Raw genomic sequence first — 54118 nt, forward strand, 5'->3', positions numbered from 1 at the left:
CGCACGAGGCGGCCGGGCCCGAGGGCGGCGATCCGGTCGAGGCAGCGGCGCAGCTCACGCCGCGCCTCCTCGACGGGGGTGTCGCCGGTGCTCACGCGGAGCGCGTCACTCGCTGCCGCGGAGGATGGCGAGCAGGCGCAGCATCTCGACGTACAGCCAGACGAGCGTCGTCACGAGGCCGAAGGCCGCCTTCCACGCGAACTGCTGCGGCAGGCCGTTCTTCACGCCCTGCTCGATGAAGTCGAAGTCGAGGATGAGCATGAAGGACGCCAGGCCGACGCCGATGAGGCTGAAGAGCCAGCCGAGCGGGCTCGTGTAGATGCTCGACCCGGTGAAGACGGCGACGAGCAGGTTCACGACGACGACGGCCAGGTAGCCCATGACCGCGATGCTCATGAACTTGACGAACTTCGGCGTCGCGCGCACGAGCTTCGTCTTGTACGCGACGAGCATGGCCGCGAAGGCGCCGAGGGTACCGAGGACGGCGGCGGGCACGATGCCCTGCCACAGCGTCTCGTAGACCTGGCTGATGGCGCCGAGGGCGATGCCCATGAGCACCGCGTAGGCCATCATCACGCCGGGTCGGATCTTCTTGCTGAGGTTGGCCCAGAGGCCGAGCCCGACGGCCACGAGCATCGCCGGGAAGACGAAGCCGAGGCCCGCGCCGGCCGGCGTGAGGACCCAGGTCGCCGCGGCGGCCACGAGCAGGACGCCGAAGAGAGCGCCCGTGCGGACGACGACGTCGTCGTAGGTCATGCGCCCGCGCTGGGCGGCGCCCGCCGACGGCTGCGCGTACATGTCCTGCAGCTGCTGGGGGGTCATGTCCTGCGCGGCGCCCGAGCCGCCCCACGTCGGCGCCTGGCCGCGGCCCCGGCGGTCGGTGTCGAAGGTGGCGTAGCCGCCCTGCGAGAACGCCCTGTCGTTCTTGAAGGCGGGGTTGCTGCTCTGCATGGGACTCCTCATCCGCGTGCGGGGTGGGCGGTGCTCGAGCCGGGACGGCGGAGCCATCGCGCTCACCCCGTGCAACGCCGCCGGCGCCCGAGGAGTTCCACAGGCCGCGCCCAGCCGCCCGGTCGGGCGCCCCCGGTGTCCAGCGGGACCCGGGAGCCCCCGGCACGCACCCCCGGCGGGACTCGAACCCGCACTGCAGCGCTTTTAAGGCGCCTGCCTCTGCCGTTGGGCTACGGGGGCCGGTGGGCCGTCCCCGCGCCGCAGCGCGAGCCCCGGGCGACCCCCGGCGCCGACCCTAGCCGCGCCCGCCGCAGCGGCCGGGTCGCCGTCGCCCGCCGCTACGCCGGGACGGGGAGCTCGTAGACGACCCCGGTGAGCCGCTCGCTCTCGGCCCACAGCCGCTGCGCGTCGGTGACGCTCTCCGCCCGCTCGGAGCGCCCGACGCGCACGGGCGCGCCCCGCATCTCCCCGCGGCCGTCGGGGCCGAGGTAGTCCCCGCCGTCCACCGCCGGGTCGGTCCCCGCGCGCAGCAGCGGGAGGGCGCCCGCCGCGTCGCTCTGCGCGAGGAGGCGGTTGGCCAGGCCCATGACGGCCCGGGCCCCCGGCAGGCGGACGCCGCTCGTGGCGCCCGCCTGCAGGTTGGTCGCCGACCACCCGGGGTGGCCGGCCACCGCGGTCGCCCGCGCCCCGGACGCGGCGAGGCGCCGCTGCAGCTCGGCCGTGAAGAGCAGGTTCGCCAGCTTGCTCTGCCCGTAGGCGCCGAACCGGGAGTACGAGCGCTCGCCCATGAGGTCGTCGAAGTCCATGCGCCCGGACCGGTGGGCCTGGCTGCTCGTGCTGACGACGCGGGCCGCGGGCGCGGCGAGCAGCGCCGGCAGCACCTGCCCGACGAGCGCGAAGTGCCCGAGGTGGTTGGTGCCCAGCTGCAGCTCGAAGCCGTCGCGCGTCTCCCGCCGCGGCACGGCCATGACGCCCGCGTTGGCGAAGAGGAGGTCGAGCCGGTCGTCCGTGCGGGTCCGGACGTCCTCCGCCGCCGCCCGCACCGCGGCGAGCGAGCCGAGGTCGACGTCGACGAGCTCGACGGTCGCCAGCGGCGCCGCACCCCGCACGCGCGCCACCGCGGCCTCGCCGCGGGCGCGGTCGCGGGCCCCCATGAGCACCCGGGCGCCGTGCTGGGCCAGCGCCCGGCTCACGTGCAGCCCGAGGCCGCTGTTGGCGCCGGTGACGAGCGCCGTCCGCCCGCTCAGGTCGGGGATGTCGCGCTCGCTCCAGCCCATGGCCGTCCTCCCTCTCGCCGGTGGCGCGCCGGGTCCCGGGCGCCGGTCAGCGGCCAGCCTCGCCGTGGGCGAGGTCCCGCGCGCGCTGGACGACGGCGTCGAGCATCGGCTCGGTGAGCCGGCCGGTCGCGGTGTTCTGCTGGCTCACGTGGTAGCTGCCGAGGAGCACGACGGGCGCCCCGCCGGGCCGGTCGAGCTCCGCCTCGGCGCCGTGGCCGAACACCGGCGCCGGGCGCGGCACGCCCCATCCCCGCCGCCGGGCGAGCCCGAGCGCCGACTGCCAGGCGAAGCCGCCGAGCGCGAGCACGACGGCGAGGTCGGGCAGGAGGTCGACCTCGCGGTCCAGCCACGGCGCGCACGTGTCCCGCTCGACGGGCAGCGGGGCGTTGTCGGGCGGCGCGCACCGGACGGCGGCCGCGACGCGGGCGCCCGGGGCGACGAGGCCGTCGCCGCGCCCGGTGCTCGTCGGCTGGCTGACGAGGCCGGCGCGGTGCAGCGCGGCGAAGATCCAGTCCCCCGACCGGTCGCCGGTGAAGACGCGCCCGGTGCGGTTGCCGCCGTGGGCCGCGGGGGCGAGCCCGAGGACGAGCAGGCGGGAGGCCGGCTCGCCGAAGCCGGGCACCGGCCGCCCCCAGTACTCCTCGTCGCGGTAGGCGCGGCGGCGGGTGCGGGCGACCTCCTCGCGCCAGGCGACGAGCCGCGGGCAGGCGCGGCAGTCGGCGACGCGGGCGTCGAGGTCGGCGACGTCGCGGGCGGCCCGCGCCCGGCGGACGACGCCGGCTGCCGTGGTGGCGGCGGGCGGCCGGCGCGGTGCGCCGTCGACGGGCGCCGCGCCCGCGGTCGGGCCGGGCGTCACGCGAGGGAGAGGGCGATGCCGTCGAGGATGTCGTGCTCGCTCGTGACGACGGAGCGCACGTCGGCGACGTCGGCGACCCGCTCGACGACCCGCGCCCACACGAGCGCCCCGGCGCCGATGACGTCGACGCGGCCGGGGTGCATGTACGGCAGCGCGGCGCGCTGGTCCCGGCTCATCGCGAGCAGCTCCTCGCAGGCGGCGAGGACGTCGGGCACCGGCAGCACGGCGCCGTGGAGGCGCTCGGGGTCGTAGCGCGGCAGGCGCAGGGCGTGGGCGGTGACGGTCGTCACGGTGCCGGCGACGCCCACGAGCGCCCCCGCGGCCTCGAGCGGCACCGCCGCGGCGACGCGGTCGAGGGCGGCGTCGACGTCGGCGCGCGCCGCCGCCACCTGCTCGGCGGTCGGCGGGTCGTCGTGCAGGTGGCGCTCGGTCATCCGGACGCAGCCGACGTCGACCGACAGGGCCGCCGGCGCCGCGCCCGCCGCGGTCGCGTCCGGGTCGCCGAGGACGACCTCCGTCGAGCCGCCGCCCAGGTCGACCACGCAGTACGGCGAGGCCAGCGTGACGCCGTCCGGCCCCCGCGGCGGCACGCCCGTGGCCGCCCCGCGGAAGGACAGCGCGGCCTCCTCCGCCCCCGGGACGACCTCCGGCTCGACGCCGAGGGCCTCGCGGACGCCGTCGACGAAGACCTGGGCGTTGGACGCGTCGCGGCTCGCGGACGTCGCGACGAAGCGCGTGCGCTCGGCGCCCAGCTCGCGCACCAGCGCCGCGTAGTCGCGGGTCGCCGCGAGGGTGCGCTCGAGCGCGGCGTCGGACAGCCGCCCGGTCGCGTCGACGCCCTCGCCCAGGCGGACGACGCGCATCTCGCGGTGGACGTCGACGAGCGGCTGCCCCGCCACGGACGCCGCGCCCGGCTCGGGCAGGTCGGCGACGAGGAGCCGGATGGAGTTGGTGCCGCAGTCGATGGCCGCCACGCGCGTCATGCCGCCCACCCTGGCAGCCCCCGGCGCCCGCCCGCGCGCCGTCACGGCGCGACGAGCAGCGGCGACTCGCCCGCGGCGACGATCCTCTCCTGGGCGAAGAGGCGACGACTCGCCCCGGCGAGCCACCTCAGGAGGGCGAACAGGCGACGACTCGCCCCGGAAGCCCACCTCACGAGGGCGAAGAGACGACGACTCGCCCCGGACGGGCGATCGGGCGGGGGGCCCCACCGGGTGGCACGCTCGGACGGGTGACCTCCCCCACCCCCCAGCCCCCGTCGCGCCGCCGGGGCGACGACGTCGACGTCGTCGTCGTGGGCGCCGGTCCCAACGGGCTCGCCGCCGCCGTCGTGTGCGCGCGGGCGGGGCTGTCGGTGGAGGTCGTCGAGGCCGCCGACCAGATCGGCGGCGGGGCGCGCACCCAGGAGCTGACGCTGCCCGGCTTCCGCCACGACGTCTGCTCGGCCGTGCACCCCATGGCCGTCGCCTCGCCGTTCTTCGAGGCCTTCGACCTCGCCGCCCACGGCGTCGAGATGCTCCAGCCCGACGTCCCCTACGCCCAGCCGCTCGACGGCGGCCGTGCCGGGGTGGCCTTCCGCGACCTCGAGCGCACGGTCGAGGGCCTCGGCGTCGACGGACCCGCCTGGCGATCGCTCGTCGGCCGGCTGTCCGAGACGTGGCGCGGCACCGCCGACGTCGCGCTCAGCGACTTCCGCTCGCTGCCCCGCCACCCGCTGCAGGCGGCGTCCTTCGCGGCCGCCGTCCTCGAGCAGGGGACGCCGGCGTGGGACCTGCGCTTCCGCGAGGACGTCGCCCCGGCCCTGCTCACGGGCGTCTGCAGCCACGCCATCGCCCCGCCGCGGCGCCTCGCCCCGGCCGCGGGCGGCCTGTGGCTCGCGAGCCTGGCCCACGCCACCGGCTGGCCCATCCCCCGCGGCGGCTCCCAGTCGATGGTCGACGCGATGGCCGACGACGTCCGCGCCCGCGGCGGCGTCATCCGCACGGGGGAGCGCGTGACGTCGCTCGCGCAGCTCCCCCGCGCGCGGGCCGTGCTCCTCGACGTCGCGCCGCAGGGGCTGCTCGACATCGCGGGCGACCAGCTGCCCCCGCGCTACCGGGGCTGGCTCGAGCGCTGGCACTACGGCGGCGGCGTCTGCAAGGTCGACTACGCCCTGTCCGGGCCCGTGCCGTGGGAGGCCGAGCACCTCGACCGCGCCGGCACGGTGCACCTCGGCGGCACGCGCCCGGAGATGCAGGCGGCCGAGCGGGCCGTCGTCGCGGGCCGCCACGCCGAGCGCCCCGTCGTCCTCGTCTCCCAGCCCGACGTCGTCGACGACACCCGCACCCCGGACGAGCGCCGGACGCTGTGGACGTACGCGCACGTCCCCAACGGCTCGCCGCGCGACATCAGCGACCAGGTGACGGCGCAGCTCGAGCGCTTCGCGCCCGGGTTCCGCGACCTCGTGCTCGCCACCGACGTGCTGCCCGCCTCCGGCCAGCAGGAGCGCGAGCCGAACAACGTGGGCGGCGACATCGCGACCGGCGCCGTGACGCCGTGGCAGCTGCTCATGCGGCCCGTGCCGCGGTGGGACCCCTACCGGACGCCGCTCACCGGCGTGTACCTCGCGTCGGCGTCCGTGCCGCCCGGTCCCGCCGTGCACGGGATGGGCGGCGTCCACGCCGCCGGCCGCGTGCTGCGCCAGCGCTTCGGGCGCCGTGTCGACCCGCTCGACGTCGTCCGCGACGCCGCCTGACACGCGCCCCGGGGAGCCGAGCCGCACCCGACCCGGGCGGCCGGGCGGTCAGCGGGGCTCGTCGGGCTCCGCCGGCTCCCACGGGCTCGGGGCGTCCGCCCCGGAGGGCGCCGGCCCGAGACGCTGCCGCAGCACCTGGTCCGCCCCGCTGGCGAGGCGGTGGACGCCCCGGGCGAGGACGAGGACACCCACCAGTCCGACGACCAGCACGAGGAGGAAGAACCAGACGCGCCCGTGCAGCACCCACGTGGCGGTGGCTGCGGCCACGGACAGGCCGACGAGGACGACGCCGGAGGCCAGGTCCTCCGCCGAGGCCTCGGGGTGGCCGGGAGCGGACGGGACGGGCATCGGCCGCCCGTCGGGACCGAGGCGGTCGGGGGCGGGGCGCAGGAAGGGCACGAGCGGACCCTGCCAGGGCGGAGGACCGCGTGGGGGCGGTTCGGCCTCAGGAGGTCGGCGGCGCCTCGACGCAGCACCCGCGGGCGCCCCAGTCGGGCAGCATCGCCAGCGCCTCGTCGCCGAGCGGCGACACCCCGGGCCCCGCGGCGAGGGCGTGCGCCACGAGGACGTGGAGGCACTTCACGCGGGTCGGCATGCCGCCCGCGGACACGCCGTCGATCTCGGGGACGTCGCCGAGCTCGGCGCGGCGGCGCAGGTAGTCCTCGTGGGCGCGGGCGTGCCCCGCAGCGAGCTCCGGGTCGTCCGCCAGGCGCTCGGTCATGTCGCGCATGACGCCGTCCGCCTCGAGGGTGCCGATGGCCGACGCCGCCCGCGGGCACGTGAGGTAGTACGTCGTCGGGAAGGGGGTGCCGTCGGGCAGCCGCGGCGCCGTCCGCACGACGTCCGCGAGCCCGCACGAGCAGCGGTGGGCCACGCCGACGGCGCCGCGGGGCGCCCGGCCGAGCTGGGCGGCCACCACGGCCGCGTCCTCGGGCGCGAGCCCGCCGCCGGCGTCGGTCTCGTCGCTCACCGGCCGGCCGCCTCGCGGCCGGCCTCGCCGACGGAGTCCCACAGCACCCCGAACCACGGCCGGTCCTCGGAGGCGCGGACGCCGTCGGCGGCCGCCTCGCGGGGGTCGCGCTCGGCCTGGCGGCTGGGCGGGACGCCGACGACCCGGTAGGGCACGTCGCCCGGCATGACGAGCGCGAGGCGCTGGCGGGCCTGGCGCTCGACGTAGGCCGGGTCCTGCCAGCGCTGCACCTGCTGCTCGAGGTCGGCGACGTCGGCCTCCGTGGCGGCGAGCTCGGCGCGCGCGTCGGCGATCTCGGCGCGCTGGCTGATGGTCGCGTGCAGGTAGGGCGCCAGCGCGGCGACGACGACGAGCAGCAGCACCGCCAGCGCCGCCGCCCGGCGCGTGAGGCCGCGGGGCGCCGGCAACGACGCGGCCGCGCGCGCTCGGCGTCGCGGCTCGGGAGCCGACGCCGCGCCTGCCGCCGCGCGGGCCCGGGCGGAGGCCGGCAGGCCCGCCGGGGTCCGGGACGGCAGGTGGAGCCCGCCGTCGCCGGCCGCCCGCGCCCGCACGGCCGCCGCGGGACGGCCGCCCGCGCCCACGGCGTCCGTGCCGTCGTCGTCCGCGGGCCCGTGCGCCTCGGGCGAGGTGCCGCCGGCCCGCCCCGCTCGCGGCGCCACCGGTCGCCGTGCGCCTGCCATGCGTGCCCTCCGCCCGTCGTGCTGCCCGTCGCCCGCGCCCGGGTCCTGCTGCTCGTGCTCTCGTCCGTGCTCTCGTCCGGGCGCAGGTCCCGTCCGGTGGTGCTCGCCCTCCCCGCGGCGCGCGCCGCGGGGAGGGCGCCCTCAGCCCCGCGAGGGGCCGGGGGCGGAGGAGGCGGTCAGCCCTTCCAGCGCGGGAAGGCGCCGCGGCCGGCGTAGCGCGCGGCCTCGTCGAGCTCCTCCTCGATGCGCAGGAGCTGGTTGTACTTGGCGACGCGCTCCGAGCGGGCCGGGGCGCCGGTCTTGATCTGGCCGCAGTCGGTGGCGACGGCGAGGTCGGCGATCGTCGTGTCCTCGGTCTCGCCCGAGCGGTGGCTCATCATCGCCCGGTAGCCGCTGCGGTGGGCGAGCGCCACGGCGTCGAGGGTCTCGGTGAGCGTGCCGATCTGGTTGACCTTGACGAGCAGCGCGTTGGCGGCGCCGCCGTCGATGCCCCGCTGGAGGCGCTCGGGGTTGGTGACGAACAGGTCGTCGCCGACGAGCTGCACGCGCTGGCCGAGGGCCGCCGTCAGCGACGCCCAGCCCTCCCAGTCGTCCTCGTCGAGCGGGTCCTCGATCGACACGAGCGGGTAGGCGTCGACGAGCTCGGTGTAGTACGCCGCCATCTGCTCGGCCGTGCGGTCCTGGCCCTCGAAGCGGTAGATGCCGCCCTCGTGGAACTCGGTGGCCGCGACGTCGAGCGCCAGCGCGACGTCGGAGCCCAGCGTGAGCCCCGCCTTCTCGACGGCCGTGGCGATGAGGTCGAGCGCCTCGCGGTTGCTCGGCAGGTCGGGGGCGAAGCCGCCCTCGTCGCCGAGGCCCGTCGACAGGCCGCGCTGCTTCAGCACCGACTTCAGCGCGTGGTAGACCTCCGCCCCCCAGCGCAGGGACTCGCGGAAGGTCGGCGCGCCGATGGGCGCGATCATGAACTCCTGGACGTCGACGCCGGAGTCGGCGTGGGCGCCGCCGTTGACGATGTTCATCATCGGCACGGGCAGCACGTGCGCGTTGGGGCCGCCGACGTAGCGGAAGAGCGGCAGGGACGCGGACTCGGCCGCGGCGCGCGCGACGGCGAGCGAGACGCCGAGGACGGCGTTGGCGCCGAGCGAGGACTTGTTGGGGGTGCCGTCGAGCTCGAGCATCGCCGCGTCGACGAGCCGCTGCTCGGACGCGTCGAGGCCCACGAGCTCGGGGCCGATGGTGTCGAGGACGGCGTCCACGGCGCCCTGGACGCCCTTGCCGCCGTAGCGGGCGTCGTCGCCGTCACGGCGCTCGGTCGCCTCGAAGGCGCCGGTCGACGCCCCCGACGGCACCGCCGCGCGGGCGAGGACGCCGTCGTCGAGGGCGACCTCCACCTCGACGGTGGGGTTGCCTCGGGAGTCGAGGATCTCGCGTGCTCCGACGGCCTCGATGCTGGCCACGACATCTCCTGGGGGCTCGGTGGTCGATGTGGTCGGGTGGTCGGTGACGGCCCGTCCGGCGGGGGCGACCCCCGCGGGGGCGGCGCCGGGGACGACCGCTGCCGACCCGTCGCCGGGGAGCCTATCGGCGCCGCGGGGGCGCGCCGGGGACGTCGTCCGGCGTGGGGTCCGGAGCGGTGCAGGAGCCGCGCCGGGGCGCGTACCCGCCGTCCTCCAGCCCCGCGTGGCGCTCGAAGCGGCTGCGCCGCGGGTCGGCCCCGGTGAGCGCGGCCTCCAGGCCGTACAGCGCCGGCATGAGGAGCGGGCCGAGCACGGCCCACTGGTCCGCGTGGCGCGCCTCGTGGCGGCGCCGCTCCGGCCCGCCGAGGCCGCCGTGGAGCCAGACGCTGCCCACCGTCGTCCCGCCGCGGGCGTATCCGCGGCGCATGCCGCCGCACTCGACGAGGAGGTCGCGCCCGACCACGGGGCGCCCGCCGTGCGCGACGCCCCAGGCGAGCGCCGCAGCGGTGGGGACGAGGTTGAGGTAGGCGCGCGCCAGCCACCAGGCGCGGGTGCGGCGGCGCTCCCGAGGGCGCCCGCCGATGACCCCGCCGGTGAGCGGGTCGGGGGCGCTCACGCCGGACCGGCCGCCTCGGCGTCGCGGGCGCGCTGCTCGAGGCGACGCACCGCGGCGCGCAGGGCCGTCTCGGGGTCGACGCCCGGCGTCTCGCGCGCCGCGTCGGCCACGACGGCGAGCAGCCGGTCCCCCAGCTCCGCCTCGGCGTCGCGCTCCTGCTCGGGCGCCGCCGAGCCCCCGGTCCCGCCGGGCACCAGCGCGTCGACGTCGAGCCCGGCCCGCCGGGCGCGGCCCAGCAGCTTCGCGGCCCGCGCGAGCGCCGGCAGCGCCGGGGGGACGCCGTCCATCGCACTGGAGCGCCGCTTCTCGGCGCGCTTGCGCGCCTCCCAGCCGGCCTCGACGTCGGCGGCGCTCAGCGCGTCGTCCGCCTGCTCGCCGAAGACGTGCGGGTGCCGGTGCACGAGCTTGGCGACGATGCCGGCGGCCACGTCGTCGACGTCGAACCGCTCGCCCTCGGGCGCCTCCTGCGCCACGCGGGCGTGGAAGACGACCTGGAGCAGCAGGTCGCCGAGCTCCTCGCGCAGGTGCTCGGGCGAGCCCGACTCGATGGCCTCGACGACCTCGAACGCCTCCTCCAGCGCGTACGGCGCGAGGGAGGCGTGGGTCTGCTCGGCGTCCCACGGGCAGCCGCCGGGAGAGCGCAGGCGGTCCATGACGGCGACCAGCTCGAGCAGCCGCGCGCCCGGCACACCGACGGCCGGCACATCGTCGGCCGACGCGCCGTCGCCCGACGCCGTCACGGCACCTCCGCCGGACGCCGCTCGCGGGAGGCGAGCGCCGGCAGGCCGTGGCGGCGGCGCACCTGCATCCAGACGAGGGGCGCGACGAGCGCCACGACCACGAGGACGACGCCGGTCGTGACCGTCGGCACGCCGAGCAGCTTGAGCGCCGAGGCGAGCAGCACGAAGGCGAGCGCCCGCCGCACGATCCCGCCGGGCGCCCGCGAGGACAGCCGGGCCCCCACGTAGACGCCGGGGACGCTGCCGAGCAGCAGCGACGTCGTGAGGTCGAGCTGGAAGTCGCCGAAGAGGACGTGCCCCAGGGCCGCGGACACGACGAGCGGCACCGCCTGCACGAGGTCGGTGCCGACGAGGGAGCTGGCCTTGAGCGCCGGGTAGAGCGCCATGAGCGCGATGATGATGAGGGAGCCGGAGCCGACGGACGTCATCCCGACGACGACGCCGCCGACCATGCCGACGGCGATCGTCGGCAGCTTCCGGACGACGACCTCGGGGCGGTCCTGCGGCAGCGGCGCCGCCCGCCCGTCCCGCTTGCGGGCCCGCTCCGCCAGGCGCACGTAGGCCCGCACGACCAGGCCCGTGGCCGCGACGAGCAGCGCGACGCCGAGCGCCACCCGGATGACGTCCTGCACCCCCTGCCCGTCCCCCAGCGCCCGGGCGATGAGCACGCCGACGAAGGCCATGGGCACCGACCCGACGCAGAGCCACTTCACGAGCTGGAGGTTGACGGTGCCCCGCCGCAGGTGGACCACCGAGCCGACCGGCTTCATGAGGCCCGCCGAGGCGACGAGGTCGCTGGAGACGGCCGTCAGCGGCGGGATGCCGAAGAAGAGCACGAGCACGGGCGTCATGAGGGCGCCCCCGCCCATGCCCGTCAGGCCCACGACGATGCCGATGAAGAACGTCGCCGCGACGAGCAGCGGGTCGATGTCCACGAGCGGCCTCCTCCGGGTCCCACCGGGCCCGGCGGGTCCCGCCGGGCCCGGTGGGTCCCGCCGGGCCCGGTGGGTCCGACTGGTGCGACCGGCACTGTAGGGAACCGGCGTCCGGGCGCGGAAGCCGTCCGACGCGGGAGCGCCCCGCTCGGCTCAGCCGACGCCCGCGGCCACCTTCCCCGCCGCGCCGACGTCGTCACCCACGACCGCGTCGAGCAGGTCGGCCGCCCAGTCGAGCAGCGCCGTCCCCTGCAGCGGCTTGCCGCCGATCCGCGCCGTCCTCGGCATGGGCACGAGCACCGACCGCACGGCGGGCTTGACCAGCGACCCCGGGTAGAGGCGTCGCAGCCGCAGGGTCTGGCTGTCGCCCAGCTCCATCGGCGCGAAGCGGACGTTGGTGCCCTGGGCGCTGACCTCGGTGACGCCGGCCGCCCGGGCCCGCACCCGGAAGCGCGCGACGGCGAGGAGGTTCTCCACCGCCTGGCCGCCCGTGGCCTCGGACGGGTCGCCGTAGCGGTCGACGAGCTCGTCGCGGACCTCCTGCACCGCCTCGAGCGTCTCGGCGACGGCGAGCTTGCGGTAGGCCTCGAGCCGCAGCCGCTCGTGCGGCACGTACTCGTGCGGCAGGTGGGCGTCGACGGGCAGCTCGACCTTGATCTCGGCGGGCGGCTTCCCGGCGCCGTCGCCGCGGAAGTCCGCGACGGCCTCGCCGACGAGCCGGATGTAGAGGTCGAAGCCGACGCCCGCGATGTGGCCGGACTGCTCGCCGCCGAGCAGGTTGCCGGCGCCGCGGATCTCGAGGTCCTTCATGGCGACCTGCATGCCGGCCCCGAGGTCGGTGTTCTGCGCGATCGTCGTCAGGCGGTCGTTCGCCGTGTCGGTGAGCGGCCGGTCCGCCGGGTAGAGGAAGTAGGCGTACGCGCGCTCGCGCCCGCGGCCCACGCGCCCGCGCAGCTGGTGCAGCTGGGAGAGCCCGAAGCGCTCGGCCCGCTCGAGGATGAGCGTGTTGGCGTTCGAGATGTCGAGGCCGGTCTCGATGATCGTCGTGCAGACGAGCACGTCGTACTTCTTGGCGTAGAAGTCGAGGACAGCCTGCTCGAGCGCCTGCTCGCTCATCTTCCCGTGGGCGACGGCGATGCGGGCCTCGGGCACGAGCTCGCGCAGGTGCGAGGCGGCGCGGTCGATGGACTCCGTCTTGTTGTGGACGTAGAACACCTGGCCCTCGCGCAGCAGCTCGCGGCGGATCGCCGCCGTGACCTGCTTGTCGTCGTAGGCGCCGACGAAGGTGAGCACCGGGTGGCGCTCCTCCGGCGGCGTCGCCAGCGTCGACATCTCCCGGATGCCGGTGACCGCCATCTCGAGCGTTCGCGGGATCGGCGTCGCGCTCATCGCGAGGACGTCGACGTCGGTGCGCAGCGCCTTCAGCGTCTCCTTGTGCTCGACGCCGAAGCGCTGCTCCTCGTCGACGATGACGAGGCCGAGGTCCTTGAAGCGGACCTCGCTGCCGAGCAGCCGGTGGGTGCCGACGACGAGGTCGACCTTCCCGTCGGTGATGCCGGCGACCGTCTCCTTCGAGTCCGCCGCCGACGTGAAGCGCGACAGGGCCTTCACCGTGACCGGGAAGCCGGCGAAGCGCTCGGAGAAGGTCTCGAGGTGCTGCTGCACGAGCAGCGTCGTCGGCACGAGGACGGCGACCTGCTTGCCGTCCTGGATCGCCTTGAACGCCGCCCGGACGGCGATCTCGGTCTTGCCATAGCCGACGTCGCCGCAGATGAGCCGGTCCATGGGGACCGACTTCTCCATGTCGGCCTTGACCTCGTCGATGCACGAGAGCTGGTCGGGCGTCTCGACGTAGGGGAAGGCGTCCTCGAGCTCGCGCTGCCACGGCGTGTCCGGCCCGAAGGCGTGACCGGACGTCGCCATGCGCGCGGAGTACAGGCGCACGAGCTCGCCGGCGATCTCCTTGACCGCCTTGCGCGCGCGGCTCTTCGTCTTCGCCCAGTCGCCGCCGCCCATCTTGTTGAGCGGCGGGTCCTCGCCGCCCACGTAGCGGGTGACCTGGTCGAGGGTGTCCGTCGGCACGAACAGCCGGTCCCCCGGCTGGCCGCGCTTGCTGGGCGCGTACTCGATGACGAGGTACTCGCGGGTCGAGCCGCCCATCGTGCGCTGGATCATCTCGACGAAGCGCCCGACGCCGTGCTGCTCGTGCACCACCGGGTCGCCCGGGCGCAGCTGCAGCGGGTCGACCTGCTTCTTGCGGCGGCTCGGCAGCCGCTGCATGTCCTTCGTCGAGCTCGGGCCGCTGCGGCCGAGCACGTCGGCCTCGGTGAGGACGGCGAGGCGCAGGGGCTCGGCGACGAAGCCCGCTCCCCCGGCGCCCGTCGTCACGTGGACGACGCCCTCCTCGGGCGGCTCCTCGAGGGTCTGCACGCGCCGCGCCGGCACGTCGGCCTCGCGCAGCACCTCGGCGAGGCGGTCGGCGGAGCCGTGGCCCTCCGCGGTGACGACGACGCGCCAGCCGTCGCGGGCGTGGGCGCGGACGTCGTCGAGCGTCGTCGTCACGTCGCCGGAGAAGGAGCGGGTGTCGCGGGCGCCCAGGCGCAGCTGGACGCCGCCGGTGTCGTCCTGCGTGCCCGAGAGGCCGGCGTCGGCCAGGCTCTCGTCGGCGCCGAAGGCCGTCAGCGACCACCACGGGTGCCCGGCCGCCGTCGCCGCGCCGCGCGCCACGGACAGGGGCAGGAAGCTCGCCGAGGAGAGGTCGACCGGCGTCTGCGCGCCCGCCGCGGCGTTGGACCACGCCGCGGCGAGGAACTCCTCGGTCGTCGCGACCAGGTCGTGCGCACGGGCCCGCACCCGCTCGGGGTCGAGGACGACGACGTGAGCGCCGTCGGGCAGCAGGTCGGTGAGCGGCTGCATGCCGTCGACGAGGGCCGGCGCGAGGGACTCCATGCCCTCGACCGCCACGCCCGCGGCGATCTTGTCGAGCATGTCGGCGGCGCCGGGCAGCTGCTCCTTGAGGGCCAGCGCCCGGTCCCGCACCTCCTGCGTGAGGAGCACCTCGCGGCACGGGGGCGCCCACAGGCCCTCCGGGACGACGTCGAGCGAGCGCTGGTCGGCGACGGCGAAGGCGCGGACCTCCTCGACCTCGTCGCCGAAGAGCTCGACGCGCAGCGGGTGGTCGCGGGTCGGCGGGAAGACGTCGACGATGCCACCGCGGACGGCGAAGTCGCCGCGCCGCTCGACCATGTCGACGCGGCTGTAGGCCGCGCCGGCGAGGCGCTCGACGAGGTCGTCGAGGTCCACGACGTCGCCCGCCTGGAGCCGGACGGGGCGCAGGTCACCGAGGCCGCGGACCACGGGCTGCAGCACGGCGCGCACGGGCGCGACGACGACCCGGACCGGCCCGTCGGGCGCCCCCTCGGGGCCGGGATGGGCGAGGCGCCGGAAGACGGCCAGGCGCTTGCCGACGGTGTCGCTGCGCGGCGAGAGCCGCTCGTGCGGCAGCGTCTCCCACGACGGCAGCTCGGCGACCTGGCCCTCGGGCAGGAAGCAGCGCAGCGACGCCGCCAGCTCCTCCGCCGCGCGGCCCGTGGCCGTGACGGCGAGCAGGGGCCGGCGCGCGGCCAGCTCGGCGACGACCGCCGGGCGGGTGCCCGCGGGGGCGGTGAGGTCGAGGACGTCGGTGACGCCCTCGGCGGCGGCGGACGTCGCGGAGGCGAGCGCGGTGTCGGCGCGCAGGACGTCGAGCAGGCCGGTGAGGCTCACGGGGCGGGGCTCCTCGGGGCAGCACGAGAGCCCCGGACCGGGCGGCCGCGGGGCTGGAGCCAGGGTACGTCGCAGGACGCGGGACGCCCGGCGGTCCCCCAGGGGACCGCCGGGCGTCCGCCGGCAGGTCGGCAGGTCGGCCGGTCGCGCGGCTCAGCCGTAGATGCGGACCCGGATGGGCGTCGCCGTGCCCGTGTAGACGTTGGCGCTCTGGACCAGCGTGGTGCTGTTCGTGGCGAGCAGGGGGCAGTCGGCGATGCTCGTGCTGCCGGCGCGGAACTGGTTGCCGCGGACGACCACGGTCTCGAGATACGGCAGCTTGCTCTTGTGGGCGAGCTTGATGTTGCAGGTGCCGCCGGCGAACCAGTTGCCCTCGATGACGAGGCCTCGGGTGGCCGCGTAGTCCTGGGTCACCTGGATGGCGCCGTTGCTCGCCCCGGAGAGGGAGTTGCCGCGGATGACGACGTCCGTGCCGCCGAGGACCTGGACGGCGTCGTTGTGCGTGGGTCCACCGCCCTGGTTGGGGTCGGAGGCGAAGTAGGCGCTGTCGTGCAGCCAGCTGTCGAGGACGCGGACCTTGTCGCCGTGGACCTTGACGTTGTCGACGGTGCCCCAGCTGTTGACGCGGCGGGCGGTGAAGTTGGCGCCCTTGAGGCCGTCCAGCCAGACGGAGGGGAAGTCAGGCACCAGCGTGACGTCCTCGACGACGAGGTTGGTCGCGGTGGCCGTCGTGTTGGTGATCAGGCCGCGGTTGCCGGTGGCCACGCCGCCGCGGACGCGGGTGCGGGTGATGGTGACGTCCGGCGCCTTGACCGTGATGAAGCCGTGGACGTCGAGCCCGTCGATCCGGGTGCCGGGCGTGGTCACGACGATGTCGCCGTAGTGGGGCTTGAGCACGGTCCCCGCGGGCACGCCGGTGGTCGTGGGGCCCGGCTCGACGGGGGCCGCGGGCACCGGGGCGGGAGCCGCCACGGCGACGGCGCTCGAGGTGACGCCCGTGTGGGCGAGTGACACACCGGTCGTCGCGGAGCCGGAGAGGTAGGCCGCGAGCCGCGCCTTCGCCACGGGGACGGCGGCCGCGGAGGTGTCGGTGTAGGTCTGCTGCCAGGTGGTCGGAACGGCCTGGCCGTCCAGCCAGCTGCGGACGTCCAGGCCCGCCGAACCGGTGGCACGGGGCCGGACCTCGAGGTGGACGCGCCCGCCGGCGGCCGTCCTGGTCGGGAGCGTGGGACCGTAGGTCACCGCCTCGCGGCCGTCGACGACCTTGGCCGTGCTGAGCTGGACCTGACCGTCGCTGCTGACGCGCACACGACCCCGGTACGCGGTGGTGCTGGTGGCGCCCGGGACCTCGAGGGACACCCACAGCGGGGCGTTCGCGCCGAGCGCCGGGACGGTGAAGGAGGTCTTCGCGCCGCCCGCGACCGGGCTGTAGGCGCTGCAGACGCCCTGGCCGGGGGCGACCACGAGAGCCGTCGTCGTCGCTGCGGTGGTGATGGTCGGCGAGGTCGGCGTAGTCGGCGACGCGGCGCCCGTGCTGCCGGACGTGACGCCCTGGTGCGCCACGGTGATGCGGGACGGCGCCGAGGACGCGAGGTAGGTCCACAGGCGCGCGCTGGTGACCTTGGCCGCCGTCGAGCCGGAGTCGACGTACTGCTGCTGCCACGAGGGGAGGGCGCTGCCGTCGACCCAGGCGCGCAGGTCGAGCCCGGCCGAGCCGCTGGTCCGGGGCCTGACCTCGAGGCGCACGGCCGAGCCGGCGCGGGCGGCCCCGGGCACCACGGGGCCCTGGACGACGGTCTCGCGGCCGCTGACGACCTTCGAGGTGCTCAGCTGCATGGTGCCGTCGGACTTGATCTTGACGCGTCCGCGGTAGGCCGGCGTGGAGCCGCTGGCCGGCACCTCGAGCCCCACCCAGACCGGTCCGCGGGAGTCCAGGGCAGGGACGGTGAAGCGCGTGCCCGCGCCACCGGTCGCGGTGCTCCAGCTCGAGGCGGTGCTCGTGCCCGGGGCGGGCGTGAGGCTCCCGCCCGTCGCCGCGGAGGCCGGCGTCGCGCCGAGGAGGGTGGCGGCGAGGAGGGCGGGCGCGCCGAGGGCGGCCAGCAGGCGGGCAGCGCGATGCTCGCGGCGGGGTGCGGGGCGAGTGGGGCTCGTGGTGGTGGTCATGGCGGTGGGCTCCGAGGGGGTCGACGTGGGACCGGCACCCGCGCACCCCGCGAGTGCGGTGGCCCGAGCTGCCGATGTGGACATGCGGAGGGGTCGTCCCCGTCCCCGCGGCCCTTGACTCCGCCGGATCGCCCGCTGCCCCTGTCGGCCCTCCCCGTCACCCTCCTGCGCCAGCATCCGGGCGACAGCGACGACGCGGCTCAAGGCGCGCCGCGCCCGCACCGCCCGCGCGCGGCGTCGCACCCACCCGCCGCCTGGACGCACGAGGCCCGCGCTCCCGGGAGGGGGCGCGGGCCTCGGGCGTCGCGACAGGCTCAGGTCGGGTCGGTCACCAGGAGGTCGTCGAAGCGGGCAGCCCCCGGCGTCCCCGAGCCCGACACGTAGAGGAGGACGCCGACGCCACCGGGGCCCTGGAGCGCGGCCGTCGTGTCCGACGCCCGGGTCGTCCAGGCCGACGGCTCCGGCGACCCCTGGGGCCACACCCGGGCCGCCAACTCGGTGGTCCCGGAGCCCGTCACCCGGAGGCGGACCTCCAGGGGGCGGTCGGCCGCGGCGACCGCACCCGGCACCGTGGCGGACGAGAGGGTCGTCTCCCCACCGCCCACGACACGGACGAGGGCGACCGTCACGCGGCCGTCGGCGTAGTAGCGCAGCTTCGCCCGGTAGTCGCTCGTCGTCGACACGCGACGCCCCAGCACCGACACGTAGGTGCCGCCTCCCGAGGGAGCCGTGTCGAGCGACGTGGTGACCCGCACCTCGCTCGAGGTGGACGAGACCCCCGCCAGCGACGCGGCCCGGTTCGAACCCACCTTCTCCGCTCGGACGACTCCCCTGCCGTCCTGGACGGCGAAGCTGCCGGCGGTGCCGGACGTCGTCCAGGCCCCGCCGCGGTCGGCGGTGCCCCAGCCGCTGTTCGTCGTGCGGCTGAAGGAGTCCTCCGCCAGGACGGCCGGACCCGCCGGGACGGGAGCGGTGGCCTCCACCGACCGCCGCGCCGTCGCCGTCTGACCCGCCGAGTCCGTCACCACCAGCACGACCTCGTACGAGCCCGCCGCCACGTAGGCGTGCTCCGCCGTCGCCCCCGTCGCGCTCGCCCCGTCACCGAAGTCCCACGCGAAAGAGAGCGGCCCCTCCGCGTCCGACGACGCGCTCCCGTCCACGCGCACCGCCAGGTCCGAGACCACCGCCTCGAACGCCGCCGACGGCGCACCGTCCACCGGCTCCGGGGCGGTGGCCTCCACCGACCGCCGCGCCGTCGCCGTCTGACCCGCCGAGTCCGTCACCACCAGCACGACCTCGTACGAGCCCGCCGCCACGTAGGCGTGCTCCGCCGTCGCCCCCGTCGCGCTCGCCCCGTCACCGAAGTCCCACGCGAAAGAGAGCGGCCCCTCCGCGTCCGACGACGCGCTCCCGTCCACGCGCACCGCCAGGTCCGAGACCACCGCCTCGAACGCCGCCGACGGCGCACCGTCCACCGGCTCCGGCTCCGGCTCCGGCTCCGGCTCCGGCTCCGGCTCCGTGCTCGTCCCGAGCCGGTGGTGCTCGGCCACCCGCTCGGCGCTCAGCGCGCGGGGGTAGACGGCCACCTCGTCCACGCGGCCCTCGACGTAGCCGCTGCTGTGCCCGCCCCAACCGGTGTCGCCCCCCACGCGCCAGTAGCCGGCGTAGGGCTGCGCGCCGGTCTGGGGGTGCGTGCCGACGAGGGTGCCGTCGACGTACAGCCTCATGCCGTCCGCGCCCTGGGTCGCGACGAGGTGGTGCCAGGCGCCGTCGTTGTAGGCGCGCTCGCTCGTCGTCGTGTTCTCCGTCCCGGTCCAGGTGCCGAAGCGCACACGGCCGTCGTCGAGGAGCTCGACGTGGCGGTCGTAGTTGCCGCTCCACCCGCTCTGCTGGTCACCGAAGCCGATGAGCTTCCCGCCCCGTGTCGAGGTCGTGGAGAACCACAGCTCCTCGGAGTAGCTGCTCGGCCCCTCGACGGGCGTCCCGGAGGCCACGCCCGCCTCCAGGCCGTCGAGCGTCGCCGCCGCCGCGCTCCCGCGCAGCCCGCCGGGCGTCTCGACCGACAGGGCGCCGAGGACGCGGCCCGTCTGCGACGCGGTGGCCGAGGAGTCCGCGGTCGTCCCGCCGTCGGCCTCGTCGAGCCGCCAGTACAGCGACGGGCCGTCGGCGCGCACGGCAGCCCCGTAGGCGTCGGCGGGCACGGGGGCCGCCGCCGTGATGGTGCGGGTCGTCCGCGACGTCTGCCGGCCGGAGTCGGTGACCACCAGGGCGACCTCGTGCACGCCCGGGCGGGCGTACGTGTGGGAGGCCGTCACGCCGCTCGCCGTCGTGCCGTCCCCGAAGTCCCAGCCGTAGGTCACCGCGCCCTCCGGGTCGGTGGACGCCGAGGCGTCCACCGCGACCTCGAGCCCGTCGGTGCGCGCCTCGAAGGAGGCCGTCGGCGGCTCGTCGACGGGCAGCCGCCCCAGCGCGTGGTGCTCGGCCACCCGCTCGGCGGTCAGGACCGACGAGTAGACGGCGACCTCGTCGACGCGCCCCTCGAAGTAGGCGCTGGAGTGGCCGCCCCAGCCCGAGTCGCCGCCGACGCGCCAGTAGCCGGCGTAGTCCTGCGCCTGGGTCTGCGGGTCGGTTCCCACGAGGAGGCCGTCGACGTAGAGCTTCATGCCGTCGGACCCCTGGGTCGCCACGACGTGGTGCCAGCGGCGGTCGTTGTAGGTCCGCTCGCTCGTGACCGTGTTCTCGCGCCCGGTCCAGGTCCCGAAGCGCAGGCGACCGTCGTCGAGCATCTCGACGTGGCGGTCGTACCCGCCGCTCCAGCCGGACTGCTCGGAGCCGAAGCCGATGAGCTTGCCCCCGCGGGTCGTCCCGGTGGAGAACCAGAGCTCCTCCGAGTAGGTGCGCGGGTTGCTGACGCGGGTGCTGGACCCGAGGCCGGCCCACTGGCCGTCGGTCGTGGCCGCCGCCGGGCTCCCGAGGACGCCGCCGGGCTCGGCCAGGCGCAGGTCCCCCTGGACCCGGCCGACGTCGCGTCCGCTCGCGGAGGAGTCCGGCGTCGTGCCGCCCTCCACGGTGTCGAGGCGCCAGTACAGGTCCGGGTCGTCGGCGACGACGGCGGCCCCGTACGCGTCGGAGGGCGCCGTTCCCCCGGCGCCCGTGCGGCCGCTGGCCGCGAAGTGGGCCGCGACGGTCGCGGGGGCGAGCTGGGCGGGGTAGACCGCGACCTCGTCGACGTCGCCGGCCAGGTCCTCCGTGCCGACGTTCGGCCACCCGCCGAGGTTGTCGCCTCCGACGCGCCAGGTGCCCGAGTACGGCTGGCCGGTGGTCGTGGACCGGTCGCGCGCCACGCGCAGGCCGTCCACGAACAGGGTCTGCCCCTCGGCGCCGAGCGTGGCGACGACGTGGTGCCACTGCCCGTCGTTGAGTCCGGGGCCGCTCGAGAGCAGGCGGACCGCCCAGGGGTAGACGCCGAAGTGCACGCGGCCCTGCCCGTCGAGGTAGACGTGGCGGTCGTAGCTGCTGCTCCGGGCGTCGGTGCGGTCGCCGAAGCCCACGACCTTCCCGCCGGTCGTGCTCGTCGTGCGGAACCATGCCTCGACGGAGAAGGTGTCAGGCGCCGTCGTCCGCGCCGTCGAAGCTGCCGGCACGACGTCCGTGCCCGGGAAGGTCGCTGCTCCGTCGCCGGTCACCGCGCCGTCCCCGGTCCGCGTCGTGGCGCCGCCGAGACGGAGGTCGTCGCCGCCGGCCCAGTCGTAGGCGGTCGCGCCGCCCGTCTCACCGAGGCGCCAGTACGCCGTCGGGCCGTCGGCGAGGATCCTCTGCGCGTAGGCGTCTGACCCGCTCGGCGCCGTCGTCGGCACGTCGACGGCCGTGGTGAGGCTCGTCATGGTGTTGCCGGCGCCGTCACGGGCGCGGACGCGGTAGGTCTGCGTGGTCCCCGCCGGCGCACCCGGGTCGCGCAGCGCAAGGCGCGGGCGCGACCACCAGGCGGTCCGCGCCGTCGTCGTGGCGACGACGACGGCGGACGACGCCGCGCTGCCGCGGAGGAGCTCGTACGTGAGCTCCGCGTCGTCGCGGTCCCAGGCCGCCGTGAAGGCAGCGCGCACCCCGGGACCGGCGGCCGTGGTGACCTCGGGCTTGAGGTCCGCGTACCCCTGCGGCCCCTCCTTGCGCGGCGCGACCGCCGAGGTGGCGAAGCGCACGAGGCCCTGCTGCGCGACGCCGTTGACGCGGGGGAACTCCCCGCCGAGGACCACGTAGCGGTCGTCCCCGGTGACGGTCCAGGCCGCCTGGCTCTGCCCGGTGTAGCTGCCGGCGGCGAGCGTCGGCAGCCAGTGCAGCAGCTGCGGGGCGGGCGTCCCGGCGAAGGGGCCGTCGAGGTTTGTCCCGCGGACGTCCGTCGTCGTCGCCATCGCGCGCTGGAAGGTCCAGGGCTCGGTCTGCGGGTGCCCGCCGATCGTCGAGCAGTTGTGGGGGTGCCCCACCGTGTAGAGGACGCCGGCGACCGGGGCGCTGCCGTACGTGTCCCCCATGCAGCCGACGACCCAGGCCAGCGTCCCGTCGATACCGGCCGCGAAGCTTCCCTCAAAGTCGCTGGGCCCGTAGTAGTCGTAGGCCGTGCCATAGACCTGTCGGCCGTCGGTCGACAGCGACCAGATCGCCGAGTCGGGCCCGTGGTTCTGCAGCCGCTGGTTCGCGGCCCAGCCGAGCGTCGCGCCGGTCACCGCGTCGAGCGCGCCCATGCCGGGCTGCGAGCTGCCGTTGAGGGTGTCGAAGCGTCCGGCGGCGACGACGCGCCCGCTGCCCGCGGGCGCGGCCAGGCCCATGACCTCGCGGTCCGCCTGCGGGCTCCACGCCAGCAGGGCGCCCGAGCTCGCGCTCACCGCGCCGAGGCGCGTGCGCGCCTGGCCGCCCAGCGTCGTGAAGTTGCCCCCGACGTACAGGGTGTCGCCCGTCACCTCGAGCGCGCCGACCTTGCCGCCCGCCTGGGCGAAGCCCGTGACGAGGGCGCCCGTCGAGGCGTCGAGCGCGGCGAGCCGCGTGCGGCTGGCGCCGTTGACCCGCCCGAACTCACCGCCGACGAAGATCCGGCGGCCGTCGGCCGACGCCGCGATGGCGAGCCCCCGGGCGTCGAGCGTCGGCGCCCAGCGCGTGTCGAGCTGCCCCGTCCGGATGTCGAAGGCGAGGAGGTTGGCGCGCGGGGTCTCGTTCGTCCCGGCGGGGCTGCCAGCGGGCCGGGCGCGCGTGAACTCGCCCGTCACGTAGACCGTGTCGCCGACGACGACCTGGTCCCAGACGACGCCGTTGACCTGGACGGTCGGCAGCACGTCCGCCGTGACGGTCGCCGGGACGGGCGGGTTCGCGGGCGTCGACGCGACCACGTCGGCGGCCACCGCGCCGGGCGCCCCGACGAGGAGGCCGAGGGCGAGCGTCGCCGCGGTGCCGCCGGCGGCGAGGAGGGTGCGGAACCTGCTGGACATCGTGCCCCCGGAGAGCGCGCGCCACCCCGGCGGTGACGGCCTGCCCGCGAGAGTAGGTGGCGCGATGACGTGCCGTCATCGCTTCGGCGAAGTGGACCCGCCCAGGGATGCCGTTTGATGACGCCGCGTCACCCTGACGGGCGCAGCAGGCCTGCCTCGAGACCGCACGACCACGTCCTGTCGGATCGCGACGCTCCGGCGACGTCGCCACCGGGCTCCCGCGAGCCCGACCGGGCGCAGTCCGGCGGGGTCGGCCGGCGGAGCGGCTACTCGACGACCACGACGACGTCCGGCTGCTGGTTCTGGACGACCTGGACGCGCAACGGGACGCCCTCCGGCGCGACGAAGGCGTACGCGCCGCCCACCGACGCCCCGGGGGCCAGCTCGCCCGTCACCGGGTCCGTGGGGCTGCCGGAGACGGAGGGGGTCGGCGCGCCGTCCGCGGTCGTCGCCGTGACGCCGACCCCGTCGAGGTCCACGGGCGTCGACGACCCGTTCGTCAGCTCGAGCCGGACGAGACGACCGGGCCCGTCCACGTCACCGGGCCCGCGGGCCTCGACGTCGACCTCGTCGACCGCGGTCACGCGCGCGACGAGGCCGCTCTCGAAGGCCGCGTCCTGCCCGACCGCGACGGGGGCCGCCGTCCGGGTGGCGACCGGCGCACCGGGCGTCGCCGGAGGGGGGGCCGCCGGCGAGCCCGTCCCGCCCCCCTCGTCCGGCCTCGCCGTGGCGGAGGGCCGAACGTCGGTCGCGCCCGCGGTCGCCGTCGCGTCGGGGGTGGCACCCGTGGGGGTCGACACCGCTGCGCCGTCGTCGCCGGCAGGGGCGGAGCAGGCCGCGAGGACGGCGGCCAGCCCCAGAGCCGCCACCGCAGCCCGCGCTCGCGACGCCCCCCCGACCCGTCGACCACTCATCGCCATGACACGCACCTGCGACCTCCTCCGTCGGGGACCACCGCTCCTGGACGACGAGACTAAGAGTCCCCTCCCCCGCCGTCCGCCCTCCGAGGCCGCGGCACCCGTGCGGAGCTCGGACGCGAGGCCCGCGAAGCCGCCTAGGCTCGCGCGTCCGGGCGGCAGGCCCCGGCAGCCGACGACGGAGGACGCACGTGGACGACGACGACGCCGAGGCAGCACCGCGGTGGTCGCCGCCGTCGGCCGTGTTGGACGACGTCGAGTGCCTGCTGCTCGGTGCCTACGGGCCGGACCGGGCCACCGCGCGCGACGACGCGACCGAGGACCCGGCCGACCCGGCCTGGGGACCCCGGCTCCCCGTGCCCGCCGAGGTGGCCCGGCGCGCCCGGGCGGCGGGCCGGCTCGCCCTCCTCGACGAGGAGGGCGTCACCGTCGCCGTGGTGACCCCCTTCCAGTCCGCGGCGCCCGACGCCACGGCCACGTCCTCGCTGGCGGGCTCGGTCGAAGCCGTCCGCCCCATGGCGCGCTCCGCGGCCGCCGCGGCCCAGAGGCCGGCCCGGAGCGGGGGCCGACCGGCGGCCGACCCCCCGGTCCTCGCCGCGCCGGTGCGCGCTCCCGCCTCGCGCGACCACGTCGCCGCCCTCCGGGGTGCGGCCGCCGAGGCCGGAGCGCGCCTCCTCGTCCTGCCGCTGACCGGCGAGCACCAGGGTCCGAGCCCTCGGACGCTGCACCTCGACGGCGACGCGCTGGCGCGCACCTGGCTCCCCGAGGCGGCGGACGACCTCGACGTCGTGCCCGTGCCGGTGCCCTCCGTGGGCCGCCCCGAGCGGGACGTCGCGCTCGCCGTGCGGGTCGCGGCGGCGTACGGCGACATCGTGCGCACCGACCTCCTCGACGGCCCGCCGTCCGCCGAGCCCGGGGAGAGGGTCTGGACGGCGGCGAGCGCGCGCGAGCTCGACAGGGCTCGTCCGGCCGGCCGCACCGGCGTCGTCGTGCTCCTGACCGGGCTCTCGGGCTCGGGCAAGTCGACGGTGGCGCGCGCCCTGACCACCGCCCTCCTGGAGAGGACGGACCGGTCGGTCACGCTGCTCGACGGCGACCGCGTGCGTCGCGTCCTGTCGGCGGGCCTCGGCTTCTCGCGGGCCGACCGAGAGCTCAACGTGCGCCGGATCGGCTGGGTCGCCGCGGAGGTCGCCCGCCACGGCGGCGTGGCGGTGTGCGCCCCCATCGCGCCGTACGCAGCGACCCGCGAGGAGGTCAGGACCGCCGTCGACGGGGCGGGGGGCGCCTTCCTGCTCGTGCATGTGGCGACGCCCCTCGCGGTCTGCGAGGCGCGTGACCGCAAGGGGCTGTACGCACGGGCCCGTGCCGGCGACCTCCCCGCTTTCACGGGCGTCTCGGACCCCTACGAGGAGCCGCGCGACGCCGACGTCGTGCTGGACACCTCGGTCGACGACCTCGAGACGTCGGTCGACCTCTTGCTGCGTGCGCTGGCGTCGCATGGATGGGTAAGCTTTGACCCAGCGACGGCGCGATGAGCGCGGTGACCGGTCTCGGGGACCGCGCCGCACGAGGAGCCGGTGTCACGCTCACCACGCAGCTGCTGCGAGCCGTCCTCCAGCTCGGCTCGGTCGTCGTCCTGGCTCGGCTCCTCGTCCCCGAGGACTTCGGTCTCGTGGCGATGGTCACCGCGGTCATCGGCATCGCCGACCTCGTCCGGGACTTCGGGCTGTCGTCCGCCGCCGTACAGGCGCGGACGCTGGAGGACGATGAGCGGACCAACCTCTTCTGGGCCAACACTGCTCTGGGGCTGACGTGCACCCTCGTCGCGGCCGCGAGCGCTCCACTGCTCGTCACCTTGTACGACGAACCCCGGCTGCTGCCGGTGGTGCTCGCGCTCAGCCCGATCTTCCTCCTCTCCGGCCTGGGCACCCAGCTGCGAGCCGACCTCACTCGCTCCCTCCGCCTCGGGTGGCTCGCGCTCTCGGACGTTCTCGCCCAGGCGGTCGCCGTCGCGGCCGCGGTGACCCTGGCACTGCTGGGCGCCGGGCTGTGGGCGGTCGTCGCCCAGCAGCTCGTCGGGGCGGCCGCCGGGCTGGTCGTCGTCGCGTCCGCCGTCCACTGGCGACCCCGCCGATACAGGCGCGGCGTTTCGCTCCGACGGTTCTTCGGCTACGGCTCCGGCCTCTTAGGCACGCAGGCGATGACGTACGTCACCAAGAACGTCGATGACGTCGCTCTCGGGGCGGTGTGGGGAGCCGGGCCGCTGGGCCTCTACACGCGCGCCTACCAGTTGCTGCTGGCCCCGCTGAACCAGATCAACGCCCCCATGACGCGCGTCGCCCTGCCGGTGCTCTCGAGGCTCCAGGACGACGACGCGGGCTATGCGCACGCACTCGGCCGGGCCCAGCTCGTCGGCTGCTACGTGACGACGACGGTCCTCCTCGTCGTCGCAGGACTCGCCGATCCCGTCGTCGATGTGCTCTTCGGTCCCGGCTGGGCGGGTGTGGTCCCGCTCCTGCTCGTGCTGGCCCTCGGCGGCGTACCGAGGGCCTTGTCCCAGCTCGCCTTTTGGATGTACCTCTCGCGAGGACGCACGGGAGCGCAGCTCAAGCAGTTCTTGGTCACGCGGCCGCTCCTCGTCGTCTGCGTGCTGGCCGGGCTGCCCTGGGGGGCCCTGGGCGTCGCCGTCGGCCACGGCGTGGGCCACCTGCTGGCTTGGGGCATCTCGCTCTGGCACGCCGGGCGGACCACCGGGGTCGACGTACGACCCCTCGTCGTGACCGCGAGTCGGTCCGTGCTCCTCGTGGGGGCGCCTGCCGGGTTGGCCGCCAACGGAGCGACGTGGCTGCTCGACGCACCGATCGCCCAGCTCGCGCTGGGGCTTCTGCTCGCCGCGGCCTGGGTCGCCGCGGCCTGCACCCTGGTGCCACCGGTCAGGCGTGATGCACGGGTCGTCCTCACCTTCGCCCGCCGCGCCGCCCGCCGTCACGCGTGACTCCTCGCGCCCGACCCGTGACACGTACGGACCCCCTTAGGCTGGGCGCGTGGCACTGTCGGACGGTGGGGTGGCGCTAAACGTGCTGCGCGTGGTGGCGGCCGATGCCGAGGACGCCGCCCAGTCCGCCGACGACCTGCAGCTCTTGACGTCCGCCGGGCTCCGCAGCGCGGTCCTGCCGCCCCCCGGGGGGCTACCCGAAGAGCTCCTCGACGTCGTCCGCCGGCTGAGGACGCCGATCATCCCCGCTGGTCGTCCCGTCCGTGTCGACGTCGTCATCGACGGGCGCCGCGGCGCCGCGGCACCGCCGGCCGCCGTCCTCGCGCGGGCCCACCTCGCGCGCTCGTCGATGCCGCTACCGGTGGCACACGCCTCGTACCAGAGCCCTGGCACGCTGGCTCGCCGTCGCCGGGGTGGTGGCGGGGTCCTCGTCGTCAGGTCAGGCCGTCCACGCGCGGACTCATCGCTCGTGCGCGCCCTCCGTCGCGCAGGGGTGGACGCACGGCTGCTCCTGGTGGGCCCGCACGCGGGACGTCTCCCTTCGCTGCCGGGGCGACGTCCGGTCCGAGGGAGCGCGGCCGTCACGGCTGTGGCAGCGGCGGCGGTCGTCGTCGCACCGATCGACTCCCTCTGGGCGGAGCGCGCACGCCGGGCGGGTGCGCTCGTCCTCCCCCCAGCACCGCCTTCGGCGATCGTCGCCTTGCTCGCCGAGGCGGACGAGAGGGACGAAGACAGGTCCGCACTCGGCGAGCTGGCGGCGGAGCGGGCCGACGCCTTCGTCATCGCCGTGCGTCGGGCGCTGGCGCCGGTGACGGGGGAGGCGCGTCTGCCGCCGGAGTTGAGCGGTGCGATCAGCGCAGCACCACAGCGGCGGGTGCTGCTGATGAGCTCCAACGGCTCGGGCATGGGCCATCTGACGCGGCTGACCGCGATGGCGCGCCGAGCCGATCCGAGGACCGACGTCCATGTGCTCTCGCTGTCGTCCGCGGTCACCGCAGGCGCGGCGCACCTCCCCCACGTTTACGTGCCGTCCGCGAGGGACATGGGGATCTCCCCCCGTCGGTGGGACCGCGTCCTGGAACGCCGCCTCGCGAAGGAGGTCGAGCGCCTACGCCCTGACGTCCTCGTCTTCGACGGCACGCACCCGTACCCCGCTCTCGTCGAGCTCGCACGACGGCGCGACGCCCCCCGCCTCGTGTGGTCTCGCCGCCCCATGTGGCGCCCTGGCCATGGCGCCGAGGACCTCCTCCTGTCGCGCCGCTTCGACCTGGTGATCGAGCCGGGCGAGCTGGCCGCCACCCACGACCGCGGGCTCACTCGCGGGCGAGGTGACGCTCTCGTCGTCCGCCCCGTCCTGCTGCTCGACCCGGACGAGGCGTTGCCACGACCCGAGGCGAGAAGGGAGCTGGGCGTGGAGGGTGAGGGTCCGACTGCTCTGGTCATGCTCGGTGCCGGACGTTGGTACGACGCCGTCACGCACCAGCGCGAGGTCGTCGACGTCCTGTCTCAGGCTGTCCGCGACGTTCAGGTCCTGGTAGCCCGTCCGCGCATCGCCGAGGGAGAGCCGGACCTGGGTGCGGCCCGCGCGGTCTCCGTCCAGCCGCTCGCCCGCGTGATGGCCGGTATCGACCTCGTCGTGACGGCCGCCGGTTACAACACCTTCCACGAGACGGTCGCCGCCGGTCGCCCCGGCGCGTACGCGGGAGTTCCCGCCCAGCGCGATGACCAGCCCCAGCGTGCCGGCTGGGCCCACGATGCGGGTGTCGGTCTCGACCTCGGCGTCGGTACGCCCCAGGCCGCCTCACGCCTGCGGGAGGCCGCACGCCTCCTCGCTGACGAGGCTGCACGCGAGGCCGTCGAGGCGAGGTGCCGCGACGTCTGGCCGGGCAACGGTGCGGCTGACGCGATGCGGGCCGTGGAGGCCCTCGCCGACGGGGCCGACGGCGGCGAGCTCGTGGCAGCGACCCGGTGAGCATGAGGGAGCTAGCCAGCAGAGCCGCCGCTCCGTGGCGCTCCTTGGCGCGGCGCGCCGCGCGCCCACTCCTCGGTGGCCTCGTGCGTGCCGATTCAGGTCCGCCACCGTGGCTGCGCCGCGGCGCCGGCTCACCACCCGCGAGGGACGGCTTGGTCGTTCTCGTCGCCCTCCTCGGAGGGTCCGAGCGGGCCGCAGCTGATCACCTCGCGGCACTGCGAGAAGTGCAGTCGGCTCGGACCGACCTCGTGCCCGTCATCCTCGTCGACACCCCCGTTCTTCACGTCTTCCGCCGCGCGGGCTACGTCGTCGAGCTAGCCCCACCGCAGCGCTTCGGCGAGGCGCTGGTGGAGGCGCGCATCACCGCAGTGCCTGACCTCGTCCTCGTCCTCGCCGACGCGGACGCCCCAGAGTCAGCGGCGCGGCTCCGCGAGGCGCTGCTCGCCCAGGGGTCGGCGCCCCGCCGTTCTCGACGGCGCCGAGCGGCGCGCCGCTTGCTCAGCCGCCTCTAGCACTCTCGCGCCGGCCGCTCGGTCGACTGGTCCGAGGCGTCTCCTCGTCGCGGCGGCAGCCCTCACGTCTGGTGCCCCCGTGCCACAGCGACGACCCCGCGCCGGGCGCGGGGTCGCCGCTCTGGCACAGGGTCGTCAACCAGGGAGGTCAGCCGAAGCGGGTGACGACGATCGGCAGGCTCGTCGCGTCCCACACGTTTCCGGACGAGGACAGATCGGTGCGCGAGGTCGCCAGGACGGCGCAACCGGCGATCGACTGCCCGAGCCCGAAGCGGTTGTCACGGACGGCGACCTGAGGGCGGGAGGCTTCGCCCTTGTGGTTGATCTTGACCGAGCACGTGCCGCCACTCAGCCAGTTCCCGACGAAGGTCAGTCCCATCACGGGGCTGTAGTCCTGTGTCACTTGAACAGCCCCGTTCGAGGCACCGGTGATGCTGTTGCCCCGGAAGGTGATACGGCTCCCCCCCAGCACCTGCACGCCGTCGTTGTGCGTCGGGCCCCCGCCTTGATTGGGGTCGGAGGCGAACCAGCGGCTGTCGTGGAGCCAGGAGTCCTCGACGAGCACGTCGTCCCCGTAGATCTTGATGTTGTCCACCGTGCCGGAGATGTCGACGCGCCGCGCAGTGAAGCCACTGCCCTTGATCCCGTCATACCAGACGGACGGGTGATCGGGCTTAAGGGTGCTGTCCTCGATGGTGAAATTCCGGGAGCGGCTGTCGTCGACCGTGACGAGGCCGCGGTTGCCGGTCTGGCGCCCGCCCCGGATGAGCGAGCGGGTGATGGTGACGTCCGGGGCGCGCACGACAACGAAGCCGTGGACGTCCAATGAGTCATAGCGGGCGCCGGGCGTCGTGATGACCAGGTCGCCGTCGTGGCGGGTCAGCTTCGTCCCATCGGGCACGCCGGTCGTGGCCGCGCCCGGCTTCCCCCCGGTGTGCACGGGCTCGGCCACGACCTGCTCCCGCACGTCGCCCACCTCGACGGAGACGCTTCCGGAGGCGCCGCTCGAGAGGTACCCCCAGGTGCGGTTCACGAGCGTCGAGGTCACGGGGACCTCGCCGTCGTCGACGAGGTCGTGCTGCCAGTCCGGCCGGGTCTCGTCGGAGGGCCAGGCACGGACGAGGACGTCGCCCCGCGGCGCGCCGGTGAAGTCGGCCTCCAGGTTGACGACGTCGCCCGGCTCGACCTCGCCCTCGACCGGGGTGCTGGAGTACCAGCCCTCCCGGCCGTCGACGACCTTCGACGTGCCGACGACGAGGCCGCCGTCCGGCTCGACCTTGACCCGCGCCCGGTAGCCGCCCGTGCCGCCCGGGCTCGCCGCGTCGAGGGCCAGGTACAGCGTCCCGCCCTCGGGGAGCTCCTCCACGGTGAAGCCGGCCGCGGCCGTCCCCGGCGCGCCCGGCCTGCCCCAGTCTCCGGCGGCCGAGACGCCGGGCGCCACCACGAGCTCGTCGGCGTCGTCGGCCGCCGCGGGGGCGGCCAGCCCGGCGCCGACGAGCGACGCGAGCACCGCCCCGGCGAGGAGGCGGCGGCCCAGCAGCCCGGCTCGGGCGTCACCGCGTGCGTTGCGATAAGTCATGTCCCTCTTCTCCACGTCCGTCAGCAAGTCCCCCTGGCGATCGGGCGGGAGCATGGCACGTGTTCACCCTTCCGGAGGACACCGGGCGCGAGATGCGGTAGGGGAGGAGGTCCTGACGGCCGGCCACGACCTCCGGTCGACGACCGACCGGGGTGCAGTGGGAGTCGCCCGGCAGGGACGCCGCGCAGCGGGCGGCGACCCCAGGGCACTGCCCCGGGGGGCCGTCAGGAGGAGAGGTCGCCCAGGCGCGAGAGCGCCTGCCGCAGCACGGTGCTCGACGTGTGCGCGGTGTAGGGGAAGTACACGACCTCCACGCCGACGGTCGCCATGTCGTGCTCGAGCCGGTGGCCCTTGGGGGTGCCCCGCCAGTCGTCGCCCTTGAAGATGACGTCGAAGCGCACCTCCTGCCAGGTGTCGAGCTTGTCGGGCACGACCTCCGCAACCGCGCGGTCCACATAGCGGATGCCGCGCACGATCTCGAGCCGCTCCTCCAGCGGCACGACGGGGCGGGCACCCTTCGCGAGCAGGGCCATCTCGTCGGAGACGACACCCGCCACGAGCTCGTCGCAGAGCTCGCTGGCGTGCCGCAGCACGTTGAGGTGGCCGATGTGGAAGAGGTCGTAGACGCCCGGCGCGTACCCGACTCGTCCGCTCATGGCGTTCCTCCGGTCGTGCTCGCACTCTTCGCTCCGGGACGTTCCCGCGGGCGGTGGGCGCCGCGCGCCCGTGACCCGAGTTTAAGGACGGGGTCGGCCGACGCTGCTCCAACCGGGGAACCGGGACGGCGACGTCCCCTGGCCCCCAGGTGCAGGGCGTAGCCTCGCGGCGCCCCCGCCCGGCCCGGGCGCGACGACCCGGAGGGAGGGCGATGGAACTCGCCCGCATGCTCGAGGCCCTCGGCCGCCGCTGGCCGCTCGTCCTCGTCCTCGCACTGCTCGGTGGAGCGGCCGGGGCCGCGCACGCACTGCTCTCACCTCCCCGCTACGAGACGTCGACGACCGTCTTCTTCTCGCTCGAAGGCGGCGAGACCGTCAACGAGCTGGCCCAGGGCAGCACCTACACGCAGAGCCTCGCGCAGTCCTACGCCGAGATCGCCCGTCTCCCCGTCGTCCTCGGCCCTGTGGCCGACGAGCTGGGGGTGGAAGGAGGGACGACGGCGCTCAGCCGCCTCGTCGACGTCACAGCACCGGCTGGTACGTCCCTGCTCGAGGTGTCCGCCACCGACACCTCGCCCGAGCGGGCAGCGGCCATCGCCGACGCGGTCGCTGCTCGCGTCACGTCGACGACCGGCGAGCTGTCGCCCGGAGAAGAAGACGGAGCCGGCGCCGTGCGGGTGACCACGGTCGAGGACGCCCTGGTCCCTGAGGAGCCCTCGTCGGCGCCGCTGACGCTCGAGCTCCTCGCCGGGCTGGTCGCCGGAGGGGCTGTGGGTCTCGGCACGCTCCTCCTCCTCGAGGCGCTGACGACGCCGGTGAGCGACCGTGCTGCCGTCGCGCGGCTCACGGGGGCACCCGTCCTCGCGGAGGTGCCGCGCGACCCTCGTGCCCAGCGGCGTCCTGTGCCGAGCCGCACGCACCCTGGGTCAGTTCGCGCCGATGCCTACCGCGTCCTACGCACCAATATTCGATTCGTGCAAGCCACCGGCGGCGCACGGGTCGTCGTCGTCACGTCGGCTGTACCGGGCGCGGGGGCCTCCGGTACGGCGCTGAATCTCGCGGCCGCGACGGCGGAGCTGGGGGTCCGAGTGCTCCTCGTCGACGCCGACCTCCGTGCACCGCGCCTCGGCGCCGTGCTCGACCTCGCTCCCGAACCGGGCCTCTCGGACGTGCTGTCGGGCGCGTACGAGATCGAGGACGCGCTGCAGCGCTGGGGGTCTCCTGCCGTCGACGTCCTCGTCGCGGGTTCGGTGCCCCCGAACCCCAGCGAGCTGCTCGCCTCGCACAGGGCGAAGCACCTGCTCGCCGGCGCGGCGCATTCCCACGACCTCGTAGTGGTCGACGCACCGGCCCTTCTCAGCGCCTCCGACGCCGCCGCGCTGTCTGCGCTCGCTGATGGCGCAGTCGTCGTCGTCGACAGCCGGCGGACGCCCCAGCGCGTCGTCTCCGCCGCTATGCACCGTCTCGAGCTCGCTGGCGCCAGTACCCTCGGCGTCGTGCTGACGCGGACGAGGCCTCGAGCCGACCAGCGGTCGGACGTGCGGCACGGCGGTTCCGCGTCACGGTGACGAGCGGCGCGACGATGCGTGACCCCGCGAGCACCTCGCCGCAGGGCCGCCTCGTCCGTCTCCCTCCACCTGCGTCGCCGGACGTCAGCGACGACGACCGGTCGAGGCGGGACGCTCGAGCCGCCCGGGGCGTCGTCGTGCTGGCGTGGGCACTCGTCGTCCTGCCGCGGACGGCGCAGAGTCTCACGGCCCCGAAATTCTCGACGGTCGTCGGGGCGCCTGGTGCCCCGTACACAGCCCTCGCCCGCCTGCTCGACCTAGGTCTTACGACGGCGCTGGTCGGCTGGTGCCTCCTCGCCGTCGTCCTGCGACTGCGGAGCCTCCCCCGCGAGCGTCACGCGACGCTCCTACTGCTCCTGCTCCCCTGGGCCTACCTCGTCGTCCGAGATCTCTACCTCGGCGTCCTCCCGGGCCGAGAGACGCTGATCTACCCCCTGGTCGTCGTGGGATTGTGGTCACTGCGACCGCGTCTGGAGGACCTGAGATCACTCGGTGGCCTTGTCGCCGTGACAGCTCTGATCGCCGTCGGCCTCGGCGTCCTCGCTCCCGAGGCGGGGATCGACCGGCTCGCCTCGGGCGAGGCCGCTGCCGCCGACAAGGCGATCTTCTCCTCTGGCATCCTCGTCGGGCCCTTCACGAGCGGCAACAACCTCGGTCAGGTCCTCGTGCTCGGCCTGCCCTGGCTCGGGATGGTCCGGGGGCGAGCGCTCAGAGCGGCTGGCGTTGCGGTGGTCCTGCTGGCTCTCGCGTGGTCAGCCTCACGCTCCTCGCTGGCGGGTGCTGGCGCGGTCGCAGCTCTCGCGATGGCCCTCGCCGTGCTGCCCCGGTGGTGCCGCCCCGTAGCTGCTGGCGTCGCCCTGGCAGTCGCTGCCACAATCGTGGCCGCTTTACCGCTGGTGGTCCGGGACGACACCTCTTTCACCAACCGCGGCCTCATCTGGCGGGGGAGCCTGGACGCCTGGCGCGGAGCCCAGTGGACCGGGCTGGGCTCCCGCTGGTACTCGGACGTCGCTGGGACGACCAGCAGCATCGCCGGCAGCGCCTTCCACGGCCACAACCAGGTGGTCCAGGTCCTCGTCACCGGGGGCCTTGTCGGGCTCAGCCTCGCCGCGCTGATGGGCGGGGTGCTCCTCGTGCGTGCGGCGAGGTGGACCGGTCGTGGGCGCACCGTGCCCGCGCTGCACCTCATCGCGCTCGCCGTCTCCAGCGCCCTAGAGGTGTCGTTTGGCCTGGTCGACCGCACGTTCCTGCTGGCGACCGCGCTCGTCCCGGTGGTGGTCGTCGCTCTGGCCGGTCAAGCGACTTCGGACGACTCGGACGCTGCACCCACGAGCACGCCGAGAACCCTCGCAGGGCTGGCACCAAGATTCGCGCCTGCGGCCGCGACCACCGCGCGGGCGCCGGGCCCCGCGGCGACCAAGAGCACGTCCTCGGCAGCGCCAGCGAGGGCCAGACCACGAGACGACCCAGGGTCCGGGCAGGCGACCAGCACGGCGTCGTAGCGACGGCGGGCTGCGGCGAAGAGGCTCACCACGGCGATGGGATCCATGACGGCGACCGCACCGGGCGTGCTCTCCGAGGTCAGGAGGTCGACCGTACCGGAGCGGACGACAACGCCTTCCATGTCCAGCGCGCCCTCTAGGACCTGCTCCAGCCCGACCGCGGGACCGGTCGCAGCCGGTGGCGGCCGAACCCCGTCTACTAGGAGCACGCTGCGGTCTTGACCGACGAGGACGTGCAGGAGCTCCCCGAGCACGTCCGGCACGTCTACGCTGGCCGACGCCGGGGTGAGGACACAGACAGCGATAGGACCCCCACCGACGCGAGCGAGCAGGTAACGAGCGAGCTCGGCCGGCGCCGCCTCGTCCCCGTTCCCCATGCGCGACCGCCCGGCTCCCCGTCGCCGTCCTGCTCGACGAGGGTCATGGCGGCTTCCAACAGAAGGGCGCCCGTCCAACTCCAGGAACGGCAGGTCCGGCACCGCCGCCGTGGCACGACGTCGGCGACGACGGTTCGGGGCATCCGCGACCGCGGCCGTCGCCACGGCGGCGACGAAGGCCCCAGCTCCAGCGACCAAGACGGTCAGGCGCCGACGCGGGGCGACCGCCGCTCGCGGTTGCTGCGCCGGCGAGATGATGGATGCGTTCACCCGCAGGTCCCTGCGGTCGCCGGTCGGCGTGGTCTCGCTGGCGAGCCTGACAAGGCGGACCGCCACGGCGCCGGCGCGGTCGAGCGCTGAGGCCGGGTCCGGTCCGCGGGCGGTCACCTCGATGACGGAGCCGTCCAGCGTGGCTTCGACAGCCACCGACCGCGTCATCTCGCGCGCCGCGACCGGAGGCTCCAACGCCCCGCCGACGGACCCCAGCACCGAGGGCTCTTCGATCAGACGGACGAGCCCGGGGACCTGCCGCTGCGCGAGCAGAACGCCGTCTGCGAGCTCCCGTGGCGTCTGCCGAGAGGCGACGTCCAGGGCGACGGAGGCGCGAGCGACGTAGACGGGCTCGGCGAGGAGATTGTAGGCAGCGCCCGCACCGAGAACTGTCGTCGCCGCCAGCAGAGCTGCCACGAGATGGCTGCGGAGGGCTTCGAGGTAGTCCTTAAGCTCCACGGTCTTAGACCCTCCTGCGCTCGTCCGCTCCATGGCAGCAAGAGCGCCTGCTCACAGTACGCAGGTGCTGCTGTCGATCGGCTCAGCACGTCCTGGCCTCGCGCGTGCCAGCGTCTGACCTCGTCGACGTGCGCGCCCGTCTCTCCGACGTCCCGACCCGTCCCTCCGAACCTTGGCCCCCGCGGGCACGTCCAGCCCCCCCTGGTACGGGAGTCAGTCGCCAGAACCGGTGGTGCGGGGGGTGGAGCGCCGGTACTCGACGTAGGTCCACCCGAGCGCGCCGCCCGCCATGCCGGCACCCCGGGCCAGGGCCTTGACGCCTCGCGCGCGCAGGCCGAGGTCGCGCCGCAGCACGCCGGCGAGGGCGCCGGCCGCGCCGCCGGCGAGCCGGACGCCGCCGCGCGCCGCGCAGCGCAGCCGCGCCCGCAGGCGGTCGCCGGGCGTGCGGGCCAGGGCCACCTCCGTGCGGCTCCACGAGTTGCCGCTGCGCAGCTGGCGGCGCACCACCCAGCGCCGGGAGGTCCGCTGCACGGGGACGACGTCGGTGACGACCGCCTCGTCGCACCAGACCATGGCCACGCCCGCGGCGTGCAGCGAGCGCGTGAAGAGCGTGTCGCTGCCCCCGCTGAGCCCGAAGCGCTCGTCGAAGCGGACGTCCGCGCGGCGCACCTGGGCCAGGTCCAGGAGGAGGTTGTTCGTGGCGGCGACGTCGACGCGGGTGCCTGTGGGCAGGCGCCGGCGGGTGAAGAAGCCGCCGGCGACGACCCAGGGGTCGAGCTCGGCGGGGAAGGTCGAGACGACGGGCCCGACGACGGCGCCGGCGCCGCTCGTCCCCCGCGTGGCGAGCAGGAGCTCGAGCCAGTCGTCGCAGGGGCGCTCGTCGTCGTCGAGGAAGACGAGGAGGTCGTCGCCCGCCGCCTCGTCGAGGGCGCGGTTGCGCGCGGCGGCGATGCCCGGCGTCGGCTCCACCACCGCGACGACCCCGGGCAGGTCGAGCTCGGCGACGAGCGCGGCGCCCGACGCGCCGGGGTCGTTGTCGACGACGAGCACGCGGGCCCGCGCGGAGGAGCGGGCGGCCTGGGCGGCGACCTGCGGCAGCACCGCCCGCAGGTCATCGGGGCGCCGGAAGGTGAGGACGGCCACGACGGCCGAGGGCCGACCGTCCGGCGGGGCGCTCACGCCGCCGCTCCGCTCGTCGCGGGCGCACCGGTCCCGGAGCCGGCGGCGGCCCGCGCGGCCGCCGCCACGGCCGCCCGGTACCGGGCGGGGTCGTGCCGCGCGGCAAGGAGGGCCGCGTCGTCGAGGGCCTGGCGCGCCGTGCCGGCGCGGTCGGCGAGCACGTCCTGGACGCCGTGGGCCAGCGCCGAGGGGTCGCCGGGCCGCACCAGGCGCGCGCTGCGGCAGCCGCTCAGGGCCTCCGGCAGCCCCCCCGACGCGCTGGCGACGACGGGGCGACCGGCGAGCACGCCCTCGACGGCGGTGTTGCCGAAGGGCTCGGGCAGGAGGGAGGGCACCAGGAGGACGTCGCAGGCGGCGAGGTGCGGCCACACCTCTCGCCGGAAGCCGTGGCGGGTCGTGCGACCGGCGAGCAGAGGGTCGGCCAGGGCGGCGTCCAGCCGGGCGGCGAAGCCGTCGTGCCCCTCGTAGACGTCACCCACGAGGTCGAGGTGCACGTCCTCCCCGCGCCGCACCAGCTCCGCTGCGGCCGCGACGGCGACGAGGACGCCCTTGCGCTCGGAGAGCCGGCCGACGTACAGCAGCCGGACCCGCGGAGATCCGTCGGGAGGCGACGGCGGAGCCGGCGGCCCCGCCACGCCGTTGGGCACCACCACGGACCGCCCGGAGAGGCGCGGCAGCGCGGCCGCCAGCACCTCGTCCGCGAAGGCGCTGTTGACGAGGAGCCGCCGGCTGAGGAGCAGGGGCGCTGCGAGGGCGCGCTGGAGGAGGCGCGGGGCGGCGCTCTCCGCCTCGTGGACGTGGGCGACGACCGGGACGCCGAAGAGCCTGCCCAGCACGGGCCAGAGGGGGACCACCTGCGTGCTGACGTAGAGGACCGCCGGGCGTGTCCCGCGGAGGAGGGAGCCTCCCGCCAGGACGCCCCGGAGCGCCGTCCTCACCAGCCGGAGGGCGCCGGACGGGCGGAGCGCCGACTTCCGCACGACCGGCACCGGCAGGACCACCACGCGGGCGCCCGCCGCCTCGAGGCGCGGGACGAGCGGACCGCGCTCCGGGAGCGCGACGAGCACGTCGAGGCCCTCCTCGACGAGACCCGTCACGGACTCCTCGAGCATGCGGTCCGAGCCGTACAGCTCGGCCGACGGGTGGGCGACGAGCACGGTGACCGGAGCCTGGCGCGGCCCGGTCGCGGCCCGCCGCCCGTGACCGGCTCCGGCCGCGGGGGCCGAGGTGCCCCCCGCGGCCGGTCGGCTCACGGCAGGAGCGCCGCGAGGTCGTCGTAGCGGACGACGACCGGTGAGGTCGAGGAGCCGGAGGCGTAGGTCCACAGCCCGATGCTCCCAGGCCCCTGCAGCTCCGCCGTGGCGTCCGTGGCCGTCCGCTGCCAGGTGGTCGGCTCCGGCGTCCCCGCCGCCCACGCCCGGGCCCGCAGCGTCGTGGGCGAGGACCCCACCGCCTGGACGCGCACCACCAGGGAGGCGCCGGCGGTCGCGCGGGCTCCCGGGACCGCGACCGCGGAGGTGAGGGCCGTCTCCACGCCCCCGACCGTCCTCGTCAGCGAGAGCGCGTAGGTGCCGTCGGCCTGGGCGCGGACCCTCGCCCGGTAGTCGCCCGCGGCGTTCGAGCGGACGACGGACGCGAGGTACGTGCCCCCGCCCGTGGGCGCGGCCTCGAGGGTCGAGATGACGACGAGGTCGACGTCACCGGCCTGCACCTCCGGCAGCCGGTCGGTCGAGGAGCGCCCGGCCGCCGCGGACACGACGGCCGCGCCGCCGGACACCGAGGAGCTGCCCCCGGCGCCCTGCGTGGTCCAGGCGCCGCCGACGTCGGCCGTGCCGAAGGTCCCCGTGGCGGTCCGCTCGAAGGCGTCCCGCGCGAGGAGCCCCTCCGGGGCCGGCGCGGTGGCGGTCACCGGACGCTCGGCGGTCGCCGTCGCCCCGCGGTCGTCGGTCACCACCAGCCGCACCGTGTACGAGCCCTCCGCGGCGTAGGCGTGCTCCGCCGTCCGCCCCGAGCCGGTGGCCCCGTCACCGAAGTCCCACGCGTACGAGACCAGCGACCCGTCCGCGTCCGACGACGCCGACCCGTCCACCGCCAGCTGCAGCCCCGACGCCGACACCGTGAACGACGCCGACGGCGCCACGTTCGCCGGCCGGGCCACCTCGACCGCCCGCGACGACGTCGCCGTCGCCCCGCGGTCGTCGGTCCCCACCAGCCGCACCGTGTACGAGCCCTCCGCGGCGTAGGCGTGCTCCGCCGTCCGCCCCGAGCCGGTGGCCCCGTCACCGAAGTCCCACGCGTACGAGACCAGCGACCCGTCCGCGTCCGACGACGCCGACCCGTCCACCGCCAGCTGCAGCCCCGACGCCGACACCGTGAACGACGCCGACGGCGCCACGTTCGCCGGCCGGGCCACCTCGACCACCCGCGACGACGTCGCCGTCGCCCCGCGGTCGTCGGTCACCACCAGCCGCACCGTGTACGAGCCCTCCGCGGCGTAGGCGTGCTCCGCCGTCCGCCCCGACGCGCTCGACCCGTCACCGAAGTCCCACGCGTACGAGACCACCGACCCGTCCGCGTCCGACGACCCCGACCCGTCCACCGCCACCTGCAGCCCCGACGCCGACGCCGTGAACGACGCCGACGGCGCCGCGTTGGGGGCGGTCAGGCCGCCGAGGAGAGCGTGCCGGCGGACCTGCGCCACGCTGAGCGGGGCCGGGTAGACGGCCACCTCGTCGAGCGTCCCGGCCAGGGACGTGCTGGTCGGGCGGCTGGGCCACGCGGTGCCGATGGTGTCGCCACCGAGGCGCCAGTAGCCGGTGTAGGCCTGGGCCGACGTCGTGTCGGCGCGCTCCCCGACCAGCTGGCCGTCGACGTAGAGCTGCATGCCCGTGCTGCCGAGCTGGGCCACCACGTGGTGCCAGGCGCCGTCGTTGTAGGCCGCCGTGGAGGTGACCGTCCGCACCGCGCCGGGGTAGACGCCGAAGACGAGGCGCCCGGCGTTCGTCATGTAGACCTGGCGGTCGTAGGAACTGCTGCCCGCGGTGCGGGAGCTGCCGAAGCCGACGAGCTTCCCGCCGCGGGTCGACGTCGTGCGGACCCAGGTCTCCAGCGCGAAGGTCTGCGGCCCGGGCTGCGCCGTGGACGACGCCCCCTGCAGCGTGCCGCTGCCGGAGAAGGTGGTCGCGGCGTCCTCGGGGAGGGCGCCCGCCGCGCCGCGGACGGCGCTGGTCGGGAGCAGGACGTCGTCGGCGCCGGCGGAGTCGTACGCCGTCGTGCCCGACCGCTCCCCCAGGCGCCACGCGGACGTCGCGCCGTCGGCGAGGACGGCGTCGGCGTACGCGGACGGCGTCGCGGCGTCGGCGGGGACGGCGACCTGGACGGTGGCGCTGACCATCGTGTTGCCGTCGCTGTCGGTGGCGCGCACCCGGTAGGTCTGCGTCGAGCCGGCCGGCGCGGACCGGTCGAAGCCGACGACGCGGGGACGGCTCCACCAGGCGGAGGCGACGGCGGTCCGGGAGACCACCTCGGCGGTGCTGTACTTCTCGCCGCGCAACAGCTCGTAGGTGAGGGTCCGGTCGTCGCGGTCGAAGGCCGCCGTCCACGACAGCCGCAGGACCCCCGGCGCGGTCGAGGTCGCGGCGGGCGTCAGCGTCGAGTAGCCGTTCGGGCCCTCCTTGCGCGGGGACGCCGCACGGCGCGCGAAGCGCACGAGGCCCTGCTGCGCGGTCCCGTTGACCTTGGGGAACTCGCCCCCCAGGACCACGAAGTCGTCGGTGGCGCTGACGGTCCAGGCCGCCTGCGTCTGGCCGGTCGTCGTGCCGGCGGTCAGGTCCGGCGTCCAGGCGAGGAGGTCGGGCCGCGGGGCGCCGTTGAAGGGGCCGCCCGCGTTGACCGAGCCGTCGGCCGCGGGGGCGGTCGTCGTCGCCATCGTCCGCTGGAAGCTGCGCGGCGAGGTCTCCGGGTTGCCCCCGATCGCGGAGCAGTTGTGGGGGTGGCCGACCGTGTAGACCGTCCCTCCCACGGGCGCGATGTCGTAGGTGTCGCCGTAGCAGCCGGCGATCCACGTGATGGCGCCCGTCGCGGCGTCGGCCGCGAAGCTGTTCTCGAAGTCGCTGGGGCCGAAGTAGTCGTAGCCCGTGCCGAAGACGCGGCCGCCGGACGCCGCCAGGGAGTAGATCGCCGAGTTCTCCCCGTAGTTCTGCACCGTCTTGTTGGCCGCCCACGGACGCGTCGCACCGGTCGCCGCGTCGAGGGACCCGGAGCCGAGGGCGGCCTCGCCGTTGAGGGTCGCGAAGCGCCCTGCGACGACGACGGAGCCCGTGCCCTGCGGGACGACGACGTCCATGACCTCCGCGTCCGCCACGGGCGCCCAGGGCTGCACCGCACCGCTGGCGGCCGAGACGGCCGCGAGGCGCGAGCGCGACTGCCCACCGACCACGGAGAAGATGCCGCCGAGGTACACCGTCCCCCCGGAGACCTCGACGGCGCGCACACGCGCGTTGGCGTCGGCGCGGAAGCCGCTGACCAGAGCACCCGTCGTGGCGTCCAGCGCGGCGACCCGCGCCCGGTTCGTGCCGTTGACCGTCGTGAAGTCGCCGGCGACGTAGACCCGGGACCCGTCCGCCGAGGCGGCGAGGGACAGGCCCTGGCCGTTGAGGCTGGCGTTCCAGCTCGTGAGGAGGGCGCCGGTCGCGAGGTCGAAGGCGAGGATGTTGGCGCGCGGCGTCTGGCTGGTCCCGGGAGCCGCACCGGCCGGGCGCGCCTGGGCGAAGGCGCCGGTCGCGTAGACCCGGCTGCCGACGACGAGCGTGTCCCACACGACGCCGTCGACCTGCACGGTGGGGAGGGCGTCGGCGCTGACGGGCGCCGGCGCGGCGACCGGCTCGGCGGCGGTCGCCGGTGCGACGGCGCCCAGGGGGAGGACGAGCATCACCGGCAGCGCGGCGGCCGCCAGCAGGCCGCGCCAGCGGCGGGGGGTGGTGGGCATGAGGGCTCCTCGTCACCGCGCCCGGCGGAGCCGCGGCGCGACCTGCGCCGGGGTGCTCCTCGACGCTCACCAGGAGGGTAAGCCGCCGCGTTACGCTCGGTCAGCGCTTCCGGAGCGCAGCCACCCGGTCGGGCGCATCCGTCGCCGTGCGTGAGCCGCGCCGGCCCCTCCGGCGCGGAGGGGCCGTCCTCCTCACCGCGCGCAGCGGCAGCGGCCCCGGCCGGCGGCTCGCCGGACCGGGACCGGAGGCGTCAGCCGCGCTCGGCCCGCACGTCGTCGTACCGCAGGAGCACCGGCGCCGACGAGGAGCCGGAGGCGTAGACCCACAAGCCGACCGACCCCGGCCCCTGCAGCTGGGCGGTGGAGTCGGTGACCTGCTGCTGCCAGGCGGACGGCTCGGCACCCGCCGCGTCCCACACCTTGACCCGCAGGGTGGTCGGGGACGTCCCGGTGGCCTGGACCCGCACCGCGAGAGCGGTGCCCGGTGACGCCGTCAGCCCCGGGACGACCACCTGGGACGTGAGGAACCGGTCGGTGCCGTCGACGCGCGTCAGCAGCGCGAGGAGGACGGAGCCGTCGGCCTGCAGCCGCAGGCGCGCCCGGTACTCCCCCGCGTCCGTCACCCGCAGCAGGGGGGCCAGGTAGGCGCCGCCCCCGCTGGTGGCCCGCTCGAGCTGGACGGTCTGCGTCAGGTCGACGTCGGCGACCGAGACGTCGGGCAGGTCGAGGGTGGCCGACCGGCCGGGGTCGACGGAGATCCGCGCGCTCCCTCCCGCGACGGCGGCGCTCGACCCGGCGCCCGACCGGGTCCAGGCCCCGCCGGTCTCGGCGGTGCCGAGCGTGGGGGCGTCGGGGCGGTCGAAGGTGTCCGCCGCCGCGACGGCGGAGGGGGGCGGCGCGGTGACCTCGACGGTGCGCTGGGCCGACGCCGTCGTGCCGTCGTCGTCCGTCACGACGAGCCGCACCACGTACGAGCCGGCCACGGCGTAGGCGTGCTCCGCCGTCCGCCCCGAGCCCGTGACCCCGTCACCGAAGTCCCAGGCGTACGAGGCGACCGACCCGTCCGGGTCCGAGGACCCCGACCCGTCCACCGCCACCTGCAGCCCCGACGCCGACGCCGTGAACGCCGCCGACGGCGCGGCGTTGACCGGCGGGGCGGTGACCTCGACCGTGCGCTGGGCCGACGCCGTCGCGCCGTCGTCGTCGGTCACGACGAGCCGCACCACGTACGAGCCCGCCGCGGCGTAGGCGTGCTCCGCCGTCCGCCCCGAGCCGGTGGCCCCGTCACCGAAGTCCCAGGCGTACGAGGCGACCGACCCGTCCGGGTCCGAGGACCCCGACCCGTCCACCGCCACCTGCAGCCCCGCCGCCGACGCCGTGAACGCCGCCGACGGGGCCGTGTTCGGCACCGCCCCGCCCGCCGCGGCGTAGTGGGCGCGCACGGCGTCCACCGTCAGCGGGGCCGGGTAGACGGCCACCTCGTCGAGGGTGCCCGCCAGGGACGTGCTGGTGGGCCGGCTGGGCCAGGAGCTGCTGATGGTGTCGCCGCCGACCCGCCACGACCCGGAGTACGACTGCGCCGTGGTGACGTCCGCACGAGAGGCCACCAGCTCGCCGTCGACGTACAGCTCCATGCCGCGCGGACCGAGGTTCGCGACGACGTGGTGCCAGGCGCCGTCGTTGTAGGCGGAGGGCGACGTGACGGCCCTCTGCGTCCCCGGGTAGACACCGAAGACGAGGCGCCCCGCGTCCGTCATGTAGACGTGCCGGTCGTAGCTGGTGCTCCCGCCGGTCCGTGAGTTCCCGAACCCGACGAGCTTGCCGCCGCGGGTCGTCGTCGTGCGCACCCAGGTCTCCAGCGCGAAGGACTGCGGCCCGGGCTGCGTGCGCGACGCCACGCCCTGGAGGACGCCGGAGCCGGAGAAGGTCGTCGCCGCGTCACCCGCCAGGGGCCCGGCGACCCCGCGGGTGGCGCTCGTCGGCAGGGCCAGGTCGTCGGTGCCGACGAGGTCGGTCGAGGCCGTGCCGCTCGGCTCGCCCAGGCGCCAGTACGTCGAGGGGGCGTCGTCGAGGACGGCGGTCGCGTAGGCCCTGCCCGTGGTCGTGCCAGCAACGACCGCCACGGTGCTCGTCTGGCTCACCATGGTGTTGCCGTCGCGGTCGGTCACCCGGACCCGGTAGGTCTGCGTCGTCCCACCGGGAGCGGCGGTGTCGACGAGCGACAGAAGCGGGCGGTCCCACCGGGCCGACCCGACGGTGCGGCGCGCCACCACCTCCGTGGTGCTGTACCGCTCGCCGCGCAGCAGCTCGTAGGTGAGGTCGTGGTCGTCGCGGTCCCATGCGGCGGTCGACGTGGCGCTGACCGTGCCGGGGGCTGCCGAGCGCAGCGACGGGGTGAGCTCTGAGTAGCCGATCGGCTTCTCCTGGAGGGGAGCTCGGGGCCGAGCGCGGAAGCGGACGAGACCCTGCTGACGTGTCCCGTTGACCTCGGGGAACTCTCCGCCGAGGACGACGTACTCCCCCGTAGCGCTGACCGTCCACGCCGCCTGCGACTGCCCGGTATAGGTGCCTGTCCGCAGGGTCGGGAGCCAGTCGAGGAGAACCGAGGGCGCTGGCTGCCCGGAGAAGGCGCCTCCTGCGTTGGTGCCCGTCGCGGCGGTCGTCGTCGCCATGGCGTGCTGGTAAGAGCGCGGGCTCGTCTCCGGGTTGGCCCCGATCGACGAGCAGTCGTGCGCGTGGCTGACCGTGTAGACGGCCCCGCCCGCCGCCGCCACGTCGTAGTGGTCCCCGAGGCAGCCCGTCAGCCAGTCCAGACGCCCCGTGGCGACGTCGGCGGAGAAGCTGCCCTCGAACTCGCTCGGGCCGTAGTAGTCGTAGGCGGTGCCGAGCACCCGGTCGCCGGAGGTGGACAGGGAGTAGACGGCGGAGTCCGGCCCGTAGTTCTGGATCGTGCCGTTGGCCTGCCACGGCAGGGTCGCCCCGGTGGAGGCGTCCAGCGCCCCCATGCCCCGGGCGCTGCTCGCGTTGAGCGTCGCGAAGCGTCCTCCCGCCACGACCCGTCCGCTGCCGGAGGGGGCCACGAGGGCCATGACCTCCGCGTCCGCGGCGGGCGCCCACGCCTGCACCGCGCCGCTGGAGGCCGACACGGCCGCCAGGCGCGTCCGGGACTGCCCGCCCACCACGGAGAAGATGCCGCCGACGTACAGGGTCGAGCCCGAGACGGCGAGGGCGCGCACCCGCGCGTTGGCGTCGGCGCGGAAACCGCTCACCAGGGCGCCCGTCCCGGCGTCGAGAGCCGCGACGCGGGCGCGGCTCGTGCCGTTGACGCTCGTGAAGTCGCCGGCAACGAAGACGCGGGAACCGTCTGCCGAGGCCGCGAGCGCCAGGCCCTGGCCGTTGAGGCTCGCGTTCCAGGTGGTGACAAGGGCGCCCGTGGTGAGGTCGAAGGCGAGGATGTTGGAGCGCGTCGTCTGGTTCGTGCCCGGTGCCGCACCGGCGGGGCGGGCGCGGGAGAAGGACCCCGTGGCGTACACGCGGTCGCCGACCACGAGGGTGTCCCACACCACGCCGTCGACCTGCACGGTCGGCAGGGCGTCGGCGCTCGGGAGGGCGACGTCGGCGGCCGCCGCGGGGGCGGGGCCGGCGACCTGCGCGAGGCCGCCCGCGAGGAGGGCGAGCGAGGCGAGCACGGCGAGCGGAGGCGACCACCGGCGGCGCGCCCGGCGTCCCGCGTGCTGCTGGCTGCTCGTGCGGCTCCGGTCCGGCATGGCGTGCGCCTCCCGTCGGGCGCCCCCCGGGCCCCGATCTGCTGCGCCCCCCCGACCGGAGGGACTGGTCCAGCGACGAAGCGTAACGGCCCTCAGCACCGACGTCCCCGCTTTCCCCCAGGCGGGGGAAGGGCCCGTGAGCCACCTCACCCCTGGTGACGGGCGCCGCCGCGGCGTACCGCGCACCATCACTCACCGTCCGCGCACGGGGGCGGCCCGGGCCGCCTCAGGGTCGGACGACCACCACGGTGCTGGAGGAGGCGGAGCTGATCTCGAGCCGCAGGTCGTCGGCTCGGCCGCCGCCCAGGCGGAAGAGGTAGGACCCGCTGCGGGTGTCGCCGGGCGCGAGCCGCCCCGCGAGCGGCTCCGACGGCCCGGCGTCGGTCGGCGGCGCCGGGGTGCCGTCGCCGAGGCTGGCCGTGACGACGAGACCGGACAGGTCGACGGGGCCGTCCGAGCCGTTGCGGGCGCTGACGCGCACGACCGCGGCGGCCCCGCCGACGTCCCCGGGCTCGGTGGCCGCCACCTCGCGCTGCGCCACGTCCACCACCGTCACCACCAGGCCGTCGGAGAGCTGCGCCGCCTCCCCGCGTGCGGCCGGCGGCGCGGTGGAGACGGCCGCAGTGGGTTCCCCCACCGGCCGCGTGGCCGGCGCCCCCGTGGTCGGCGGCGCCGGGGGTCGGGCCGGCGCCCCGCTCGGGGTCGCCGGGTCCGGCGTGGCACCGGGGGTGGTCCCCGGCTCGACCACGGTGGGTGCCGGTGCACCCGTCGGGCCTTCACCCGTCGGTGCGGTGAGGGCGCCGTCGGAGGACGAGCTCGCCGCGGGGGTCGGCGCCTCGGGCTCGTCGTCGGCGCCGGAGCAGCCGCCCACCAGGAGGAGCGCGACGAGGGCGGTCGCGGTCGCGGGGCCCCTCACGGCCGGCGCCCCAGCGCGCCCATCTCCCTGTACCACTTGACGAGCGCGAGGGCGAGGTACCCCGCGCTGCCCAGCAGCAGCACCCCGTAGCCCGCGGTGAAGAGGACGCTGCTGCCGAGGAGCAGGAAGACCAGGCAGAGCAGGCCGTAGTCGGTGGGCGCGGCCAGGAGGCTGCGCAGGGGCGAGGAGCCCTGCGCGAGGCGGGCCGACTCGACCCCGTGGGCCCGTCGCAGCTGCTCGTTGAGGATCTGGGCGAAGAAGGCGGTGCTCGCCACGACCGTGAAGGCGAGCGGCAGCAGGCACCACAGCACGTCCAGGTCGCCCGCGCGCGACGCGCGGTAGGTGCTCACGAGGACGGCGAGGTGGAGCGCGCTGATCTTGGCGCAGTCGACCATGTGGTCGAGCCACTCCCCCGACGGCGAGCCGCCCCCGCGCAACCGGGCCAGCTGGCCGTCGGCCGCGTCGAGGGCGTAGCCGAGCACGAGGAGGGCCGCCACGACGACGCCGACGAGCCAGCCGCGCGGCGAGAGGGCCAGCACGGCGATCCCGGCGAAGGAGCAGGCTCCGCTGGCCGCGGTGACGGCGTTCGGGGTCGCCCCGGCGAGGTACGCGGCGGCAGCGAGCCGACGACCCAGCGGGCGGTTGACGAAGCGGGAGTACGCCGGCGCGCCACGACCGCTCTTCTGGGCCGCGGACAGCCGCGCGACGACCTCGCGGTAGGACTCCCGCGGCGGGCTGGCGGTCCCCTGGGTCATCGCCGCGCACCTCCCTCGCCACGGCGGCGCACGGTCGTCTCCGCGACGACGGGAGCCGGCTCCTCGTCGCCCGCGGGACGCGGCGCGGGGAGCGTCGGGGAGAGCTCGGCGGACGCCGTCCCGCTCCCGCCGGGGCGCCGTCGACCGCTCGGCCGGTGGCGGACCGGGCCACGGGTGGCCGTCCTCTCGGCCAGGGACGCGTAGGCGTCGGCGACGACGTCCCAGTCGTAGTCGAGCGCTCGGCCCCGCGTCCGCTCGCCCCGCGCGAGCGTCGCGGTGACGTCGGCCTCCGCCGCCGCGACCTGCGCCGCGACGTCGTCGGCGGTGCGCACGTACCGGCCGTGCTCGCGCAGGACCTCCCGGTTGAAGCGCACGTCGAAGGCCGTCGTCGCCGCCCCGGCGCCCATGGCGCGCAGCAGCGAGGGGTTCGTGCCCCCCACGGAGTGCCCGTGCAGGTAGGTGAGCGCACCCGCGTAGAGCTGGTCGAGGAGGTCCTGGTCCCAGACGCCCCCGAGGAAGCGGACCCGCCCGTCGGCCGCCGCGTGGACGCGTCGGGTGTACTCGTCGGCGTAGGGAGCCGACCCCGCCACCACGAGGGGGAGCCGGGAGCCGCTGCGCCGGTACCCCTCGACCATGAGGTCGACGTGGTTCTCCGGCTCGAAGCGGGCGACCACGAGGTGGTAGCGCCCCGCCTCCAGGCCCACCGGCTCGAGGGCGCCGGGGCGCGGCTGGACGACCGGTGCGCCGTAGCTGATGAGCTCGGTGTCCGCGTCGAACTCGTCGCGGTAGTAGTCGCGGATGCCCTCCGCGTCGGCGATGAGCGCGTCGGACCAGCGCACGGCCAGCGCCTCGGCGGTGCGGTAGTAGCGCTTGCCGGCAGGACCCCACTTGGCGCGCTGCCACTCGAGCCCGTCGACGTGGGTGACCACCGGGACCCCGCGCGCCCGCAGCGCCGGGAGGAAGGGGGCGTTCGCCGCGTTGAAGACGAAGGCCACGTCGCCCGGGTGCGGCAGGGAGTGCGCCACGGACAGGCCCGTGTGGCTCAGGGTCTCCAGCGAGCGGCGCTGCAGCGCCGGGAGGTGGACGAGCCTCATCCCGAGGTGCTCGGCCGGTCGCTCGTCCCCGGCGCCGCGGCAGTAGACGACGACCTCGTACCCGTGGTCGACCAGCCGTCGGCCGACCTCCTCCACGCACGTCTCGAAGCCGCCGTAGCGCGCGGGCACCCCTCGGGTGCCGATCATGGAGACGCGCATGGCCGTCCTCTCGTGAGCGCCGGCGCTGCTGTCCGCCGACGGGTGGTCGTCGAGCCCCGGCCTCCAGGGGCGCGTGGCCTCGAGGTTAACGCTCGGTGACGACACCCGTAGGCCGATCGGGAATCGTCACCCCCCCGTGACGCACGGGTGATGCTTGATCTCCATCGGCCGCATCGCGGAGCGGCTGAGCGATCGGCGGAACCGCGGGACGGCCGGCCGGTGCACGGGTCAGCCCGCGCTCGTCACCATCCCCGCCGCGACGGTCTTGTTGGTGCCCTCGTCGATGAGCACGAAGCCACCGGTCGTGCGGTTGCGGCGGTACTCGTCGGCCAGCAGCGGCGTCGTGGTCCTCAGCCGGACGCGCCCGATCTCGTTGAGCCCCAGCTGGGTCGAGGACTCGTCGCGGTGGAGCGTGTTGACGTCGAGCCGGTACTGCAGCTCCTTGACGACGGCGCGCGCCGTCCGCGTCGTGTGCTTGATGGCGTACTTGCGGCCCGGCACGAGCGCCGACGACTCGTCCATCCAGCTGACCATCGCGTCGATGTCCTGGCTCGGCGTCGGGGCGTTGTGCGGTCGGCAGATCATGTCGCCGCGCGAGACGTCGAGCTCGTCCTCCAGCCGCACGGTCACCGACATGGGCGGGAAGGCCTCGGCCACCGGGCCGTCCGCCGTCTCGATCGAGGCGATCCGCGTCGTGAAGCCCGAGGGCAGCACCATGACCTCGTCGCCCGGCTTGAGGACGCCGCCGGAGACCTGCCCCGCGTAGCCGCGGTAGTCCAGGTGGCGGCCCGACTGCGGCCGGATGACGTACTGCACGGCGAAGCGGGCGTCGACGAGGTTGCGGTCGCTCGCCACGTGCACGTGCTCGAGGTGGTGCAGCAGGCTCGGCCCGTCGTACCAGGGGGTGCGCGAGGAGCGGGAGACGACGTTGTCGCCCTCGAGCGCCGAGACCGGGACGACCGTGAGGTCGGGCACCTCGAGCTTCGTGGCGAAGGAGGCGAAGTCGCGGCGGATGCCCTCGAAGACGTCCTCGGAGAAGTCGACGAGGTCCATCTTGTTCACCGCGAGCACGAGGTGCGGGACCTGGAGCAGCGTCGCGAGGAAGGCGTGCCGGCGCGACTGCTCGACGAGGCCCTTGCGGGCGTCGACGAGGACGAGCGCCAGGTCGGCCGTGGAGGCTCCCGTGACCATGTTGCGCGTGTACTGGATGTGGCCCGGGGTGTCCGCGATGATGAACTTCCGCCGCGGCGTCGCGAAGTAGCGGTAGGCGACGTCGATGGTGATGCCCTGCTCGCGCTCCGCGCGCAGGCCGTCGGTGAGCAGCGCGAGGTTGGTGTACTCGTCGCCGCGGTCGCGGCTGGCGCGCTCGACGGACTCGATCTGGTCCTCGAAGACGGTCTTGGTGTCGTAGAGGAGCCGCCCGATGAGGGTGCTCTTGCCGTCGTCGACGGAGCCGGCCGTCGCGAAGCGCAGCAGGTCGGCGTCCCGCTGCATGGCGACGGGGGCGCCGGCGGCGGGCTCGGTCGGCTCGCTGGTGTGCGTGCTCATCAGAAGTACCCCTCGCGCTTGCGGTCCTCCATGGCGGACTCGCTGAACTTGTCGTCACCGCGGGTGGCCCCGCGCTCGGTGATCCGCGTGGTCGCGACCTCCTTGACGATCTTGTCGACCGTGTCGGCCTCGGAGCGGACGGCGGCCGTGAGGCTGGCGTCGCCCACCGTGCGGTAGCGGACCCGCGCGGTGAAGACCTCCTCGCCCTCTCGCGGGCGGCAGACCTCGTGGACGGCGAAGAGCATCCCGTTCCGCTCGAAGACCTCGCGGTCGTGGGCGAAGTAGATGGCGGGCAGCTCGATGCCCTCGGCCGCGACGTAGGACCAGATGTCGAGCTCGGTCCAGTTCGACAGCGGGAAGACGCGGATCGACTCCCCGGGGTGGATCCGCCCGTTGTAGAGCCCCCACAGCTCGGGCCGCTGGTTCTTGGGGTCCCACTGCCCGAAGTCGTCGCGGAAGCTGAAGATGCGCTCCTTGGCCCGCGCCTTGTCCTCGTCGCGGCGGGCCCCGCCGAAGACGGCCGTGTAGCCCCCCTTCTCGAGGGCGTCGAGGAGGACGGGCGTCTGGATGCGGTTGCGCGTGCCGTCCGGCGGCTCCGTGACGAGACCGCGCTCGATCGCGTCGGGCACGCTGGCGACGACGAGCTGCACGCCCAGCTGGGCCGCGCGGCGGTCGCGCAGGTCGAGGACCTCGGCGAAGTTGTGGCCGGTGTCGACGTGCAGGACCGGGAAGGGGATCGGCGCCGGCGCGAAGGCCTTCTCGGCCAGGCGCAGCATGACGATCGAGTCCTTGCCGCCCGAGAAGAGCAGGACGGGGCGCTCCAGCTCCGCGACGACCTCGCGGATGATGAAGATCGCCTCGGCCTCGAGGGCCTGCAGCTGGGTCAGCTGGTAGCGGCCGGCGGACGGCGTGCCGGGGGAGGTCATCGGGCGGTCTCCGGGGTCGGTGCGGTCTGGTCGGTCGGGCGGGCCGCCACCCGGGCGATGGCGGCGAGCACGCGCTCGGCCACCTCGGGTCGCGCGACGACGAGGTCGGGCAGCGTCGGGTCGGGGCGGTTGTAGACCAGCGGCGAGCCGTCGACCCGGCTCGTGTGGAGCCCGGCGGCCCGTGCCACGGCGACGGGCGCGGCGGAGTCCCACTCGTGCTGCCCGCCGGCGTGCACGTAGGCGTCGGCCTCGTCGCGCAGCACCGACGTCGCCTTCACGCCGGCCGACCCCATGGGCACCAGCTCGGCGCCCAGCTCCTCGGCGAGGGCGGTGACGAAGGCGGGCGGCCGGGAGCGGCTCACCGCGAGCCGGACGACGTCGGGGGCGCCCTCGGGCCGCTGCGGCGCCGGGGCGGTGGAGTAGGTCGCGCCCGCGGCGGGCATCGCCACCGCGCCGGCGACGAGGTCGCCGTCCTCCCACAGCGCCACGTGGACCGCCCAGTCCGTCCGGGCGGGGACGCCGTGGCCGCCGACCTCGGAGAACTCGCGGGTGCCGTCGAGCGGGTCGACGATCCAGACGCGGCGGGAGGTCAGGCGGGCCGGGTCGTCCGCGGCCTCCTCGGAGAGGACGGCGTCCTCGGGGCGGTGCTCGGCGAGGTACGCCGCGAGCGCCTGCTGGGCGCAGCGGTCACCGGCGTCCGCGAGGGCGCCGGCCCCCGCCGACGCGTGCTCGGACCGGACGCGGAGGAGCACCTCGCCGGCGACGACGGCCGCCTCGCGCGCGACGTCGTCGTCCGAGCGTGGTGCTGGCATGAGGTGAGCCTCCGGGGCGGCCACCGGGCGGCCGACGACCGTCCCGTCCAAATCGATCGGGACCGTCAGGTTAACGGCGCGACGTCACACCGCGCCGCCCGTCCGAGGGGCGGACCCCCCGGCACGGCCTGCGGGCGTCAGTAGGCGCCCGACCGCCCCAGCACCGCACGGGCGGTCTTCCAGAGGATGAGCACGTCCATGGCCAGCGACCAGTTGTCGACGTACCGCAGGTCGAGCCGCATGGACTCCTCCCAGGAGAGGTCCGCGCGCCCGCTCACCTGCCACAGTCCGGTGAGCCCCGGGCGCACCCGCAGCCGCAGGTGCACGGAGTCGTGGTACTCGACGTACTCGCGCGGCAGCGGCGGGCGGGGTCCGACGAGGGACATGTCGCCGCGCACGACGTTCCACAGCTGCGGCAGCTCGTCGAGCGAGAACCGGCGCAGCACGCGGCCCACCGGGGTGACGCGCGGGTCGGCCTTCATCTTGAACATGAGGCCGTCGCGGTCGCTCTGGTCGGTGAGGTCGTCGACCTGCCGGTCGGCGCCGACGACCATGCTGCGGAGCTTGTACATCGTGAAGAGCGAGCCGTCGACCCCGACCCGCTCCTGGGCGAAGAAGGCCGGGCCCGCGCTCGTGAGACGCACGGCGAGCGCAGAGACGAGCAGCACGGGAGACGCGGCGAGCAGGAGGAGCGATCCGAGGGTCCGGTCCAGGACCGCCTTGCCGAGCAGGCGCCCGGAGCGCGCCGACGGGCGCTCGACGTGCAGGAGCGAGAGGCCGGCGGCGGGGCGCAGGTGCACGGACGGGCCGGTGACCTCCACGAGCCCGGGGGCGACGACGAGGTCGGCGCCCGTGGGCTCGAGGGCCCACGACAGCCGGCGCAGGGCCGGCCCCGACAGGTGGGAGCCCACGACGATGACGACGTCGACGTCGTGGTCCACGACCGCCTGCGGCACCTCGGCGACGGCGCCGAGGCAGGGCGGCTCCCCGTCCCCGTCGAGGTCCCACTGGCGCGGCAGCGGGACGGCCACGCCGACGACCCTCATGCCGTGGTCGGCGGTCCGGTGGAGGTCGCCGACCACCGACCGGACGCTGGAGGCGTCGCCCACGACGAGGGTGCGCAGGGCCGCCGCCCCGTCGGCGCGGCGCCTCCCCCGCAGCCAGACGCGGAGCCGGTGCCGGTGCAGAGCGGTCAGCAGGGCGACGAGCGGGACGACGACGAGCACCATCCGCCGCGGCACGAGGAGCTGGAGGCTGAAGGACACGACGCCCACCGCCGCCACGACGGCGACGGCGGCGCGCAGGATCGAGGAGAACTCGTCCGGGCCGTCGCCGACGCGGCGCCACTCGTAGCCGCGGAGCACCGCCAGGGCCCCGACCCAGCCCGCGGCCGAGAGGACGGAGAGCCCGACCACGGCGAGGGCGTCGAGCCGCACCCCGACGTCGCGCAGGGTCACGGCGGCGACCGCGACGACGACCAGCGCCACCACGGCGTCGCCGAGGGCCGCGCGCACCAGGAGCGGCGTCGTCCACGCCGAGCGACGGCGCACCGCCGCGAGGGCCGGGTCGTCGCGGTAGACCTGCCGCTCGAGCACGAAGGGCGTGCGGTCGGTCCAGGGGCGGCGGCTCGGCGCGGGGTGGGCGCGGCGGTCGGGGTCCGGCGGCAGATCGCCGTCGAGGCGGTCCTCCTCGACGCGGGGTCCGACGTCAGCGCTCATGCGCTCGTGCACCTCCATCGCTGTCGTCGTGCTGGAGCGGGGAGTCCGGGCTCGACCCGCCGGGGACGGTACCGAGCGGTAGCGACCACGGCGTCCGGTTCCGCCAGATCCACCCGGACGGACCTGCTGCGCCACCGCGGCGCCCACGGACGGGGTCCTCCGTCGGAGGCCCCCGGGCCGGCGCTCAACGGGGGGCGTGCACCTGCTGCTGGGCGGCCTCGAGGCCCCGCAGCACCACGAGCTCGACGGCGTCGGCCGCCTCCTCGAGCAGCACGGGCAGGTCGCGGCGCTCGGCGGAGCCGAAGGGCTTGAGGACGAAGTCGGCCGGGTCCATGCGCCCGGGAGGCCGCCCGATGCCCACGCGGACGCGGACGTAGTCCTTCGTGCCGAGCGCCTTGGAGGTGTCGCGCAGGCCGTTGTGGCCGCCCTCGCCGCCGCCGCGCTTGAGGCGCACGACGTCGCCCGGCAGGTCGAGCTCGTCGTGGACGACGACGACCCGCTCCGCGGGGACGGAGAAGAAGCGCGCCAGACCGGCCACGGGGCCGCCGGAGACGTTCATGTACGTGCTCGGCTTGGCCAGCACGACGGCCGGGCCCGGGCGCCCGCCGGGCAGCGCGCCCAGGCGGGCCTGCGCGACGGCTGCCCGCGCCTTGTGCGAGCGGAAGCCCGCACCGGTGCGGGCGGCGAGCACGTCGAGCACCATCTGGCCGACGTTGTGCCGCGTGGCCGCGTACTCGGGGCCGGGGTTGCCGAGCCCGACGACGAGCCAGGGCCCGTCGTCGGCGCCCCCGGTCGGGGACGCCGCGGCGGGGGGAGGGGGGGGGGGGGG

Annotated in this window: 36 protein-coding genes, 1 tRNA gene and 1 pseudogene; 7 read left to right on the forward strand and 31 right to left on the reverse strand. The window is 75.8% G+C overall.

All coding sequences use genetic code 11. From position 1 onward, the window contains the following. Window positions 1–105: 105 nt before the first annotated feature. The 5 genes from WDV85_RS02475 to WDV85_RS02495 form a co-directional block, all read right to left on the reverse strand. Complete coding sequence (locus WDV85_RS02475) at window positions 106–951, reverse strand: Bax inhibitor-1/YccA family protein (RefSeq protein ID WP_339569104.1); 846 nt, start codon at window positions 949–951, stop codon at window positions 106–108. 167 nt (window positions 952–1118) lie between these two features. Then, a tRNA-Leu gene (locus WDV85_RS02480) sits at window positions 1119–1191 on the reverse strand. Between the two features lie 98 nt (window positions 1192–1289). Further along, window positions 1290–2228, reverse strand: a complete 939-nt coding sequence (locus WDV85_RS02485) for an oxidoreductase (RefSeq protein WP_339569105.1) — start codon at window positions 2226–2228, stop codon at window positions 1290–1292. 46 nt (window positions 2229–2274) lie between these two features. Beyond that, complete coding sequence (locus tag WDV85_RS02490) at window positions 2275–3084, reverse strand: uracil-DNA glycosylase (protein WP_339569106.1); 810 nt, start codon at window positions 3082–3084, stop codon at window positions 2275–2277. Beyond that, window positions 3081–4067, reverse strand: a complete 987-nt coding sequence (locus tag WDV85_RS02495) for a Ppx/GppA phosphatase family protein (RefSeq protein WP_339569107.1) — start codon at window positions 4065–4067, stop codon at window positions 3081–3083. Before WDV85_RS02495 ends, WDV85_RS02490 begins: the two co-directional genes overlap by 4 nt. Window positions 4068–4315: 248 nt before the next feature. On the opposite strand from WDV85_RS02495, the gene WDV85_RS02500 reads away from it, so the two are divergent. Next, complete coding sequence (locus WDV85_RS02500; protein ID WP_339569108.1) at window positions 4316–5818, forward strand: phytoene desaturase family protein; 1503 nt, start codon at window positions 4316–4318, stop codon at window positions 5816–5818. A 48-nt stretch (window positions 5819–5866) separates the two neighbouring features. Here WDV85_RS02500 and WDV85_RS02505 read toward each other — a convergent pair whose 3' ends face one another. The 11 genes from WDV85_RS02505 to WDV85_RS02555 all read right to left on the reverse strand — a co-directional run bounded on the left by WDV85_RS02505 (window position 5867) and on the right by WDV85_RS02555 (window position 23205). After that, a complete protein-coding gene (locus WDV85_RS02505; RefSeq protein ID WP_339569109.1) occupies window positions 5867–6217 on the reverse strand; it encodes a hypothetical protein in 351 nt (116 codons plus the stop codon). Between the two features lie 46 nt (window positions 6218–6263). After that, on the reverse strand, window positions 6264–6788 hold the full coding sequence (locus tag WDV85_RS02510; RefSeq protein ID WP_339569110.1) for a DUF501 domain-containing protein: 525 nt from the start codon (window positions 6786–6788) through the stop codon (window positions 6264–6266). Beyond that, on the reverse strand, window positions 6785–7468 hold the full coding sequence (locus WDV85_RS02515; protein WP_339569111.1) for an FtsB family cell division protein: 684 nt from the start codon (window positions 7466–7468) through the stop codon (window positions 6785–6787). Before WDV85_RS02515 ends, WDV85_RS02510 begins: the two co-directional genes overlap by 4 nt. Window positions 7469–7644: 176 nt before the next feature. After that, window positions 7645–8925, reverse strand: coding sequence for a phosphopyruvate hydratase (eno, locus tag WDV85_RS02520; protein WP_339569112.1), 1281 nt, complete (start codon window positions 8923–8925; stop codon window positions 7645–7647). A 121-nt stretch (window positions 8926–9046) separates the two neighbouring features. Continuing rightward, a complete protein-coding gene (locus tag WDV85_RS02525) occupies window positions 9047–9541 on the reverse strand; it encodes a hypothetical protein (protein ID WP_339569113.1) in 495 nt (164 codons plus the stop codon). Continuing rightward, window positions 9538–10281, reverse strand: coding sequence for a MazG family protein (locus tag WDV85_RS02530; RefSeq protein ID WP_339569114.1), 744 nt, complete (start codon window positions 10279–10281; stop codon window positions 9538–9540). The genes WDV85_RS02525 and WDV85_RS02530 overlap by 4 nt, the downstream gene beginning before the upstream one ends. Continuing rightward, a complete protein-coding gene (locus WDV85_RS02535) occupies window positions 10278–11210 on the reverse strand; it encodes a sulfite exporter TauE/SafE family protein (protein ID WP_445263178.1) in 933 nt (310 codons plus the stop codon). Before WDV85_RS02535 ends, WDV85_RS02530 begins: the two co-directional genes overlap by 4 nt. 159 nt (window positions 11211–11369) lie before the next feature. Further along, window positions 11370–14981 carry a transcription-repair coupling factor gene (mfd, locus tag WDV85_RS02540; RefSeq protein ID WP_339569116.1) on the reverse strand — a complete coding sequence of 1204 codons (3612 nt, stop codon included), beginning with the start codon at window positions 14979–14981 and terminating at the stop codon, window positions 11370–11372. 153 nt (window positions 14982–15134) lie between these two features. Then, a complete protein-coding gene (locus tag WDV85_RS02545; protein ID WP_339569117.1) occupies window positions 15135–17144 on the reverse strand; it encodes a hypothetical protein in 2010 nt (669 codons plus the stop codon). 314 nt (window positions 17145–17458) lie between these two features. Beyond that, entirely contained in the window at window positions 17459–22621 is a 5163-nt protein-coding gene (locus WDV85_RS02550; RefSeq protein ID WP_339569118.1) for a LamG-like jellyroll fold domain-containing protein, read from the reverse strand. A gap of 266 nt (window positions 22622–22887) precedes the next feature. Further along, window positions 22888–23205 (reverse strand): hypothetical protein, encoded by a 318-nt coding sequence (locus WDV85_RS02555; RefSeq protein ID WP_339569119.1) that lies wholly within the window; start codon window positions 23203–23205, stop codon window positions 22888–22890. Between the two features lie 524 nt (window positions 23206–23729). On the opposite strand from WDV85_RS02555, the gene cysC reads away from it, so the two are divergent. From cysC to WDV85_RS02575, 4 genes are all read left to right on the forward strand, one after another. After that, window positions 23730–25073 (forward strand): adenylyl-sulfate kinase, encoded by a 1344-nt coding sequence (gene cysC, locus WDV85_RS02560; RefSeq protein ID WP_339569120.1) that lies wholly within the window; start codon window positions 23730–23732, stop codon window positions 25071–25073. Next, a complete protein-coding gene (locus WDV85_RS02565) occupies window positions 25070–26533 on the forward strand; it encodes a lipopolysaccharide biosynthesis protein (protein ID WP_339569121.1) in 1464 nt (487 codons plus the stop codon). Before cysC ends, WDV85_RS02565 begins: the two co-directional genes overlap by 4 nt. Before the next feature lie 589 nt (window positions 26534–27122). Then, window positions 27123–28505, forward strand: a complete 1383-nt coding sequence (locus tag WDV85_RS02570) for a glycosyltransferase (RefSeq protein ID WP_339569122.1) — start codon at window positions 27123–27125, stop codon at window positions 28503–28505. A 224-nt stretch (window positions 28506–28729) separates the two neighbouring features. Then, window positions 28730–29017: a hypothetical protein gene (locus WDV85_RS02575; protein ID WP_339569123.1), complete on the forward strand. Its 288-nt coding sequence runs from the start codon at window positions 28730–28732 to the stop codon at window positions 29015–29017. A 148-nt stretch (window positions 29018–29165) separates the two neighbouring features. Here WDV85_RS02575 and WDV85_RS02580 read toward each other — a convergent pair whose 3' ends face one another. Both WDV85_RS02580 and WDV85_RS02585 read right to left on the reverse strand, forming a co-directional pair. Continuing rightward, window positions 29166–30596, reverse strand: coding sequence for a hypothetical protein (locus WDV85_RS02580; RefSeq protein ID WP_339569124.1), 1431 nt, complete (start codon window positions 30594–30596; stop codon window positions 29166–29168). 224 nt (window positions 30597–30820) lie between these two features. Next, complete coding sequence (locus WDV85_RS02585; RefSeq protein ID WP_339569125.1) at window positions 30821–31252, reverse strand: adenylyltransferase/cytidyltransferase family protein; 432 nt, start codon at window positions 31250–31252, stop codon at window positions 30821–30823. A gap of 212 nt (window positions 31253–31464) precedes the next feature. On the opposite strand from WDV85_RS02585, the gene WDV85_RS02590 reads away from it, so the two are divergent. Both WDV85_RS02590 and WDV85_RS17040 read left to right on the forward strand, forming a co-directional pair. Beyond that, entirely contained in the window at window positions 31465–32820 is a 1356-nt protein-coding gene (locus WDV85_RS02590; protein WP_339569126.1) for a polysaccharide biosynthesis tyrosine autokinase, read from the forward strand. 689 nt (window positions 32821–33509) lie between these two features. Continuing rightward, window positions 33510–33914, forward strand: a pseudogene (locus WDV85_RS17040) (O-antigen ligase family protein); the annotation flags it as partial. A 200-nt stretch (window positions 33915–34114) separates the two neighbouring features. On the opposite strand, the gene WDV85_RS02595 reads toward WDV85_RS17040, so the two are convergent. The 13 genes from WDV85_RS02595 to pth form a co-directional block, all read right to left on the reverse strand. Then, window positions 34115–35428 carry a hypothetical protein gene (locus WDV85_RS02595; protein ID WP_339569127.1) on the reverse strand — a complete coding sequence of 438 codons (1314 nt, stop codon included), beginning with the start codon at window positions 35426–35428 and terminating at the stop codon, window positions 34115–34117. A 213-nt stretch (window positions 35429–35641) separates the two neighbouring features. Beyond that, on the reverse strand, window positions 35642–36607 hold the full coding sequence (locus tag WDV85_RS02600; protein WP_339569128.1) for a glycosyltransferase family 2 protein: 966 nt from the start codon (window positions 36605–36607) through the stop codon (window positions 35642–35644). Next, on the reverse strand, window positions 36604–37764 hold the full coding sequence (locus tag WDV85_RS02605) for a glycosyltransferase family 4 protein (RefSeq protein ID WP_339569129.1): 1161 nt from the start codon (window positions 37762–37764) through the stop codon (window positions 36604–36606). Before WDV85_RS02605 ends, WDV85_RS02600 begins: the two co-directional genes overlap by 4 nt. A gap of 92 nt (window positions 37765–37856) precedes the next feature. Beyond that, on the reverse strand, window positions 37857–41594 hold the full coding sequence (locus WDV85_RS02610) for a PKD domain-containing protein (protein ID WP_339569130.1): 3738 nt from the start codon (window positions 41592–41594) through the stop codon (window positions 37857–37859). Between the two features lie 251 nt (window positions 41595–41845). Continuing rightward, complete coding sequence (locus WDV85_RS02615; RefSeq protein ID WP_339569131.1) at window positions 41846–45361, reverse strand: PKD domain-containing protein; 3516 nt, start codon at window positions 45359–45361, stop codon at window positions 41846–41848. A 226-nt stretch (window positions 45362–45587) separates the two neighbouring features. After that, window positions 45588–45902, reverse strand: coding sequence for a hypothetical protein (locus WDV85_RS02620; protein WP_339569132.1), 315 nt, complete (start codon window positions 45900–45902; stop codon window positions 45588–45590). Window positions 45903–46273: 371 nt separating this feature from the next. After that, on the reverse strand, window positions 46274–47032 hold the full coding sequence (locus WDV85_RS02625) for a CDP-alcohol phosphatidyltransferase family protein (RefSeq protein WP_339569133.1): 759 nt from the start codon (window positions 47030–47032) through the stop codon (window positions 46274–46276). Further along, window positions 47029–48285 (reverse strand): DUF1972 domain-containing protein, encoded by a 1257-nt coding sequence (locus WDV85_RS02630; RefSeq protein ID WP_339569134.1) that lies wholly within the window; start codon window positions 48283–48285, stop codon window positions 47029–47031. The genes WDV85_RS02625 and WDV85_RS02630 overlap by 4 nt, the downstream gene beginning before the upstream one ends. 228 nt (window positions 48286–48513) lie before the next feature. Then, window positions 48514–49833, reverse strand: coding sequence for a sulfate adenylyltransferase subunit CysN (gene cysN, locus WDV85_RS02635; RefSeq protein ID WP_339569135.1), 1320 nt, complete (start codon window positions 49831–49833; stop codon window positions 48514–48516). Further along, window positions 49833–50759: a sulfate adenylyltransferase subunit CysD gene (gene cysD, locus WDV85_RS02640; protein ID WP_339569136.1), complete on the reverse strand. Its 927-nt coding sequence runs from the start codon at window positions 50757–50759 to the stop codon at window positions 49833–49835. The genes cysN and cysD overlap by 1 nt, the downstream gene beginning before the upstream one ends. After that, window positions 50756–51571 carry a 3'(2'),5'-bisphosphate nucleotidase CysQ gene (locus WDV85_RS02645; protein ID WP_339569137.1) on the reverse strand — a complete coding sequence of 272 codons (816 nt, stop codon included), beginning with the start codon at window positions 51569–51571 and terminating at the stop codon, window positions 50756–50758. Before WDV85_RS02645 ends, cysD begins: the two co-directional genes overlap by 4 nt. A 137-nt stretch (window positions 51572–51708) precedes the next feature. Then, entirely contained in the window at window positions 51709–53289 is a 1581-nt protein-coding gene (locus WDV85_RS02650) for a sugar transferase (RefSeq protein ID WP_339569138.1), read from the reverse strand. 184 nt (window positions 53290–53473) lie between these two features. Beyond that, window positions 53474–54118, reverse strand: a 645-nt coding sequence (pth, locus tag WDV85_RS02655) for an aminoacyl-tRNA hydrolase (RefSeq protein WP_339569139.1), incomplete at its 5' end; no start/stop codon positions are given.

It is taken from the genome of Pseudokineococcus sp. 5B2Z-1 (assembly GCF_037482305.1).
Lineage (GTDB): Bacteria > Actinomycetota > Actinomycetes > Actinomycetales > Quadrisphaeraceae > Pseudokineococcus.

Coding starts and splice junctions, on each gene's coding strand:
- WDV85_RS02475 (WP_339569104.1), bottom strand. CDS start 951: ATGCAGAGCAGCAACCCCGCCTTCAAGAACGACAGGGCGTTCTCGCAG.
- WDV85_RS02485 (WP_339569105.1), bottom strand. CDS start 2,228: ATGGGCTGGAGCGAGCGCGACATCCCCGACCTGAGCGGGCGGACGGCG.
- WDV85_RS02495 (WP_339569107.1), bottom strand. CDS start 4,067: ATGACGCGCGTGGCGGCCATCGACTGCGGCACCAACTCCATCCGGCTC.
- WDV85_RS02515 (WP_339569111.1), bottom strand. CDS start 7,468: ATGGCAGGCGCACGGCGACCGGTGGCGCCGCGAGCGGGGCGGGCCGGC.
- WDV85_RS02545 (WP_339569117.1), bottom strand. CDS start 17,144: ATGACCACCACCACGAGCCCCACTCGCCCCGCACCCCGCCGCGAGCAT.
- WDV85_RS02550 (WP_339569118.1), bottom strand. CDS start 22,621: ATGTCCAGCAGGTTCCGCACCCTCCTCGCCGCCGGCGGCACCGCGGCG.
- WDV85_RS02565 (WP_339569121.1), top strand. CDS start 25,070: ATGAGCGCGGTGACCGGTCTCGGGGACCGCGCCGCACGAGGAGCCGGT.
- WDV85_RS02580 (WP_339569124.1), bottom strand. CDS start 30,596: ATGACTTATCGCAACGCACGCGGTGACGCCCGAGCCGGGCTGCTGGGC.
- WDV85_RS02585 (WP_339569125.1), bottom strand. CDS start 31,252: ATGAGCGGACGAGTCGGGTACGCGCCGGGCGTCTACGACCTCTTCCAC.
- WDV85_RS02590 (WP_339569126.1), top strand. CDS start 31,465: ATGGAACTCGCCCGCATGCTCGAGGCCCTCGGCCGCCGCTGGCCGCTC.
- WDV85_RS02610 (WP_339569130.1), bottom strand. CDS start 41,594: ATGCCCACCACCCCCCGCCGCTGGCGCGGCCTGCTGGCGGCCGCCGCG.
- WDV85_RS02615 (WP_339569131.1), bottom strand. CDS start 45,361: ATGCCGGACCGGAGCCGCACGAGCAGCCAGCAGCACGCGGGACGCCGG.
- WDV85_RS02625 (WP_339569133.1), bottom strand. CDS start 47,032: ATGACCCAGGGGACCGCCAGCCCGCCGCGGGAGTCCTACCGCGAGGTC.
- WDV85_RS02630 (WP_339569134.1), bottom strand. CDS start 48,285: ATGCGCGTCTCCATGATCGGCACCCGAGGGGTGCCCGCGCGCTACGGC.
- cysN (WP_339569135.1), bottom strand. CDS start 49,833: ATGAGCACGCACACCAGCGAGCCGACCGAGCCCGCCGCCGGCGCCCCC.
- cysD (WP_339569136.1), bottom strand. CDS start 50,759: ATGACCTCCCCCGGCACGCCGTCCGCCGGCCGCTACCAGCTGACCCAG.
- WDV85_RS02645 (WP_339569137.1), bottom strand. CDS start 51,571: ATGCCAGCACCACGCTCGGACGACGACGTCGCGCGCGAGGCGGCCGTC.
- WDV85_RS02650 (WP_339569138.1), bottom strand. CDS start 53,289: ATGAGCGCTGACGTCGGACCCCGCGTCGAGGAGGACCGCCTCGACGGC.